Source organism: Stenotrophomonas sp. 364 (assembly GCF_009832905.1).
GTDB classification, from domain to species: Bacteria; Pseudomonadota; Gammaproteobacteria; order Xanthomonadales; family Xanthomonadaceae; genus Stenotrophomonas; species Stenotrophomonas maltophilia_AP.
Genome location: NZ_CP047135.1, coordinates 883328 through 940998 on the forward strand (window position 1 = coordinate 883328; position 57671 = coordinate 940998).

The following is a 57671-nucleotide window of genomic DNA, read 5'->3' on the forward strand; positions in this document are numbered from 1 at the left end:
TTAAAATCCCGCTTCTGTCTGCCCTCGATGGCAGCAGTCCATAGACCACAATAACTACAGAGGAAGTCTGGTCATGTACGCAGTACTGGTAACCGGCGGTAAGCAATACCGCGTGGCGCAGGGCGAAACGCTCCGCGTCGAAAAACTCGAAGTCGAAGTCGGCAACGAGATCACGTTCGACACCATCCTGATGCTGGGTGACAGCGATGGCATCAAGCTGGGCGACGCTCTGAGCGGCGCTTCGGTCACTGCCAAGGTCGTGTCCCAGGGTCGTGCTGACAAGGTCCGGATCATCAAGTTCCGTCGCCGTAAGCACCACATGAAGCGCCAGGGTCACCGTCAGTACTACACCGAAATCGAGATCACCGGCATTGCCGGTGGCAGCAAGTAATAAGGAGAACCAGTCATGGCACATAAAAAAGGCGTAGGCTCTTCGCGCAACGGTCGCGACTCCAACCCGAAGTACCTCGGCGTCAAGATCTTCGGTGGCCAGGCCATCGATGCCGGCAACATCATCGTGCGTCAGCGCGGCACCCAGTTCCATCCGGGTAGCGGCGTTGGCCTCGGCCGTGACCACACCCTGTTCGCGCTCGTCGACGGCAAGGTGGAGTTCTCGGTCAAGGGCCCGAAGAAGCGTCGTACCGTCAGCGTCGTCGCCGAAGCCTGATCTTCGCGATACGCAGGCGCCCACGCCTAGCGCGTGGGGCCGCTGACGAAAGCCCCGCTTCGGCGGGGTTTTTGTTTTTTGTTTTTGTTCGAACATGGGCGGGGATCCTTCCCGCCACCGTCCACGGATCGTACCGGGGACGTTAGACTCTGCGGTCGGGTGCATCCGCTGCCCGCCGCCTCCAGTTGGCATCCAGAATCATGAAACTTGTAGACGAAGCAGAAATCCAGGTCACCGCCGGCAATGGCGGCAACGGCTGCGTCGGTTTCCGTCGCGAGAAGTTCATTCCGCTGGGCGGCCCGGACGGTGGCGATGGTGGCAATGGCGGCAACGTCTGGATCCGCGCCGACGCCAACCTGAACACCCTGGTCGACTTCCGCCACGAGCGCATCTTCAAGGCGCAGCGCGGTGAGAACGGCATGGGCCGCCAGGCCTACGGCAAGGGCGGCGAAGACCTGGTCATCACCGTGCCGGTCGGCACCGTGGTCATGAACGTGGCCACCGATGAAATCATCGGCGACCTGACCCAGCATGACGACCGCCTGCTGGTGGCCAAGGGCGGCCGCGGCGGCCTGGGCAACATGCATTTCAAGAGCTCCACCAACCGTTCGCCGCGCCAGGCGCTGCCGGGCGAAGAGGGTGAAGAGCGCCTGCTCAAGCTGGAGCTGAAGCTGCTGGCCGACGTGGGCCTGCTGGGCTTCCCCAATGCAGGCAAGAGCACCCTGATCCGCGCGGTGTCTGCCGCCACCCCGAAGGTGGCCGATTATCCGTTCACCACGCTGTACCCGAACCTGGGTGTGGTGCGCGTTGAAAATTACCGCAGCTTCGTCATCGCCGACATTCCCGGCCTGATCGAAGGGGCCGCCGACGGTGCCGGCCTGGGCGCTCAGTTCCTGCGCCACCTGCAGCGCACCCGCCTGTTGCTGCACCTGGTGGACATCTCCCCGATGGAAGGTGGCGTGGAAGGCGTCTCGCCGATCGAGCAGGTCCGTGCGATCGAGCGCGAGCTGGAAAAGCACGATCCGGAGCTGCTGGACAAGCCGCGCTGGCTGGTGCTGAACAAGGCCGACCTGATGTTCGAGGACGAGGCCAAGGCTGCGGCCGAGAAGATCGTCGCCGAGCTGGGCTGGACCCAGCCGTGGTACCTGGTCTCGGCGCTGGGCCGCGAAGGCACCTGGCCGATCATGACCAACATCATGGCCTTCTTTGATCGCCAGAAGGAAGACGAGGCGCAAGCGCGCGATGCGTACTGAGCGCCTCCGCGCGCCCCTGAACAACCCGGCTGCGGCCGGGTTTTTCTGTGGTGCGCCCGCGCCGGGTGGGCGGGGCGTCGTCTTGCGGACGTCGCGTTTGCATAACGCCGTAGAGCCGGGCTCTGCCCGGCTGGCATCCGACGTTCACGATATCGCTGCGAAGGGCAGCCGGGCAGAGCCCGGCTCTACGGCCCGGCTGGGGTCCAACGTTGACGATATCGCCGCGAAGGGCAGCCGGGCAGAGCCCGGCGCTACGGCCTGGCTGGCGTCCAGCCGGGCAGAATCCGGCAATACGGTTCTGCGGGCAACAAAAAACCCGGCCGGGGCCGGGTCTTTTTCTGCGGCTGGGTCGAAGCCACGCGGGGCGTGGCTCTACGACACCCGCAGCGCCGTATCAGGCGGCCTTGATGGCCTTGATGCGCGCGGTCAGGCGGCTCTTGTGGCGAGCGGCCTTGTTCTTGTGGATCAGACCACGCGAGCTGAAACGGTCGAGGATCGGCTGGGCAACAGCGAAGGCTGCCTCGGCGCCGGCGGCGTCATTGGCATCCAGAGCCTTGATCACCTTCTTGACAGCGGTGCGCAGCATCGAACGCTGAGCCGTATTGCGCGCGTTGCGCACGACGGTCTGCTTGGCGCGCTTCTTGGCGGACTTGATATTGGCCACAGTGGTGGTTTCCTGAAAAATCGGTGTAATGGGAACAGCAAGCTGGAAAGTATGATGGCTCGAAAAATGTACGTCAAGTCAATTGTCAAGAGGGAACACGGGTGAGTTCACCAAGGATGTTGCGGGGTCTGCTGTCTTTCAGCAGCATGACCATGATTTCGCGGGTGTTGGGGCTGGTTCGCGACCAGGTCATCACCACCACGTTCGGCACCAATGCGGTGACCGATGCCTTCTGGGTGGCCTTCCGGGTGCCCAACTTCCTCCGCCGGCTGTTCGCGGAGGGCTCCTTCGCCACCGCCTTCGTGCCGGTGTTCACGGAAGTGAAGGAAACCCGCCCCCACGCCGAGCTGCGCGAGCTGATGTCGCGGGTGGCCGGCACCCTGGGTGGCGTGTTGATGCTGGTCACCGCGCTGGCGCTGATCTTCGCGCCGCAGCTGGCAACCCTGTTCTCCAGCGGGGTGGACACCGACCCGGCCAAGCATGGCCTGCTGGTCGACCTGTTCCGGCTGACCTTCCCGTTCCTGCTGTTCGTGTCGCTGACCGCGCTGGCGGGCGGCGCCCTCAACAGCTTCCAGCGCTTTGCGATGCCTGCGCTGACCCCGGTCATCCTCAACCTGTGCATGATCGCCGGCGCGGTGTGGCTGGCCCCCCGGCTGGGCGGCACCCCGGAGAAGCAGATACTGGCCCTGGGCTGGGCGGTGCTGGCGGCGGGGCTGCTGCAGCTGCTGTTCCAGCTGCCCTCCCTGAAGGGCATCAACCTGCTGACCCTGCCGCGCTGGGGCTGGCGGCATCCGGGCGTGCGCAAGGTGCTCACCCTGATGGTGCCGACCCTGTTCGGCTCCTCGGTGGCCCAGATCAACCTGCTGCTGGATACCGTGATCGCGGCCAAGCTGACCGACGGCTCGCAGTCCTGGCTGTCGCTGGCTGACCGCTTCCTGGAGCTGCCACTGGGCGTGTTCGGCGTCGCGCTGGGCACGGTGATCCTGCCGGCGCTGGCCCGCCACCACGTCAGCACCGATAAGGCCGGCTTCTCCAGCGCGCTGGACTGGGGCCTGCGCACGACCCTGCTGATTTCGGTGCCGGCCATGCTGGGCCTGGTGCTGCTGGCCGAGCCGCTGATCGCCACGCTGTTCCAGTACAAGGAATTCACCGCCTTCGACACCCGCATGACCGCGTTGTCGGTGTACGGCCTGAGCTTCGGCCTGCCGGCGTTCGCGCTGCTCAAGGTGGTGTTGCCGGCGTTCTACGCGCGCCAGGACACCCGCACCCCGGTCCGGGCCGGTATCGTCGCGCTGGTGGCCAACATGGTCTTCAACTTCCTCCTGCTGGCCGTGCTGTACCAGGTGATGGTGCCGGACGCGCTGAAGGCGCAGGGTGTGTGGGTCGCACTGGGCAAGCAGCCGGGCCTGCACCTGGCGCTGGGCATCGCCAGCGCGCTGTCCAGTTACCTGAACCTTGGCCTGCTCTGGTACTGGCTGGGCAAGACCGATGTGTACCAGCGCAAGCCTGGCTGGGCCGGCTACGTGACCCGCCTGGGCCTGGCCTGCGCGGCCATGGTGGCGGTGCTGCTGGCCCTGCTGCACGGCATGTCCGGCTTCACCGAGATGGACAAATGGCACCGGATGGGCAACCTCGCGCTGCTGGTCGGCGGCGGCGGCCTGACCTACCTGGTGGCCCTGGTGGCGATGGGGTTCCGCCCGCGCCACCTGCGCGAGCATTGATCCGTGGGCACCCCGGCTATACTTCACGGCTATCCCTTGCACTCTATCGGCCCTGGTGGGCCGGATTCCCAGTTGATGAGCAGGTTGTTCAGAAGCATTGAAGGCGGGCCGCTGTTCCCGCACGGAAGCGTGGTCTGCATCGGCGCATTCGACGGCCTGCACCTCGGCCATCGTGCGTTGGTGCGGCATGCGGCGGCGCGTGCGCGCGCGATGGGCGTGGCTGCCGTGGCGGTCGCGTTCGAACCGTTGCCGCGCGAGTACTTCGCCCAGGGCGAGCCGCCGCCACGGCTGACCCTGGCCCGCGACAAAGTGGCCATGCTCAACGAACTGGGCGTGGATGCGGTGGGCCTGCTGCGCTTCGATGCGCGCATGGCCGCCATGCAGCCCGAAGACTTCGTCCAGCAGCTGCTGGTGCAGCGCCTGAGTGCGCGTGAAGTCTGGATCGGCCCGGAGTTCTGCTTCGGCAACCGCCGTCGCGGCGATCTGGCGCTGCTACAGGCCATGGGCGCGGAGCAGGGCTTTACGGCGGGGGAAATCGACCCGGTGGACCTGCACGGCGAGCGCATTTCCAGCACCCGCATCCGCCAGCTGCTGCGCGAAGGCAACTTCACCCACGCCAACGATCTGCTTGGCCGCCCGTACTCGATCGGGGGCCGGGTGGTGCGCGGGCGCCAGCTGGGCCGTACGCTGGGCTTCCCGACGGCCAACCTGCGTTTCCCCAAGACCCCGGCGCTGTCGGGCATCTATGCCACCTGGGTGCACGGCGTGTTCGACCAGCCGTGGCCGTCGGTGTCCAGCTTCGGCACCCGTCCCACCGTGGACGGCGTGGAGCCGCTGCTGGAAGCGCACCTGTTCGATTTCCAGGGCGACCTGTACGGTCGTCATATTGAAGTGGAATTCGTCGCCAAGCTGCGCGACGAAGAGAAGTTCCAAGACCTGGCCGCGTTGACCGACCAGATGCACCGTGACGCCGAACAGGCGCGTCACATCCTTTCCGAACACAGATTGCGAGCCACTGCGTGAGCCAGGACTACAAAGCCACCCTTCATCTGCCGGCAACCGAATTCCCGATGCGCGGCGACCTGCCCAAGCGCGAGCCGGGCATTCTGTCGCGCTGGGAAGACGAGGGCCTGTACGCCCGCCTGCGCGAGAACGCGCAGGGTCGCCCGCTGTTCGTGCTGCACGACGGCCCGCCTTACGCCAACGGCCAGATCCACCTGGGCCATGCGGTCAACAAGATCCTCAAGGACATCATCGTCAAGTCGCGCTACCTGGCCGGCTTCGATGCGCCCTACGTGCCGGGCTGGGATTGCCACGGCCTGCCGATCGAGATCGCGGTCGAGAAGAAGTGGGGCAAGGTCGGGGTCAAGCTGGACGCCGAGCAGTTCCGTCAGAAGTGCCGCGAATTCGCCGAAGAGCAGATCGAGCTGCAGCGCCGCGACTTCAAGCGCCTGGGCGTGATCGGCGATTGGGGCAACCCGTACAAGACGCTGAGCTTCGATTTCGAGGCCAATGAAATCCGCGCGCTGTCCAAGGTGTTCGCCAACGGCCACATCGTGCGCGGCGCCAAGCCGGTGCATTGGTGCTTCGACTGCGGCTCGGCGCTGGCGGAAGCGGAAATCGAATACCAGGACAAGACCTCGCCGGCGATCGACGTGGCCTACGCCGCGCGTGATGGCGCGCAGCTGGCCGCGCGCTTCGGCGCGACCGTGCCGGCCGATGTCGAGGTGGCCGTGCCGATCTGGACGACCACCCCGTGGACGCTGCCGGCCTCGCTGGCGGTGTCCCTCGGTGCGGAGATCGAGTACGTGCTGGCCGAAGGCCCGGCGCACAACGGCAGGCGCCGCTGGCTGGTGCTGGCGTCCGCGCTGGCCGAGCGTTCGCTGCAGCGCTACGGCGTCGATGGGCTGGTCGTGCACGGCCACGCCACCGGTGCGGCGCTGGAAAACCTGCTGCTGGCCCATCCGTTCTATCCCACCCGCGACATCCCGCTGCTCAACGGCGCCCACGTCTCCGATGAAGACGGCACCGGTGCGGTGCATACCGCCCCCGGCCACGGCCAGGAAGACTTCGTGGTCAGCCAGCAGTACGGGCTGATGGACAAGTACAACGCCGGCCAGATCAATCCGGTCGACGGCCGTGGCGTGTACCTGTCCTCGACCCCGCCGGCTGGCGATGTCGAACTGGCCGGCGTGCACCTGTGGAAGGCGCAGCCGCTGATCGTGGACGTGCTGCGCGCCTCCGGTGCGCTGCTGGCCCATGTCGAGATCGTGCACAGCTACCCGCACTGCTGGCGCCACAAGACGCCGGTGGTGTTCCGCGCCACCCCGCAGTGGTTCATCTCGATGGACAAGGCCAACCTGCGCAGCGATGCGATGGCCGCCATCGACAATGTCGGCTGGTTCCCGAGCTGGGGCAAGGCGCGCATCGGCGGCATGGTCGAAGGGCGCCCGGACTGGTGCATCAGCCGCCAGCGCACCTGGGGCGTGCCGATCGCGATGTTCACCCACCGCGAAACCGGCGAGCCGCACCCGCGCACCGTTGAACTGATGCAGCAGGTGGCCGACCGCGTGGAGCAGGGCGGCATCGACGTCTGGTATTCGCTGGACAGCGCCGAGCTGCTCGGCGACGACGCCGCGCAGTACGAGAAGGTCACCGACATCCTGGATGTGTGGTTCGATTCCGGCGTGACCCACGAAGGCGTGCTGCTGGCGCGAGGCTTCGGCAAGCCGGCCGACCTGTACCTGGAAGGCTCGGACCAGCACCGCGGGTGGTTCCAGTCCTCGCTGCTGACCGGCGTGGCCATCGACAAGCACGCCCCGTACAAGCAGTGCCTCACCCATGGGTTCACCGTGGATGAGAAGGGCCGCAAGATGTCCAAGTCGCTGGGCAACGGCATTGAGCCGCAGGACATCATGAAGACGCTGGGCGCGGACATCCTGCGCCTGTGGATCGCCTCGGCCGACTACAGCAATGAAATGTCGCTGTCGCAGGAGATCCTCAAGCGCAATGCCGACGCCTACCGGCGCCTGCGCAACACCGCGCGCTTCCTGCTGGGCAACCTGGACGGCTTCGACCCGGCCCAGCATCGGGTGGCACCGGCCGACATGGTCGCACTGGACCGCTGGATCGTGCATCGCGCCTTCGAGGTGCAGGAGAAGATCAAGGCCGCCTACACCAGCTACACCATGGCCGAGATCGTGCAGCTGCTGCTGAACTTCTGCAGCGTCGACCTGGGCTCGCTGTACCTGGACGTCACCAAGGACCGGCTGTACACCATGCCGGTGGACTCGCGCGGCCGCCGCTCGGCGCAGACCGCGATGTACCACATCGCCGAAGCGTTCACCCGCTGGATCGCCCCGATCCTGAGCTTCACCGCCGACGAGCTGTGGGGCTACCTGCCGGGCGAACGCAAGGACAACGTGCTGTTTGCCACCTGGTACGACGGTCTGGAACCGCTGCCGGCCGACGCGCCGCTCACCGCCGCCGATTTCGACCAGCTGCTGGCCCTGCGCGAGCAGGTGTCCAAGGTGCTCGAGCCGATGCGCGCCAACGGTGCCATCGGTGCGGCGCTGGAAGCGGAGATCACCGTGGCCGCCGACGCGGACACTGCCGCCCGCTGGCAGCCGCTGGCTGACGAACTGCGCTTCCTGCTGATCAGTGGCGATGTGCAGGTGCGCCCGGCGACCACCGATGAGGTGTTTGTCAGCGCGCAGCCGACCGAAAAAACCAAGTGCGTGCGCTGTTGGCATTACCGTGCCGACGTGGGCACGGTGGCGGCCCATCCGGAACTGTGCGGTCGCTGCGTGACCAACATCGACGGCGCCGGCGAAGATCGGCGGTGGTTCTGATGAGCGCCGTCCGTCCGCGTCCCAATGCGTTGGTGTGGTTGCTGCTGTCGGTGGCGATCATCGGCCTGGACCAGTGGAGCAAGGCCTGGGTGCTGTCCAGCCTGCCCGAGTACCAGCCGGTGGTGGTCATCGAGGGCTTCTGGAACTGGTTCCGCACCTACAATACCGGTGCTGCATTCAGCTTCCTGAGCGATGCCGGTGGCTGGCAGTTGTGGTTCTTCACTGCGCTGGCAGTGGGCATCAGCGGCCTGATGGCGTTCTGGCTGTCGCGCACCGCCCGGGCCCACTGGCGCAGCGCGGTGCCTTACGCGCTGGTCATCGGCGGGGCGATCGGCAACGTGATCGACCGGCTGATGCACGGTCACGTGGTGGACTTCATCCAGTGGCACATCGGTGACCATTACTGGCCTTCGTTCAACATCGCCGACGCGGCGATCGTGGTCGGGGCGGTCGGGATCGCTGTGTTTGGCCTGTTCGACGGCAAGTCCGAGAAAAAAGCGGGATAATTCCCTCCTGTTTCCTGCAATCAACCGGCCGCGTGCCGGCCGGAGTATCTGACCGATGGACGTGTTGCTCGCCAATCCGCGTGGTTTCTGTGCCGGTGTCGATCGTGCGATCGAGATCGTCAAGCGCGCGATCGAGACCCTTGGGGCGCCGATCTACGTGCGCCACGAGGTCGTGCACAACCGTTTCGTGGTGGATGACCTGAAGGCGCGCGGCGCGATCTTCGTCGAGGAACTCGACGAAGTGCCCGACGACAATACCGTCATCTTCAGCGCCCACGGCGTGTCCCAGGCCGTGCGCCAGGAAGCCGAGCGCCGTGGCCTGAAAGTGTTCGATGCCACCTGCCCGCTGGTCACCAAGGTGCACCTGGAAGTGGCCCGCCACTGCCGCGCCGGCCGCGACGTGGTGCTGATCGGCCACGCCGGCCACCCGGAAGTGGAAGGCACCATGGGCCAGTGGAACCGCGAGCGCGGCACCGGCCGGATCTACCTGGTGGAGGACGTCGACGACGTGGCCACGCTGGAGATCGAGCAGCCGGACAACTTCGCCTACACCACCCAGACCACGCTGTCGGTGGATGACACGCGCGGCATCATCGAGGCCATGCGTGCGCGCTTCCCGGCGATGCAGGGGCCCAAGAACGACGACATCTGCTACGCCACCCAGAACCGCCAGGACGCCGTGCGCGACCTGGCCCAGCGCTGCGACCTGGTGCTGGTGGTGGGCTCGCCGAACAGCTCCAACTCCAACCGCCTCAGTGAACTGGCGCGCCGTGAAGGCGTGGAGTCGTACCTGATCGACGGCGCCCACGAAATCGACCCGGCCTGGGTGGCAGGCAAGAAGCACATCGGCCTGACCGCTGGCGCATCGGCACCGCAGGTGCTGGTGGACGGCGTGATCGCACGCTTGAAGGAGCTGGGGGCCACCGGCGTCGGCGAACTCGACGGCGAGCCGGAATCGATGGTGTTCGCGCTGCCCAAGGAACTGCGGCTGCGGTTGATCAGCTGAGCCACGTCGCTGCGTCAGTGTCCCCGCCAAGGCCCGCGAATGCGGGCCTTGTTGTTGCTGGGTCTGCGCCGCCAACCGGCATCGTGAGGAACGGGCCTTGACGATCGCGTTGGCCACGGTCGAGCATGGATGAACGCGTCATGCGCATCAGCGTGGCGCGCAGGGAGCGGCCGTGCCGCCATGGATCGAGCCACACAAGGAGTGAAGGATGAGCAAGCAGGCAACGCCGGCCACCGCGCCGGCAGCAATGAAGAGCGGCCAGGATGATGTCGCCGCGCTGTTCCACCAGTTGCGCACCCAGAACCGGCTGTTGAAGCTGGTGCTTGGCGGGGTGCTGACCGTGGGCGGTGCACTGGCGCTGATGGGCGCGCGGACGCCGCCCATCAGCGCCACCTTCGACGAGATCAACGTGGCCAGGATCAACATCGTCGGCGCCGACGGCGGCCGTTCCATGGTCATTGCCGCGCGCGGGCTGCTGCCGGAGCCGGTCGTCGACGGCAAGGAGATCAAGAGCGGTCGGGGTCCCATGCCGGGCATGTTGTTCTACAACGGCGTGGGTGATGAGGTTGGAGGCCTGATCTACGACGGCAAGCTGGATGCGAAGGGCAAGCCCAGCGCGGGCGTGCACTTGTCGATGGACCGCTTCGGCGGCGACCAGCAGTTGGCGGTGCATCACTACGAAGTCAATGGCCACATGGAAACCGGGTTGTCGGTCTACGACCGCGGCCTGCACCAGGACTACGACGCGCTCTACCAGCAGTACCAGGCCGCACCGGCCGGCCCGGAAAAGCAGGCCCTGCGGCAGAAGTGGAAAGACGCCGGCGGCGAACAGACCCAGCGGTTGTTCGTGGGTCGCACCCGTGGCGACTCTTCGGCGCTGATCCTGGCCGACGCTGCCGGCCGACCGCGCATCATGATGACGGTCAGCCCCCGCGGCGAACCGGCGCTGGCCTTCATGGATGACAAGGGCAACGTCATCCAGTCCCTCCCGCAGGCGGCCACCGCCAAACAGTAAGCCACCGATATGCTGCCGTTACGCAGGTAGAGCCACGCCATGCGTGGCTCTACCTGCAAGGTCACCCGATCGCTGACGCGGCGCGCATCAGGCGCGCCGCGTCGGGTGTCGCTTTGCCCGTTCTGGCCGCTGCCCCACGCATGACCTTTGGCCATGGGGCAGGGCAGAGGCGAGGTCTAGGATCGAACGTTCACCCGCCGGAGCGTTGCCGATGAACATGCGTACCACCGTCCTGTCCGTGCTGCTGGCACTCAGCGCCACCGGCGTACAGGCGCAGACGCCGCCCCCGCAGGATGTTGCCTGGCCGGGTGTGCTGCGCATCGAGGTGGACGCGCGCGATATCGGCCGGCGCATCTTCAAGGTCAAGGCAACCATTCCAGCCAAGCCCGGCCCGCTTACTCTGCTGTATCCGCAGTGGCTGCCCGGTGCGCATTCGCCCAGTGGCCCGATCGACAAGGTGGCCGGGTTGGTGGTCACCGCCAACGGCAAGCCGCTGCAATGGACGCGCGATCAGTACGACGTGTACGCCTTCAAAGTGGACGTGCCCGATGGTGCCAGCGAGGTGGTGGCCGAGTTCAAGTTCCTGTCCTCGCAGGGCGGCAGCCAAGGCCGGGTGGTGATGACCCCGGAAATGCTCAACCTGCAGTGGAACGCCAACTCGCTGTACCCGGCCGGCGTGATCACCCGCAACCTGCAGGCGCAGGCCAGCGTGACCCTGCCCAAGGGCTGGAACTACGCCACCGCGCTGGAAACCGAGCGCCGCGACGGCGATACCGTGGTGTTCAAGCCGATCAGCTACGACCATCTGGTCGATTCGCCGCTGTTCGCCGGCCGCTACTACCAGCAGTTCGACCTGGATCCCGGTGCCAAAGTACCGGTGCGCCTGAACGTGTTTGCCGACGATGCCAAATCGCTGGTCGTTAAGCCCGAACAGCTGCAGGCGCACCGCGCGTTGGTGCAGCAGATCTACAAGTTGTACGGCGCACGCCACTTCGATCATTACGACTTCCTGCTGGCGCTGACCAGCAAGCTTGGCGGCATCGGCTTGGAGCATCAGCGCTCCAGCGAGAACAGCGCCGAACCGGGCTATTTCACCGAGTGGGACAAGAACTGGCTGGGCCGCGACCTGCTGCCGCACGAGTTCAACCACTCCTGGAATGGCAAGTACCGGCGCGGTGCGGATCTGTCCACGCCCAACTTCAACGTGCCGATGGGCGACAGCCTGCTGTGGCTGTATGAAGGCCAGACCCAGTTCTGGGGCCAGGTGCTGGCCGCGCGCTCGGGCATGTGGAGCGTGCAGCAGACCCGCGAAACCTTGGCCAACGTGGCAGCCACCTACGATCGCGGCCGACCGGGCCTGGCGTGGCGCGCGCTGCAGGACACCACCAACGATCCCACCATCGCCCAGCGTCGCGCGCTGGCTTTCCGCAACTACCAGCTGAGCGAGGACTACTACTCCGGTGGCCAGATGGTGTGGCTGGAAGTGGAAGGCAAGCTGCGCGCGCTGACCGGCAACAAGCGCAGCCTCGACGATTTCGCCAAGGCGTTCTTCGGCGTGAACGATGGCGATTGGAACGTCCATCCGTACACCTTCGAAGACGTGGTGCGCACCTTGAACGGGATCGCCCCGTTTGACTGGGCCAGCTTCCTGCGCGAGCGCCTGGACGGGCATGGATCGCTGACCGGCGGCTTGGAAGCGGCTGGCTGGAAGCTGGTCTACACCGATACCCCGAGCGATGCGGTCAAGGCGCAGGAAACCCGCGCCGCCGGCATCAACCTGACCTATTCGCTCGGCGTCAGCGTGGCTAACAGCGGGGTGCTGACCGACGTGCTGTGGGACAGCCCGGCGTTCAACGCCGGCCTCGCACCGGGCATGACGGTGCTGGCGGTCAACGGGCGCGTGTTCAAGGGCGACGTGCTGAAGGACGCGGTGACGGCCGCCAAGACCGACAAGGCGCCGATTACCCTGCTGGTGCGCAGTTTCGACCGCATCGACACGGTGAGCCTGGACTACCACGGTGGCCTGGTGTACCCGTCGCTGCAGCGCATCGCCGGCAAGCCTGATCGCCTGGCCGAGCTGTGGAAAGCCCGATGACCTCGCGCGGTCGCGATGTACTCATCGTGGCCATGGCCATTGCGGCCGTCGTTGGCGCGGGCCTGGACGGCGATGGACGTTGGGTGCACTGGTTGGCCAAACCACTGACCACCTTGTTGATCGCTTCGATCGCATGGCAGGCCGGGCGGGTCGGCCGCGTGTCGGCCACCTCTACAACGTTGCCCCCATCCGGCTACCGCCGTGCGGTGCTGGCCGGCATGGGCCTTTCCTGCATTGGCGACATCGCCCTGATGCTGCCGATGGATGCCTTCGTACCGGGCCTGGTCGCCTTCCTGCTGGCGCATGTCTGCTACATCGTCGCGTTCCGCGCCGGCATCCACGCCGGGCGCGGACTGGGCGTGGCCGCCGTGCTGCTCGGTGCCTTCGCCGCGGGCAACCTCATCGCGTTGTGGCCGCACTTGCCGGCCGACATGCGCGTGCCGGTGCTGGCCTACGTGGTGGTGCTGGCGGTCATGGCGATCCTCGCGATGGCCCGGCATTGGCGCGCGCCGGCACCGCAGGGGATCGACCGGCGCAGCACGGCGTGGGCGGCCGGCGGTGCGGTGCTGTTCGTGGCCAGTGATTGCCTGTTGGCCTGGGACCGTTTCGGCGGTGGGTTGCCGATGGCCAGCCTGCTGGTGCTGAGTACCTATTACGCCGCGCAATACGGCATTGCGCGGTCGGTACCGGTCGCACACGGCACGCGCGAAAGTTGATTGCCGCTGCGCCGCGGCTCAGTCCGCGGTGCCCACATCCTGTGCACTGACGCACGTGCGACGCGGCGGGCACAGCCGGTCCAGCAGCGCCAACGTCGCCCCGTTGCTCCAGCCGAAACCATCCTGCAGCGGGTACTCGCCGCCACCGCCGCCGCCGGCCGAGCCGTCCACCACGTACTTCTCCACCAACTTGCCTTCGCTGTCATACACGGCCTGCACGGTGTGCAGGAAACGCGTGCCGATGCGGCGCGCCAGCGTGTTCTCGCCATAGCGTTGCAGGCCATCGACGGCGACCCACTGCAGCGGCGCCCAGCCGTTGGGGGCGTCCCACTGCTGCCCGGTACGCACCGTCGTGGTGAGCAGGCCGCCCTGGCGCAGCAACTGCGCATCCACCGCCGCCGCCGTCTGCCGGGCCTGCGCGCGGGTGGCCACCTGCAGCCAGAGCGGAAACAGCGCCGCCGCAGTGAGGGCAGGGCGGGTTTGACCTCGCTCCATATCACGATCCACGTACCAGCCTTGGGTCGCGTCCCAGAGCAGCGTATTGATCGCCTCCTGGCGCGCCTGCGCCCGCTGCTCGTAATCGCGTGCCGCAGCGCGGTCGCCGGCCGCTTTACTGGCACGGGCCACGGTTTTTTCCAGATGGAACAGCAGGCTGTTCAAGTCCACCGGCACGATTGCGGTGGTGTGGATGCTGCCCAGGGCGGCCGGGTCGGCCAGCCAGCGGGAGCTGAAATCCCAACCCGACTCCGCCCCCGCGCGGAGATCGCGATAGACCTGCGATGGCGCGCGCTGTGGCTCCTGCGCCGCAGTGGCCAGATCGTCGGTCCACGACTCAGTGCGCGGCACCGCGCGTGCATCCCAGTAGCGGTTGAGCAGTTGGCCGTCGGCCAGACGCACCACGCGCTCGCTGGCCGCACCCGGTGGCAGGCCGTCGGCACCGCGCATCCAGAACGCATGCTCGGTGCGCAACTGGGGCAGGTAGCGGCGGTAGGCCTCATCGCCTTCGTGGGTGGCCAGCAGATCCACCATCACGCTGAAGAAGGGCGGCTGCGAGCGGCTCAGGTAGTAGCTGCGGTTGCCGTTGGGGATGTGCCCGTACTGGTCCAGCTGCCAGGCGAAGTTGTCGACCATGTCGCGCACCTGCTGCCAGCGCCCACTGGATGCCAACCCCAGCATCGTGAAGTAGCTGTCCCAGTAATAGACCTCGCGGAAACGCCCGCCCGGCACCACGTAGGGCTCGGGCAGCGGCAGCAGTGAGCCGTGCGGGTCGACAGTGCGGGTGGTGCGGGTCAGCACCGGCCACAGGCCATCGATGTGGGCCCGCAGGCTTTCGCCGGCCGGCGGCACGTAGGCGGCCGTATCGCCGGGCACCGTGAACCGGGCGGCGACGAAGGCGGGCAGGGTGTAGCCCGGCTGCGTCTGGGCCTGCTGCCAGTGATCGAGCAGCGCACGGGCGTCCTGGCGCGGGATGGCGTCGGCGAAGGTCTTCTGGTCCTTGAACAGGTGAGCACCCTGGACCTGCTGGAACAGCGGCTGCCACTGCTGGTCGGGTGGCTGCGGCGCCGGGCGGGCGGGTTCGGCGGCGGCGCTGCCGGTGCAGAGCAGGGCGGCCAGCATGAGGCCGGTCAGTCGGGAACAGGCGGGCATCGGGGGCTTCCAAGCGGGACAGGGCCACTGTAGGCGGCCTTGCGTCAACGCCTGGTGGGGAGGGGGGGTGCCAATTGACCGCTTGGGGGCCTCCACCGTAGAATTACCTGCTCAGCCGGAATAGCTCAGTTGGTAGAGCGGCGCATTCGTAATGCGTAGGTCGTAGGTTCGATTCCTATTTCCGGCACCAGATACAGCAGAAAGCCCCGGCCTTGGTCGGGGCTTTTTGTTTGTGGCTCGCTCGAAGGTAGTGCCGGCCGCTGGTGGGCACCCTCGGATGGGCCGCGATCACCGACACGGCCCTTGCTCGGGTCCGGCTTCGCAGGCGCTGGATATCGAGTGGTTGAGTCGGCCCAAAATGACGCGTTCGCCCTGAAACTATAAGCGCCGTTTCAGCCGCTTCGTTACTGTGCTATCAATATCGCGTCTTGCTTCAAGGCTCTTTCAAGGATTGGAAGGATGCAAAGCTACGTGGGAGCTGTAGGCGCCATGTCTATCCGGCGCAGGTGGTTGGAAGGAGGATCTCTAAAGCTGCGTTGCATTGCTGCCTGGCTGTGCTGTGTGCTGCTGGTCGGGTGGAGTCTCGTACCGACAGCCAGTGCGCAGACAGTCACCTATATCCACACTGATGCGCTCGGTTCGGTTGTGGCCGAGACCAATGCGAATGGCAGCGTGATCAAGCGTTATGACTACGAGCCCTACGGGGCCGTGGAGGGCGCACAGGTTGCGGATGGGCCGGGGTACACGGGTCATGTGAGCGATTCGGGCACAGGGCTGAGCTACATGCAGCAGCGGTACTATGATCCGCAGCTCGGTAGGTTTCTTTCGGCAGATCCAGTCGAGCCTAGCGCGAACAAAGGTCAAAACTTTAGTCGCTATAAGTATGCTAACAATAATCCGTATCGTTTCACTGATCCGGATGGTCGACAAGAACGGTCTGCCGAACGATTTGGGGATGCGTTCGCTGAAAATCCGGGCGCGTTCGAGCAGTTTGGCCCTGCGGCTGTTGTAGTGACTCAGATCGCACTAAGCACTACTCCTGTTGTTGGTCCACTTCTCGGTCCAGCTTTCAGGCAGATCGTTAAGGAGCCCGTGGCTCCAAAAGGCACTGCGGGTGGTCCGCGTGCGGGTAAGGATTTTACTCCGGCTGGTAAGCGAGAAGTTATCCAGAAAAATGAGCAAGAAAATGGTGGTCAGGCGACGTGTGAGGGCTGCACAGTCGCTACGAGTCCTGCTCAACAGAGTCAGCGAGGAATACCTACTCCCAAACACGAAACCAGGGTTGATCACATCACACCGAAATCGAAGGGAGGAGACGGGTCGCCTTCGAATGGACAGGTTTTGTGCAGCTCTTGTAACATTGACAAGAGCAATAAAGTTGACTGGGTTCCTCCCAAAGATCGAATGCCATGACCAAAATTGAGCACGTAAAGATTTTGTTTAGATTGCCGCAGCAGGATGGATATCCTCCGGCTGAGTGGGAGGGTCTGTGGGCTCTTCCTCGGCCCGAAGGGTACTGCATCGATAACGTGCCATTTTACGCTCGGCTTGTCAGTTACGGTGATGTGGTTTCTGCATCTGAGATCAACGGCGATCTTGTATTTAATGCTGTGCAAATTCCCGGTGGCCACTCAACGATTCGCGTAATATCATACTTGGGTGAATTGGTGTCCGAAATGCGGAATGGACTTGAAGGACTTGGGTGCTCTACGGAGTTGAGTCATATTGCAACTTTTTTTTCGGTTGATGTGCCGCCAGAAGTGGACTATTGGAGTGTCGCTGATTTTCTGGATGTATATGCGGAGAGGGGTTCGCTGGATTATGAGGAAGCCTCAATTCAGCATGATGAGAGAAATGGTAATGGCTAGACTTTCGAATTGCTTGGTGTGATTTTTTGGTGCCACTTTCTAATTTAGATAAAATTATAATATGGTTCTGGCTCCATTTTCGCCTCCGCCTTGAATTAGTCGATTGCGACCTCCGTTTGCTGCACCGCCTTATTGCATCCAGGCGCTTGGCGGCCGGTGACTTGTGAAGAGGCTTCCGCCGGCGGCTATTGCCCGACAGCATCAGCGCCGGGCTGATCATCTGGAGCAGGAAATAAGCGTGTTTCGGGGATATTGAAAAACTCAGGAAGCCTCCTCGCCCGGCGCCGCCCCCGATGCCTGGATCATGACGCTAGAACCTCGGATCTAGTATTGTTTTCTTGTGCGATATCAATTCATTTGGTCATATTAAAGCGGGGATTGATAGTCAGCGTTACGCACTACTGCTCCTTGCCAGCGAGAATTCCGAAATCGAAGCGTCTTTTGCCTTTGCGTTGGAGGCTGCCGGCGCGGGCAGCAGGGAGATCTGTTGCATGGGTTATGTTTCATCCGAGTTGGAGGGTGCTTTGGATGCCACGCTGGAGCTTCAAGGAGGGGCATCAGCCAACAAGATCAATGCAAGCTCTCCCAGCAATCCAAGACACGGGGCCCGAATGGAGGCGTGCAAGGGGGAGTTCGGTTGTTAGCCACTAGAAAAAATTGGCGCTACTCGCTTCTGCTAGCTGACCAATGGATGCCCCGAACATTGAAACGAAGTGCATGCATTGCCCCTTGGGGCCAATGAGCGGTGACGGCTAGTTAAAGCGAGCAGGCTGTAATAGGTCCAGCTCCGGTTTCGCCAGCATCCAGCCGACGTCGTACTCCATCTGATATTCTCACTCGCGCACGGTATCTGGCGTGGAAATGAGAAGTTGCAATGCCTCGTCAGCCTTTTCGGGATCATGCACTCGATATAAGAGTACGCGTTCTCCACGAGCCGTGATTCGCGCAAGAAAAATAGCATTGTGGTCAACCTCAAGCGCGGGTGCAATTCTCTCCTCCATGCGGGCAAGGGCTTCAACCTCTTCCTTGGTCGGCATGCCGTTCACACCTTGCAGCTTGCAAATTACTCCAATCCTCAAATGCCACGGAAAGGCATCGTGCCCAGTAAAGGTCAGCAACGTGGAATTGACAACTACGATAGCCGGATCGCTACCGATGGACGTCTCAATCAGGCTATAGCAGGGAACAGGGACATCTCTCATCCGCCTATCCATCTGGCACCGGTGCAAACTCTAACACTTCGCTGGGCTCGAACTCGAGTTTTGTGGTGGTAAAGATCAATGCCAGCGGCAACGTGGTCGACCGATATGGCTACGAGCCCTCTGGCGCCGGAGTCGACTTGGAGACTGCCGGTGGGCTGGGTCTTACCGGCAACATAGGCGATCCGTCTACCGGACTTAGCCGCATGCAGCAGTGGCACATGGACTCTCTGGTGAGGGCATTCATGTCTATGGACCCGGAAATGGCGTATGGAAAGGCGGTGGTGCAGTTGAATAGACCGATTGCGTCAGCATGACCGAGGGGAGTTGGTTAGTGACTAGGAGTGTGAGCACCCATGGCCTGTATTCGAACTTATGTGACTCTGAGAATATTTTCTGAATCGGTTGATGTTGGCATGATTGGCGAGTTATTTTGCCTGGCGCCTACGAGCATCCGTGTGCGCAATGCTCTCTCTTCCAAGAGGTTTGAGAGAGAGGGTTCGTTATGGAAGTACTCATCCAAGGATCAGTTGGAATCGATCGATCCGCAGGATCATATCGATTGGCTGCTTAGCCGCCTGTCTGGATCCGAGAAGAAGTTTGATCATTTGCGGGATGCAGGGTGTGTTGCGGACGTATTCTGCTTCCTTGAAACTGGCGAACAGGGTGGATTCACTATGACCAGTTTACAGATGGGAACGCTTTGTAGCCTAGGGTTGGACTTGACTTGGGACATATATCGGGCTGAAGTGCAAGCTTAGGTATTGCATCTGCAGGTTGCGGACGCTTCAGTTGATTGCAGTCGATATGACATCGGTCGGTGGGCGCTTTGGTTGGCATCCGACTCGATGGAGCAATTTTCTTGGTGGGATCGCATGGTTTGCCCTGGTGGCTAGGCTCGCAATGCATAGGTCGTAGGTTCGATTCCTGTTTGCGGCACCAGATACAGCGGAAAGCCCCGTCCTTAGTCGGGGCTTTGTTTGCGCGAGTGTTGGAACTCATTGATTGGTGAGGGGCCGCTGACGGACAGATTGCTTGCTCGGCGTCTCTGCTGCTAGTTGCGGATGGTTGTTGTCCGCGCGGATGGGGCGCGTTGGCTTGATAAGTTGGCTTCATTCCAACTTATAGGAAAGTGTCCAATGGCCTCGCTGATCGAGGCTGCCCCGATGTCTTCGGAAAAATTTGGATGGTAGTAGCACAGTAGGCTCTGATGGGTTACGTTCCGCTGTTGCCGGTGCGGGAACCGCATGATGGGTAGTGGAAATGACACCTTCATTCAAACTGGGAAGTTGAACCTACGGGAGTAGTTGACGTTGAACGGATTCAACTTGAAGTTTGTCGTGGGCGCACTTGTACTGGGAACGCTGGCTTCATCCTACGGCCTGCACGCACAGGAGCGGAGGGTCTGGGAGGAGTACGGAAGCCGGGTAGGGCGTGCCACGCAGCCGACACAGGTAGGGAGTGCTGCGTTCGGGGAAGAGGTTGACACGTATATGGGTGGCATATCCTTCAAGATGACGGATGTGGATCTCCCGGGGAACAACGACTTGCCCGTCAGGTTCGAGCGGTCCTTCCGGGTGAGAAACAACCCCATCCCAGGTGTGTTCTACCGCAGCTTCGCGATGGCGGACTGGGAGGTGCAGCTGCCTTCGTTGTCGGCCGACTTTGCACCGAACTGGGAAGTTTCGCTTCTGGAAGAGCCCAACCGGCGCTGCTCAGTGCCGAACGTCTCTGACGCACGGCCCCTCCCGATCCGGGTGGGCACCGAATACGTCAGGCCGGATGAGTACTGGGATGGCGTCAACCTGCAGATTCCCGAAGGCGGCGGGGAGTTGCTCTACATCGCCGGGAACGTGCCTGTTCCGGGCGATGCGGCCACCTACTACTGGACCGCCGGCGACAATATCCGCATTTCCTGCCTGCCTTCGCTGGCCAATGGCAGTGGCGAGGGCTTTCTGGCGGTGGCGCCGAACGGGAACCGGTATCGGTTCGACTGGATGGCACAGGACGTCGAGCCTTCGCTCGTGTCGCAGACAGCAGAGTCGGTGTCCAATATCTCCCACACCGTCGAGCGCCGCATTCCGCGTAGCAGGAATTCCATCTACCCAACGCGCGTAGAGGACAAATACGGGAACTGGGTCGCCTACACATATGCAAATACGTGGAACCAAGTCGTCAAGCTGACCCGCATCGAGAGCAGCGATGGTCGGTGGATTGCGGTGCGGTATGACACGTCGGGAAACATCAGCCAGGTCGAAGCTAACGGACGGGTCTGGAACTACGGCTACGTCAGTGACAGCGGAAAGCGCTCCCTGAGCAGCGTTCGTCTGCCGGACCAGACGCAATGGCAGATCGATCTGCGCGGACTGGGGAGGGCGCACATCGCGTACGCAGTGGTAGAGCCGGGCGATCAGGTCACGCGCAACTGCACGCGCCAGGGAACGTTGATGGAGCCCAGCCAGTTCTCGGGAAACATGGTGCACCCTTCCGGGCTTCTCGCACAGTTCACGGTGGGCATCGTGCTGCATGGACGCAGCAATGTTCCGCTGTACTGCAAGAACGTGACGCGGCCATTCAACGACCGCAGTGACGACATTGCGTGGATTCCTCCGGCCCACCACGGCCTTTCCCTGCTTCGCAAAGAGCTGAGCGGTGTGGGCATTGCGCCGATGCTGTGGACCTATGAGTACTCCACGGGGAGCAGCTACAAATATCTGAGCACTGACAGCAAGTTTCCGATCTGCCCGCCCGAGGTGCTCGACTGCACCGCGCCGCTCTGCACGTCCGACGATTGTGCGGGAGCGAAGGGTACAACCATCACGGCTCCGGACGGCTCCTCCGTTCAGTATCGCTATGGAAACTCCTATCGCTACAACGAAGGAAAGTTGCTGGGCACCGTTCACAAGGGCAGCAACGGGGAAACGTTGCGCAGTGAGCAGCTGCGCTACGACTTCAGCCTGGCCGACGGGGTCTATCCCGCGCGATGGGGCGTCAGTCCCCGGTACCGGCAAGCAGGATTTCCCTCGGAGCTGCACCGGCCGCTGGTGTCCAAGACCATTACCCAGGACGGCGTCAACTTCGCCCTCAGCGTCCAACAGTTCGACTCGTTGGCGCGCCCGGTCATTGTTCGCAAGCAAAGTAGCGTGCCTGGGGCTGCGGCGCGCAGCGAGTCGACGCAGTACCATGACAATGTAGGGAAATGGGTGATGGGTCAGGCTAAAAGCCTGTCTGTGAATGGTGTGCTGGCCTATGAAACGCAGTACAACGCCCAGGCTGCGCCGGAAGTTCAAAAGGAGTTCGGGCGTGTCGCGCAGACGATTGGCTATGGACCGGACGGTACGGTCAGCTCGGTGCGTGACGGTAATGGAAACCTGACCGCCCTCGGTGCCTGGAAGCTCGGCGTGCCGCAGCGCGTCACGTTTGCAGATGGGGCATCCGTGTCCGCTGTTGTGGATGACAACGGTTGGATCACCCAGGCGGTCGACGAAGGTGGCTACGCCACGAGCTATCAGTACGATGTCATGGGTAGGATTGTGCGCACCGCCTATGCGGCAGGTGACTCGGTGGCGTGGAATCCTGTCGTGCAGACCTTCGAACGGGTTGCAGGTGCGGAGTACGGACTGCCCGCCGGGCACTGGCGGCACACGGTAGAGACAGGGGCTGCGCGCAAGATCAGCTATCTCGACGCGATGTGGCGTCCCCTTCTGGTTCGCGAGCTTGACGCCAATAACGTTGCAGCGACGGAGCGGTTCAGCGGCATCGAGTATGACCACGAGGGTCGCAAGCTGTTTGCGTCGTATCCCTCCACGTCGAGCAATTCCGATGTGGGTGTCTGGACGCGTTACGACGCTCTGGGTCGGGTGACGGGCGTATCGCAGAACAGTGAGTTGGGCCTGCTGACCACCACCACGGTCTATGCGTCTGATGGTGAGGGGGCCTACTCCAAGGTCACACGCGCCGATGGCCGATCGGTGCTTACTCGCTTCCAGGCTTTCGACGAACCCGCGTACGAATCTGCTCTGGTGGTATCCGAGCCGGAGGGCGTCGTCACCCGGATTGCCCGCGACGTCTTCGCTCGCCCGCTGACGATTTCAAGAGGCAGCGCGGACGGTACCACCCAGCTGACCCGCAGCTACGCCTACGATGCCCAAGGCCGGCTGTGTCGCCAGATCGAACAAGAAACCGGGGCAACCCTGACCGGTTATGACGGCGCTGGCAATGTCACATGGTCGGCAGCCGGCCTGGCAGCCAATAGCGCGTGCAGTGCCAGCGGTGACGGGGCGGGTACGGCCGCCGTCCGGGTCACCCGCACATACGACTCACGCAACAGGTTGAGAACGCTGGTCTTCCCTGACGGGAATGGCGACCAGCTCTGGCGTTACACGAGCGCTGGGAAGCCGGACCAGATCGTGACCAAGGCTGCGGGTTCACCCGACGTGATAAATGTGTATGCCTACAACCGTCGCGGGCTGCTGACAGGGGAGTCGGGCGGCGAGCTGGGGGCACACAACTGGTCGGTGGGCTATGCATACGACGGCAACGCCACATTGTCTGGTGTGCGCTACCCCAGCGGCCTGTTCGTGGACTACGCGCCAAACGCACTGGGCCAGGCAACACGTGCGGGCACCTATGTGCAAGCGGTCAGCTATCACCCCAATGGTGGGATGAAGGGCTTCGCGTACGGAAACGGTATTCAGCACACCATGCAACAGAACGCGCGCCAACTCCCCGCGCGCGTGCAGGACGGGGCAGTGCTGGACAATGGCTACACGTACGACAGCGCCGGCAACGTCATGGCTATACAGGATGGGCTCGACGCGAGCCGCACCCGGACGATGCAGTACGACGGCCTTGACCGACTGGTACGGGCGGTCTCTCCCTCCTTCGGTGGCGATGGTATCGCCAGGTTCTCCTACGATGCCATCGACAACCTTCGGTCCTCGCATCTCGGAGGCAAACGTCAGTTCAACTATCTGTATGACGTCAGCAATCGCCTCACCAACATCCGGGATGACGCGGGGGCAACCACTATTGGGCTGTCCTATGACGCAAAGGGCAATCTGAAGAGCAAGAACGGAATGCAGTTTGCCTTCGACCATGGCAATCGCCTGCGGCAGGTGGCGGGTGTGGAGTCCTACCGCTATGACGGGCATGGCCGTCGCGTGGCCAATATTCGTCCCGGCGGTGCTTCACGTCTTTCCTTCTATGGCTTTGACGGAGTGCTGAGGCGGCAGCAGGATGCGGCGGGGAAGGGGGACGAGTACGTCTACCTCAACGGCAGCCTGGTTGCCCAGGTCGAGACAGGAGAAGTGATGTCCAGCCCTGTATTGACGCTGCCGTCCTTCAGTCCTGGCGGCGCCTACGCCGTCGCATGGACCAGCGTTGCATCAGCAAGTACTTATGAACTCCAGATGCGAGTGGGGGGCGGTGCCTGGAGCGCGCTCTACTCGGGTGCCGCGACGGCCTGGAATGCCACGGGACATAGCTCTGGAACCTATTCTTATCGGGTCCGCTCATGCAAGAACGGTGCTTGCGGCGAATGGAGTGCCGAGGCAAGCGTGCGCGTTCAGCTTCCGCCCTCCGGCGTACCAACGGCCAGTGTGCCCGCACTTTCCACCGACGGTCGTTTTACGGTCAGTTGGACGCTGGCCAATGGCGCGACGGATTACCGCCTGGAGGAGAACGTCAACGGCGGTGGTTGGTCCACTATCGCCACTACATCGGCCGCCTCGCACGCACTGGCAGGGAAATCAGCCGGTAGCTATGCCTACCGGGTGGCTGGATGTGCAGGGGGAGCCTGCGGTACCGCCAGTCCTGTTGTCACGGTGCTGGTGGCGTTTCCACCAAGCGGCGTGCCGGTGCTCAGTGCTCCTCCGCGAAGCCCAAATGGCGCCTACGTGGTTCAATGGGCTGCGGTGGCAGGTGCCAACCGCTACGTGCTTGAAGAAAGTGCCAACGGCTCAGGTTGGCAACAGGTGCACGCAGGAGCAGCGGCATCGCTCGCTGTCAGCGGAAAGATGGCGGGCACCTACAGTTACCGGGCATCGGCATGTAGCGCGGGGGGCTGTGGCAACGTAAGTGCCACGGTGGTGGTGGTGGTGCTGTACCCGCCTTCCGGGGCTGCCACGATCAGCGTTCCTTCGTTCTCGCCCGATGGCAGCTACACCGTCAGTTGGACGAGCGTGGCGACAGCTGGCAGCTATCTGCTTGAGGAGAGCGTCAATGGGGGTGCCTGGACCCCGGCACCTGAAAGTGGCGGTGTCGTCCGGACCTACTCAGGAAGGGCTATCGGGCAGTACAGCTACCGGGTGCGGGCAGCAAACGTATCCGGGATTGGGCCCTATTCGTCGGTCGTGTCAATCAATGTGCTGCGACGTTCATCGCCGCCCCAGCTCAGTGGCCCAACCTACAACGGTGAGAACGGCTATGTGATCAGCTGGAACGCAGGCGACGGCGGCGGGTCGCACTCTTATCGGGTGGAGCTCTCCGCCAATGGAGGAGCGTGGGGGCAGGTGGCCATCGCTGACACGCTGTGGCACGTGATCAATCGCCCTGACACGGGTTCGTATGGAATACGCATCCAGGCATGCAATCTGGCTGGATGTAGCGACTACTCCAACGTGGTGGGGCTCAATATTGCGCCTGAGCCTATCCCGGCAACGCCATCGATCACCTATTCCGTGAAGACGCAGCGAAAGGTGGGGGCGACGCTGCAGGTCAGTTGTTCAGTGCGTTGGACGGTATCGCAGGGTACGACACGCTACGAGTTGGTATCGGTGCCCACGAGCCAGATCCAATATTCGGGTCCGTTGAACGACCTGACGCGGTCCGGCAGTTACTACTGTGCCTCTTCGCATGTCGTCAGGGCCTGCAACGCGACGGGTTGTTCGGCCAACTCTGTTCCGTTCCGGCAGGAGACAGTGAATATTGCGCAGTAAGTGTCACGACGTGGAGAGCTTGCCGACAGTGCACCGTCGGCAGTGCTCGCCGGTGCAGTGGAGCCTTTGGGTGGGTGCTGTAAATCGCAGTTCGACGAATGCGGGATCTGCGACCTCCCTTAAGAACTGACGAGGCGCCAGACTTTAAGGTCACGCGCTGAATGGCCTGAACAACCGGGCTCACGATTGAAGCGAGATTGACGGTGCGTCGAAACGGAGAGCATCTCATGGGCGTCAGAAAGCTGTTGGCTGTAGCTGCACTGGTGATATGTGCCACATCGTGCAGAACCCACGTCCCCGCTGTTCAGGGCGAAACAACACTTCGCGGGGTCATGACGGTGTACGTCGGTGGGCATGGATTGGGCTCACTCCAGACGCAGTCGGGCGAGTGCGTTGATCTCGCCCTACCCAAGAATGTCCTGCGCAGATCTGGTACGTGGGATGGAAAGGCCGTGGTACTCAACGGGACCATGGACTCTCGGCCGCGGTCTCTGAATCTTCTGTGGTACGACATCAGAGACAGACGGATTGAAGGCGGTGGTTGCTCCGACGACGTTCTGTATGTTCAGACCATCGAGGCACTGAGGTGACCGGCGGATGGTCTTCAATAGGCATCTATCCTACGTTCGATGGCAGAGCGCTGTTCTATCCGATTCCTGAGGCTTGGTGATGAACGCTAGAGATCTATAGCGCTACCGATGCCGCAAGGAAGCGGTTCGCAGAGGCCGTCCTTCTGTGCCCCCCAGCCTCGCATGCGGCGATCCCGCTTCTCAAGCCCTGCATCGAACACCCACATGCGCCAAACCACCCGCGCACCTTCGCCACCGCCACCGCCACCGCCACCGCCCCGATGATTCTGCTCACCGCCTGCGGCAAACCCGCGCCGGATTCGGCCGCTGCCAGGACCGCCGCGCGCCGCATTGCGGATGAAAAAGTCCGCGCCTGCGCGCTTGCCAGGACCGGCAGCGAAACGGGCATGGCCTTCATCAGCGACGCGCGTTCGGACACCGCCTGGTCGTACGAGTACGAAGGCGATGGCCGGCTGTGCATGGTGTGGGTGGGGATGACGGAAAGGTCGAGATCGATCCGCCCGGGAACTGAGGCCTGCGCAATCAGTGCGGGTGAAGGTCGGGGCTGATCAGCCTACGCCGCCATGCTCACCCGGTTACGCCCGGCCGTCTTCGCCTGGTAAAGCGCCTCATCCGCACGCGCTACCAAGCCCTCCAGCAGCGTCGCATCGCAGCCCGGCAGCGCTTCGCCCACCGCACCGCCCACGCTCACCGACACCGCAATGCGGGTGCCACCCACGGTGATCGGCTCGGCGGCAATCGCATGGCGCAGGCGTTCGGCGGCGGCGGGCACTTCATCAATCACAGGCGCCGACAGCAATGCAATGAACTCCTCGCCGCCGAACCGCGCGAACAGGTCGCGGTCGCGCAGCGCGTCGCGGCAGCGCCGGGCCACGATCTTGAGCACTTCATCGCCTACCGGGTGGCCGTGCGTGTCGTTGATCGCCTTGAAATGATCCACGTCGACCATGAGCACCGCCACCGAATGTCCGCTGGCTTCGCGGGCGGCGATGATCTGCGCGGAGCGCTCCTCGAAATGACGTCGGTTGGGAACGCCGGTCAACGGGTCCGACGACGCCAGGCGGCGCAGTTCGGCGGCCATCAGCAGGTCGGCGGTGACGTCGGTGAACAGCCAGATGCGGCCATGTTCGCCGTTGCCGCGCACCGGGTGGGTGTCCACTTCGAAGGTGCGTTCGCCGAACGTCCAGTTCAACGTCGCGGCAAAGTTGACGTTGCCCATCTGCGCGGCGTAGGCCTGTTCGAGCTCGGCGTGATTGTCGCTGCGCAGGCGCAGTGCCCGCATCGGGCCGGCCAGGTCGGCGGCGCGGTGGTTGCCTGGGGCACAGCCCAGCAGTGCGGCTGCATGTTCATTGATCACCGCGCCCACGCCATCGCCGTCGATCAGCACGATGCTGGCCGGCACGCTTTCCACCAGGTCGATGAACTGATTGTGCGCGATGAGCTGGCGGGTGGCCTCGCGGCGCGCGGAGAGAAGTCCGGCCACGCTGCTGGACAGCAACGGCAGCTGGGCCGTAATTCCCTCGGCAGGGGCATGGTGTTTCCAGAGCAGCAACAGGCCGCTGTGCGGGCTGCCCACCGACGGGGCCGGCACATACAGCAGGTGGGTGGGGGCGCCCTGCAGGGCATGCAGGACGGCCGTCGGCAGGCGGAAGCCGGCCGCGTCTACGGGCTCCCCGTGCCAGGCGCGCTCGAGAATGCCGCTGCGCGCCAGGTTGAACCCGGACAACGGCAGCGCGGGCGACCCGGTCGACCACGTCGAGCGGCCCTGCGCATCCAGTTCAACGGCCAGGGCCAGGTCTGCGTGGGTGGCGAGCCGGGCGAAGCTGCACAGGGCGGCAAGCGCCTCGCTGCTGGGCGCGTTCAAGGCGCCGTCTCGATCAATCGCCGTTCCAGGATTCGGGTCACCTCGTCGGCGGCGGTCATATGCGGCAGGTGCCCCGAGGCATCGATGATGTCCAGCGTTGCCCCGTCGATCGTATCGGCCAGCCACTGGGCCACCTCGACCGGAACCGCCATGTCCACCGCGGTCTGGATCACGTGCACCGGCATGGACAACTGCGGCGCCAGCGTGCGCATGTCCGAGGTGAAAATGGTGCGCGAGGTGTTGAGCGCGATGTCCGGCTGCATCTGGAACAGCGTACGCGAGAAGTCCGCCAGCACGCGGTTGTCCTCCACGCCCACCACCATGGGCGCGAACCCGGCCACCCAGGCCTGATAGTTGGCGCGCATGCTCTCGAACAGGTTGTCCAGGTCCGCCGGCTTGAAGCCGCCGGTGTAGCCGTCATCGTCGAGGTAGCGCGGCGAAGCGCCGATGGTCACCACGCGTTCGAACAGGTCCGGGCGTGCAACCGCGGCAGCCGCGCCGATCATGCCGCTCATCGAGTGCCCGACATACGTAAACCGGTGCAGGTCGAGCTCGTCGACGATATCGAGCAGGTCGTCGGCATAGCCGAACATCGTGCCGTGCCGATCAACATCATAGGTGTCCGCGCCGTTGGGACCGCAGCCGGCGAGATCAAACGTGACCACGTCGAACCGTTGGTCGAACCAGGGCCGCAATGCAGTCCACGCGGTCTGGTCGGTGCCGAAGCCGTGGGAAAGGATGACGACCTCGTTGCCCTGACCGCCGCGGCGGCCGTTGAAGCGCTCAAAACTGCCCAAGTACGTTTACCCATGGCGTTTCCCAAGGGGCGAATACTAGGGCAGGTGGGCAGCGGGGTCCATGGTGGGGGCTGGCACTTGCCGCGTGTTTCCGCTTGTCATCCCGGAGCGGTATGGTGGTGCAGGAATTCCCGGAGAGCCCGTCATGCGAACTGCCGTCTTCAGCGCCCGGCCCTACGACCGCCGCTTCCTCGAGGAGGCCACCCAGCGTGCCGATGCGGCCCGGCCGGTGGAGTTCCTTTACTTCGACGCCACCCTGGACGTGCATACCGCGGCGCTGGCGCAGGACTGCGAGGCGGTCTGCGTGTTCGTCAACGACCGTCTGGACGCGCCGGTGCTGCAGGCCCTCCACGCCCTGGGCGTGCGCGCGATCCTGCTGCGCTGCGCCGGCTTCAACAACGTGGACCTGGCCATGGCCGGGCAGCTGGGCTTCTTCGTGGCCCGGGTGCCGGCGTATTCGCCCGAGGCGGTGGCCGAGCACGCCCTGGCGCTGGTCATGACCCTCAACCGGCACACCCACCGCGCCTACAACCGGGTGCGCGAGGGCAACTTCATGCTCGACGGGCTGCTCGGGCGCACTCTCTACGGTAAGACGGTGGGCATCGTGGGCACCGGCAAGATCGGCCTGGCCACGGGCCGCATCTTCAAGGGCATGGGCTGCACCGTGCTCGGCCACGATCCGTACCCGTCGTCCGCGTTCGATGCGATCGGTACCTTCGTCGCGCTTGACGAACTGCTGGCGCGCGCGGACATCGTGTCACTGCATTGCCCGCTGACCCCGGACACCCACCACCTGATCAACACCGCCTCGCTGGCGCGGATGAAGCCCGGGGCGATGCTGGTCAACACCTCGCGCGGTGGGCTGGTCGATACGCACGCAGTGATCGGTGCGCTCAAGGCGCGGCACCTGGGGCACCTGGCCATCGACGTGTACGAGCAGGAAAGCGCGCTGTTCTTCCAGGACCGCTCCGGGGAAATCATCGATGACGATGCCTTCCAGCGCCTGATGACCTTCCCCAATGTGCTGGTCACCGGGCACCAGGGCTTCTTCACCGTGGAGGCGCTGCAGGAAATTTCCGAGATCACCCTGCGCAACCTGGGGGATTTCGCCGCTGGCCGGCCGTGTGCCAACGCGGTGCCGCTGCCCTGATCCACGCGTGATGCTGTTCTCCGTCCTTTCCCACCGCAGGGGCTGACCATGTGGCATCAGAACTACGATCCGCTCGGCAATGCGAACCTCTCGGCGCTGCTGGCCGCGCTGCCGGTGCTGGTGTTCCTGCTGGCGCTCACCGTGCTTCGCCTCAAGGGCCTCACCGCGGCGCTGCTGGCGGTGGGGGTTTCGGCACTGGTGTCGTCGCTGGTGTTCGGCATGCCGCTGGACACCCTGCTGGGGGCAGCGTTGCTCGGCATCGCCAACGGCGTGTTCCCGATCAGCTTCATCGTGCTGATGGCGGTCTGGCTGTACAAACTGGCCATCCGCAGCGGCAAGTTCGAAGTGATCCGCGGCAGCATCGCGACCATTTCCGAGGACCAGCGCATCCAGGTGCTGCTGATCGCCTTCTGCTTTGGTGGCTTCCTCGAAGGCGCCGCCGGTTTCGGCGTCCCCATCGCGATCTGCGCCGCGCTGCTGGTTGAGCTCGGTTTCCGCCCCCTGAAGGCAGCGATGCTGTGCCTGGTCGCCAACGGCGCGGCCGGTGCCTACGGCGCGATCGGCATTCCGGTACTGGTGGGCGCGCAGCAGGGTGGGGTGGGGCTGGACGAGATGTCGCAGATGTTGATCCCGCTGGTTCAGTTCTGCGCGCTGCTGCTGCCGGCGGTGCTGGTGCTGCTTTTGGACGGCTGGCGCGGGGTGCGCGAGACCTGGCCGGTGCTGCTGGTGGTCGGCGGGGTGTTCAGTGGCAGCCAGACACTGGTGCTGTACCTGCTGGGGCCGGAACTGGTGGACATCATCGGCCCGCTTGCCGCGATGGGCAGCCTGGCCGCCTTCATGCAGGTCTGGCGACCGCGCCGCATCTATCGGGAGGCGCAGGCGCCACCGGTGTCCAGCCAGCGCTGGTCGCTGAAGCAGGTGCTGCTGGCCTGGTCGCCGTTCTACATCCTCACCGCCACCATCCTGGTCTGGAGCCTGCCGGCGTTCAAGGCGCTGTTCGCCGCCGATGGCGCGCTCGGGACCACGGTGCTCCATCTGCCGGTGAGCCTGCTCGACCAGCGTATCCAGGAACTGCCGCCCCTGGTGGCTGTCGCGCACACGCTGCCGGCGGTGTGGACCGTGGGCTGGCTCAACGCCTCGGGCACCGCGATCCTGATCGCCGCGCTGCTCACGGTGGTGCTGTCGCCGAAGCTGGGCCTGCGCGCGGCCGGCGAGGAGCTGGCCCAGTCCGGCCGGGAGATGTGGAAGCCGCTGGCCACCGTGGCGCTGGTGATGGCCGTGGCCTACATCACCAATTACTCGGGCGCGTCGTCCACGATCGGGCTGGCGCTGGCCCAGGCCGGTGGGGTGTTCCCGGCGCTGGCGCCGGTGATCGGCTGGACCGGCGTGTTCATCACCGGCTCGGTGGTCAACAGCAACACCCTGTTTGCCCACCTGCAGGCGGTCACTGCCGCCCAGATCGGGGTCAGCCCGGCGCTGCTGGTGGCCGCCAACACCGCCGGCGGGGTGATGGCCAAGCTGGTCTCGCCCCAGTCGATCGCCATTGCGGCGGCGGCGGTAAAGCTGGTGGGCCAGGAATCGGCGATCATGCGCACCACCCTGGCGGTGAGCCTGGCCCTGCTGGGGTATGTCTGCCTGTGCACCCTGCTGCTGTCGTGGCTGGTCGGGTGAGGGGCAGGGTATTCATGTCTATACATGAACGTGTTGGCGTGCCGAATCGGGCGTATTGCGCGCACTGCGACAACGTGTCGCAGCTAAAACGGGGCTTTCCTGCGCTGGATCATTGTCAATGCCTTTCTTAAATGATGCATGACGGCCTAAAATTAGAGGGCTGACATGATCGTCCCCTGTGCCTGTCCCCCTGGACCGGCACAACCGGCCTTTGGCCGGGACGGGGCGCGCTTGAGCTGGCATTCCCTACGCAATTGGATCGACCGATGATTCCGTTGAAACCCCTTGGACGCTTTTTGCGTCCGGGCCTGCTGTTCGCGTTGTCCGTGTTCCTGACGGGCTGCAACTCGGCCATCCTCAACCCCAAGGGCCAGATCGGCCACGATGAGAAGACGCTGCTGATCACGGCTACCGTGCTGATGCTGCTGGTCGTCGTGCCGGTCATCATCATGACCCTGACCTTCGCCTGGAAGTACCGCGCGACCAACACCAAGGCCCGTTATGAGCCGAAGTGGTCGCACTCCACCGCGATCGAAGTGGTGGTGTGGTCGATCCCGTGCATGATCGTGCTGGTACTGGCCGTGCTGACCTGGCGTTCCTCGCACGCGCTGGACCCGTACCGTCCGCTGGACTCGGACAAGAAGCCGGTGGTGATCGAGGCCATCTCGCTCGACTGGAAGTGGCTGTTCATCTATCCGGAAGAGAAAATCGCCACGGTCAACGAGATCACGTTCCCGGTCGATACCCCGCTGAACTTCAAGATCACGTCCGATTCGGTGATGAATGCCTTCTTCATCCCGCACCTGGGCAGCATGATCTACTCGATGACGGCCATGGAGACCAAGCTCCACCTGATCGCCAACGAGACCGGTGAATTCCCGGGCATGTCCTCGCACTACAGTGGCGCGGGCTTCAGCAAGATGCATTTCAGCGCCCATTCGGTGACGGATGCGCAGTACCAGGAGTGGCTGGCCAAGGTCCGCGCCGACGCGGCGACCCTGGACAAGACCGCGTTCAATGCCCTGGTGGCCGAAAAGAACCACGACTGGCACCCGGTGACGTACTTCGGTACCGCCGAAGCCGGCCTGTTCGACTGGGTCATCGCCAAGCACATGGGCGACAACCAGCACTACGGCATGAAGCACGACCACGCTGCGATGGGCCATGACGGCGCCGAGGGCGAAAGCCACGCCGGCCACGACATGCCTGCCGCTGAAAGTCCTGCCCAGACGGACGTGCACGCCGACGACACGCACGCGGCGCACGCCGCGGGTGCTGACGCCGCGCACGCCGAACACACTGCAGACGAGCATGCCGCCGCCGGTCACACCGGCCACGCAGGCTCGGGAGAATAAGCATGAATCTGTTGGGTAAACTGACATTTGCCGACATCCCGCACGATCCGATCATCATCACCACGTTGATCGGTGCTGGTATCGGTGGCCTGCTGGTGCTGGCCCTGATCACCAAGTTCAAGCTGTGGGGCTATCTCTGGAAAGAGTGGTTCACCTCGGTGGACCACAAGAAGATCGGCGTGATGTATCTCATCATCGCCTTCGTCATGCTGCTGCGCGGCTTCGCCGACGCGATCATGATGCGTGCCCAGCAGGCCATGGCGGCCGGCGGCAACGAGGGCTTCCTGCCCCCGCACCACTACGACCAGATCTTCACCGCCCACGGCGTGATCATGATCTTCTTCGTGGCGATGCCGCTGATCACCGGCCTGATGAACGTCGTGGTGCCGCTGCAGATCGGCGCCCGCGACGTGGCCTTCCCGTTCGTCAACTCGCTCAGCTTCTGGCTGTTCGTGGCGGGCGCGGGCCTGGTGATGATCTCGCTGGGCGTCGGTGAGTTCGCGCAGACCGGTTGGCTGGCCTTCCCGCCGTTGTCGGGCAAGGAATACAGTCCAGGGGTAGGCGTCGACTACTACATCTGGGGCCTGCAGGTAGCAGGCCTGGGTACCACGCTGAGCGGCATCAACTTCTTCATCACCATCTTGAAGATGCGTACCCCGGGCATGAAGCTGATGCACATGCCGGTGTTCACCTGGACCGCGCTGGTCACCAACGTACTGATCATCGCCGCCTTCCCGGTGCTGACCGTCACCCTGGTGCTGCTGACCCTGGACCGTTACCTGGGCACGCACTTCTTCACCAATGACGGTGGCGGCAACGCCATGCTGTACATCAACCTGATCTGGATCTGGGGTCACCCGGAAGTCTATATCCTGGTGCTGCCGGCCTTCGGCGTGTTCTCCGAGGTGATCGCCACGTTCTCGCGCAAGGCGCTGTTCGGCTACAAGGGCATGGTCTACGCCACCGCCTGCATCGGCGTGCTGTCGTTCATCGTGTGGCTGCACCACTTCTTCACCATGGGCTCGGGTGCCAACGTCAATGCCTTCTTCGGCATAACGACGATGATCATCTCCATCCCCACCGGCGTGAAGATCTTCAACTGGCTGTTCACCATGTTCCGCGGTCGCGTGCAGTTCACCACGCCCGTGCTGTGGACCATCGGCTTCATGGTCACCTTCACCATCGGCGGCATGACCGGCGTGATGCTGGCGATCCCGGCCATCGACTTCGTGCTGCACAACAGCCTGTTCCTGATCGCCCACTTCCACAACGTCATCATCGGCGGCGTGGTGTTCGGTATGTTTGCCGGCATCACCTACTGGTGGCCGAAGATGTTCGGCTTCCGCCTCAACGAAACCTGGGGCAAGCGCGCGTTCTGGTGCTGGTTCATCGGCTTCTATGTGGCCTTCATGCCGCTGTACATCCTGGGCTTCATGGGCATGACCCGCCGCATGCAGAGCTACCCGAACCCGGAATACCAGCCGCTGCTGGTGATTGCGATGTTTGGTGCGTTCATCATCGGCGCCGGCATCCTGTGCCAGGTGATCCAGATCGCCGTGTCTATCCGCGATCGCAAGAAGACCGCCGACCTGACCGGCGACCCGTGGGACGCCCGTACGCTGGAGTGGGAAACCTCTTCGCCGCCGTCGTTCTACAACTTCGGCTCGCTGCCGCGCGTCACCGAACTGGACGAGTTCTGGGAGCGCAAGCAGCGTGGTGAAGCGTGGGAGCGCCCGGCCAAATACACCGACATCCACATGCCGCGCAACACCGGCACGGGCGTGGTGATCGGCGCCTTCAGCCTGGTGCTGGGCTTTGCGATGATCTGGCACATCTGGTGGCTGGCCATCGTCGGCATCGTCGGCATGATCGGTACCTTCATCTGGCGCACCTTCGACAAGGACACGGATTACTACGTGCCCGCGGCCGAAGTGGAGCGCATCGAAAACGAGCACCGTCGCCACCTGGTGGCGCAGGGCCTGGTGAAAGCGGAGCTGAAGGCATGAGCAGCACTACCTCCAACGCCATGAACCATGGGCACGCCGCGCACGCGGCGGCCCACGGCCATGATGACCACGAGCACCACGACACCGGCGGCAACACCGTCTTCGGTTTCTGGGTGTACCTGATGAGCGACTGCCTCATCTTCGCCAGCCTGTTTGCCACCTACATCGTGTTGGCCGGCGGCACCAACGGTGGCCCGGGCCCGAAGGATCTGTTCGACCTGACCTTCGTTGCCTGGGAAACCACGCTGCTGCTGGTCTCTTCGCTGACCTTCGGCCTGGGCATGATCGCCCTGCACAAGCACAAGGTCGGCCAGATGTACCTGTGGCTGGGCCTGACCTGGCTGTTGGGCTTCGGCTTCATGGTCATGGAAGTGTGGGAGTTCAACCACCTCATCCATGAGGGCTTCGGTCCGGACCACAGTGCGTTCCTGTCGGCGTTCTTCGCGCTGGTGGGCACCCACGGCCTGCACGTCAGTGCCGGCCTGCTGTGGCTGCTGATCATGTTCATCCAGATCAAGCAGAACGGCCTGACGCCGACCAACAAGACCCGCATGGCGTGCCTGAGCCTGTTCTGGCACTTCCTGGACCTGATCTGGATCGGCGTGTTCTCCGTCGTCTACCTGAAGGGAGCGCTGTAATGGCCGCACATGACAATCACGCACACGACCATGGTGCCGGCGGCGAAAGCCACGGCAGCGTCAAGTCGTACCTGGTCGGCTTCGCGCTGGCCGCGATCCTGACGATCATCCCGTTCTGGCTGGTGATGCACGGCAACCTGCCGACCTTCACCACCGGCGTGATCATCGTGATCGCCGCGGTGCTGCAGATCCTGGTGCACCTGGTGTTCTTCCTGCACCTGAACCGTTCCTCGGAACAGCGCTGGAACGTCAGCGCGGCGGCCTTCACGGTGGTGGTGATCGGCATCATCGTCGCCGGCTCGCTGTGGGTCATGCACAACATGAACGTGCACATGATGCACTGACGTCTCGAGACGTTGCTGCATGCAGAAAGGCCGCCTTCGGGCGGCCTTTCTGCGTCTGGTCGCGTCCCAGGCAGGGGCGGTTTCCAAACGACTGCCGATATCCCTTCCACGCCTAGCGAGCGCATGACAATCATCGAGGCCGCGCGGGGCAAGTGCAGGGCCTGCGTCGTTCATTGGCACGGAAAGGCCCGCGTCGTTCAATAGCCATGTCGCCACCGCGCGTTGCACCGCTATCGGCAGTCGACCAAGGTTCGACCCTACCGGCGGACGCGACGCGTGCGGCGTCCTATGCCGCCTGTGCCAAACGCAGGAACGCGTCGGCCGCCACCGGCCGGCCCAGGTGGTACCCCTGCAGCAGGTCGCAACCGAGGTCGCTCAGGTACTGGCGCTGTCCGTCCGTCTCCACGCCTTCGGCGACGATCTGCAGCTGCAGCGAACGCCCCAGCGCGATGATCGAGGACACGATCGCGGCGTCTTCGGCGTTGTCTTCCAGATCACGCACGAACGCGCGGTCGATCTTCAGCTCGGTGGCCGGCATGCGCTTGAGGTAGAGCAGGCTGGAATAGCCCGTGCCGAAATCGTCGATGGAGATGTTCACGCCCATGGCGGTCAGGCCGTGCAGGATCTGCAGGCTGGCTTCCACGTCCTTCATCGCGGTGGTTTCGGTGACTTCCAGGGTCAGGTGGCGCGGGTCCAACGCATGCTTTTCCAGCGTGCGCCGCACCGTCTCCAGTAGGGTGCTCGAGCCGAACTGCAGCGGCGACAGATTCACCGCCATGGACCACTCCGGGTGGCCCGCATCGTGCCACTGCCGCAGCTGCGCGCAGGCCCGGTCCAGTACCCAGTCGCCCAGCGGCAGGATCAACCCACTGCGTTCGGCCACGGGGATGAAGGTGTCCGGGCTGAGCAGACCCAGCTCCGGGTGCTGCCAGCGCACCAGGGCTTCGGCACCGATCAACGCCTGGCCATTGGCCGGGAATTTGGGCTGGTAGTGCAGCACCAGTTCGTCGCGCTGGATGGCGCGGCGCAGTTCCTGCAGCAGCTTGAGCTGGCGGTTGGCGCTGACGTGCATCGATTCGGTGAAGAACGTATAGCCATTCCGGCCCGAATCCTTGGTGTGGTACATCGCCGCGTCGGCGTGCGCCATCAGCGCCCGCTCTTCAGTGGCGTCGGCCGGGTACAGCGCGATGCCCAGGCTGGCGGTGACCTGCAGTTCCAGCGCGTCGATCAGGAACGGTTCGGCCACGCAGGCAATGATGCGTTCGGCAACCACGGCGGCATCTTCGGGATCGTCGACCTGGAACACAATCACGAACTCGTCCCCGCCAAGGCGAGCAAACGTGTCCTGGCTGCGCAGCAATGCGCTCACGCGCTCGCTCATCTGGATCAACAGCTTGTCGCCGAGCTGGTGGCCGTAGGCATCGTTGATGGCCTTGAAGCCGTCCAGGTCGCAGAACATCACCGCAAAGCTGAACTGCCGCCGCTGCGCCTTTTCGATGGCCTGTTCGATGCGATCCTGCAGCAGCATGCGGTTGGGCAGCTGGGTCAGCGGGTCGTGCAGGGCCGCCTGCAGCAGCTTCTCGTTCGCGTGGGCCAGTGAATCGGCCAACAGGCCGGTACGGGTCCGCATCTGGCGGTCGAACACCGAGGCCAGCAGTGCAATGCCGAGCGTGGCCAGCGTGGTCACGATGACCAGCACCGCCAGCCACTTGCTGTCCAGCCCGGCGTCCATCACCGCGCCGCAGATGCTGCCGGCGGGGAAGTGCGCTGCGGCCATGCCGGTGTAGTGCATGCCCACGATGGCCAGGCCCATCACCACCGACGCCATGCCACGCAGCAGCAGGGCGCGCTGCTGTTCCAGCCGCAGCCGGAAGGCGATCCAGAGGGCTGCACCGGCGGCACCCACGGCAATCAGCAGCGACAGCGTGAACCAGAACGGGTCGTACTCTATGCCCGGCTGCATCTGCAGCGCGGCCATCCCGAGGTAATGCATCGCAGCGATGCCCAGGCCCATCAGTACCGCACCGGCGCACAGCCGCGTCCACGGCAGGACCGGGCGCGAGACCAGCCACAGCGCGTAGGCCGAGGCGCCCACCGATACCGCCAGCGAGAACAGGGTGATGCCCAGGTCGTAGCCCACCGGGATCGGCAGGTGGAAGGCCAGCATGCCGATGAAGTGCATCGACCAGATGCCGAGCCCCATGGCGGCAGCGCCACCGGCCAGCCACCAGCGCGCCACGCGCCCCTGGGTGCTGGCCAGCCGGCCGGCCATGTCCAGCGCGGTGTACGAGGCGAGGATGGCAACCAGCAGCGAGAACACGACAAGACTCTGGCTGTAGGTGCCGGTCATGGAAAAGCCTGGAGAGGAATGGAAGGGGCAATCGCCCGCTGTGGTATCGGCATCGCCGGCAGGATCTTGAGCGATGGGGATGAGGCGGCGTCTCGGTTGCTGCGACGCGGCTCGGCTATCCTGCCCGACAACCGATGAAGTGGAAGTGGACATGGCCAAGCGACTCACCGCGTACGTCTGCAGTGAATGTGGCGCCGAATACAGCAAGTGGCAGGGCCAGTGCACCGAATGTGGCGTCTGGAACGTGCTGACCGAGATCACCCTGGAAAGCGCGACCCCCGCCAGCAAGTCCTCGCCGGCGTCGCGCCGCTCGGGGTGGGCGGGCAAGGTCGATGCACCCAGGATCATGGCGCTCAAGGACGTGCAGCAGACCGAACACCTGCGGGTGAGCACCTGCATCGGCGAGTTCGATCGCGTGCTCGGTGGTGGCCTGGTCGAGGGCGCGGTGATCCTGGTCGGCGGCGATCCCGGCATCGGGAAGTCGACGCTGCTGCTGCAGGCGGTGGCGAAGATGGCCGCCACCCTGCCGGTGCTGTACATCACCGGTGAGGAGTCGCTGTCGCAGGTCGCCGGCCGCGCGGTGCGGCTGGACCTGCCGCTGGACAACGTCAACGCCCTGGCCGAAACCCAGGTGGAAGCGATCCTGCAGCACGCCAGCGTGGCCCGGCCCAAGCTGATCGTGGCCGACTCCATCCAGACCCTGTGGACCGAATCGCTGACCGCCGCGCCCGGCTCGGTCAGCCAGGTCCGCGAGAGTGCCGCGCGGTTGGTGCGCTTCGCCAAGGAAACCGGCACCGCCGTGTTCCTGGTCGGCCACGTCACCAAGGAAGGCGGTATCGCCGGGCCGCGGGTGCTCGAGCACATGGTCGATGCGGTGCTGTACTTCGAAGGCGAGAGCGGCAGCCGCTTCCGCCTGCTGCGTGCGTTCAAGAACCGCTTCGGCGCGGTCAACGAACTGGGCGTGTTCGCGATGGGCGAGAAGGGCCTGAAGGAAGTCTCCAACCCGTCGGCGATCTTCCTTTCCGGCGGCAGCACGCAGCAGCCCGGCAGCTGCGTGATGGTCACCCGCGAGGGTACCCGGCCACTGCTGGTGGAAGTGCAGGCGCTGGTGGACACCTCGCCGCTGTCCAACCCGCGCCGCGTCGCGGTGGGGCTGGAGCAGAACCGGCTGGCGATGCTGCTGGCAGTGCTGCACCGCCACGGTGGCGTGCTCACCGGCGACCAGGACGTGTTCGTGAACGTTGTGGGCGGCATCCGGGTGCAGGAAACCGCGGTGGATCTGCCGGTGCTGCTGGCGGTGCTGTCCTCGCTGCAGGACCGGCCGCTGGCCGAGAAGACCATTGCCTTCGGCGAAGTCGGTCTTTCCGGCGAGATCCGCCCGGTGCCCAACGGCGAAGATCGTCTGCGCGAAGCGGCCACCCATGGGTTCAAGCGCGCGATCGTGCCCAAGGCCAACGCGCCCAAGACCGGCAGCGTGAAGGGCATGGAGGTGATCGCGGTGGAGCGGCTGTCCGAGGCGATTGAAGCGGCCTGAACGCGGTGTTTCCGAGGCACCCGCCGCGCAGGCAATGCGCGGCCGGGCTGTGCTAGTTTTCCTCCCCTGAAATCCTCGTTCCAGCGCGTATCCCGGCCGGGGTGCGCCCGCCAGAGAAAACGATTCCATGCAAGAGACTCCCCTGGATGTACAGGGCGCCAGCGAGATCCGTCGCGCGGGTGTCGACCTCAACGGATTGATGACTGTCCTTGGCAAGCATCTGTATTCCACCCCGGTGGTGGCACTGCGCGAACTGGTGCAGAACGCGCACGATTCGCTGGTGCGACGGCGCCTGGAACAGGCCGACTGGCAGGAGCCGGGCCGGATCGAGGTGCACGGCGATGCGGTCAACGGCATCGTGCGCATCATCGATACCGGCGCCGGGCTGACCCAGCAGGAAATCCACGATTACCTGGCCACGGTCGGCGTGGGCTATACCCGTGGCCTGCGCCAGGCCGGCGAGGACGACGAAGGCCTGATCGGCATGTTCGGGCTGGGCTTCCTGTCCGCGTTCGTGCTGGCGCGCCGGGTGACCGTGCGCACCACCTCCTACCAGCAGCCGATGCTGGGCCACTGCTATGTCTCCAGCAACGCCGAGCAGTACACGGTGTCCCCGATGCCGGCGCGCGCGGTCGGCACCGAAGTGGTGCTGGAACTGCATGGCAGTTACGTGCACCTGGCGCAGGAGCAGAACCTGCGCGATATCCTCGGCCGCTATTGCGCGCTGCTGGGCGAGCCGATCCACATCGGCCAGGATGCGCGCGCGATCAACCCCGAGCCGCCGCCATGGCGTCCGCAGGCCGGCGTGGTCATGCACCCACTGCAGGCGCAGCGCCGTGGCCTGGAGTTCGCCGCGCACTTCGAGCGCAGCTTCGAGCCGATCGCCTGCATGCCGCTGCGCGCCGATGGCGGCAGCGATGCGGTGGGCCTGCTCTGGGTACAGGACGGCGCCACCTACGGCACCAGCGACAACCGCAATCTCTCGGTGTTCGTGCGCGGCATGCTGCTCGACGACGACGCACGCGACCTGCTGCCGCCCTGGGCCGGTTTCATCGGTGGTGTCATCGAATCCAGCCGGTTGACGCCTACCGCCAGCCGCGAGGACCTGCAGCGCGATGAAACCTACAGCGCAGTCCAGCACGCATTGGGCGAGGCGCTCATCGATGGGCTGGTGGAGATCGCACGGCAGCAGCCGGAGGCCTGGCGACGCATCCTGGCGCGGCACAACGAAGCCCTGCTGGGTGCCTCGCTGTGCGATGAGCGCCTGTTCCAATTGCTGCTCGAACACGTGCGCGTGCCAAGCTCGCAGGGCGACATCAAGGCAAGCGAACTGCCGTCGCGCGGTGCGGTCCACGTGATCCTGGACAACGGCGGCGGTTTCGAGGAAATGCTGTTCCGCGCGATGGGCGTGCCGGTGGCGCATGGCAACCGTTACGCGGTGGTGCCGTTCCTGCGCCGCTGGACCCAGGCCAAGGGCATGCGCCTGGTGGAGCTGGGCACCGAACAAGGCAACCGCGCGCTGTTCCGCACCGATACGCTGCCCGAGGCGGACATGGAGTGGCTGCAAACCCACCTGGGCGACGGTGAGCACTTGTTGCCGGCGCATTTCAGCCCGGCCGAGCTGCCGGTGGTGGTGGTGCCCGACCGCGAAGCCGAGCTGAAACGCCGCCTGGAAGACGACGAAAACGACAAGCGTGTATCAATGGCCGCGCTGCGGCTGGCGCGCCAGTTCACCGCCCGGATCGTCGCGCGCGCACCCTCGCGCCTGTATCTCAACCTGGACAACCCCGCCGTGCAGGCGTTGTTGGCGGCGATGCGCGCCGGCAACCCGCAGGCCGCGTCCGCCGCGCGCCTGCTGCGCTCGCTCAAGGTGATCGTCAGCGCGCAGGGGCGCGCCCAGGACGGCGGCGCGGCCAGCAACGACCTCAACCGCGCGTTCGGCGACATCGCCGATGCCCTGCAGCAGATGCTGCAGGCGCGCTGATATTCCCTTTCTTCATCATTACGCACGGCAGGACGACACGATCGCATGGATATCTGGAACTGGGTGGAAAAACTGCAGGACGATCTTGGCGAAGCCGGGCAGGCGCAGAGCGCACAACTGCTGACGCGCTTGACCGACGACGTCTGCGAACTGCGCCTGGACCGTGTGGATGCCCTGCTGCCCGAAGCGCATGCGTTGGGCAAAACGCTGGGCAATCCGTGGCTGGACGTGTTCGTCGGCCATTGGGACATGCGCAACCGCGTCGGCAACCGCCTGGAAGGCGAGTCGGCGCTGGGTGACGCCGTGGCGCTGTTCGAGCGCGCGCACCGTGCCGACACGGTGGAGTGCCCGCAGTCGGTCTGCGTAACCCAGGACCTGGCGGCCTGTTACGGCAACATCGACGGCCCCGGCTGGGTGCCCGAGCGCATCGAGGTCTGCGAGGAAACGCTGGCGCGGATCGATCCGAGCTGGGCGTGCTTCCAGTGCCTGAGCTGCGAGAAGGCCGATGCGTTGTTGGACGACGGCAACAGCCAGGGCGCCCTGGATTACCTGGACGTGCAGGCCGGCACCGTGCTGGCGCATGGCGGCAAGGTGTATGACAGCTTCCCGGAAATGCGCATCAAGATCCTGCTCGCCAGCGGCCGCGCGGCCGAGGCGCTGGCATTGATCGACGCGCGCCAGGCCGAGGTGGATGCCGAGGGTGACTACGAGCCGGCAAACTGCACCCTCCCGCGCAAACTGTCGCGCGCATGGGCGCTGGCGCAGCTGGGTCGCGATGAAGAAGCGCTGGAATCGCTGGTGCCATGGAACCAGTTGTCGCCGAACTACCGCCGCATGTGGGCGCATACGGTGGCGCTGCTGGTGCGCAACGCACCCGAGCGCAACAGCTGGGACCTGGGCCGCCGGCTCAGCGCGACCCTGGCGCATTACGCAGCGGTCGGTGCGCATCGCTTCGTGATCGAGATTGCCGGACTGTGCGTGGACATGGCGCTGCAGCGTGGCGCGGTGTGGACCGCACGGCGCCACCTGGCGCTGGCCCGGGAGCACCTGGCCAGCCTGCGCCAGGACCGCGGTGCAAGCGAGGCCGTGGCCGCGATGGCTGCGCGCCTCGATGCCGCCCCCGGCGCGGCGGCGTTGCCGGTGCCCGCCGAGGGCCTGCTGGACTGGCTGGTCGAACAGGGCGAGCAGGGCGACGGGCGCGACCCGGAACGCGAGGCGCAGTGGTTGCTGCAGGGCGTGGAGCAGCGTCCCGACGACGCGGCGATGCTGGATGTCGCCGCCTCGGCGCTGAATGCCTGCGGCGCCGAGGATGACGCGATTGCGTTGCTGTGGGCGTTCGTCGAGCGCCACGGACATGAGGATGCCCCCCCGGCGTACTCCTTGATGGGCCTGCTGGTGCAGCGTGGCGACCAGGCCGGGCTGGATCGCCTGGCGCAGCATTACCAGGCGCGGGTGCCGGTGTTCGCACTGTGGTGCCAGGCGCAGATGGCGCACAAGCTCTCCGATTGGCCCGCGCTGGAGCAGGCGAGCAGCGCGCTGCTGGCCCTTTCGCCGCAGTCGCATGGCGCCCGCAACCTGCTGGCGATGGCCCTGATGGCCCAGCAGCGCTTCCAGGACGCGGCCGCGCAGTACCGTCACCTTACCGAGGTACTGGAAGAGCCGCGCAGCGCGCACTGGGACCACATGACCGCCGCCAGTGCCGCCGGCGAGTGGGCCGCCGTGCGTGGTTCGGCAGCGGCCATCGGCATGGAACTGGAAAGCACCGACGGCCCGGTCGAGGAATCCTTCGGCTGGGTGATCATCCGTTGCATGGAGGGTGGCGAGCCGATCGAATACTATGCGCGCCGCACCGGCCCGGTCACCGCGCGCATCGTCGAGAACGCACCGGCCAACCGCCGCCAGCGCGTGAATGACTGGGTGGTGTTCGACGCCGAGCTGGTCCATCCGGCACCGGAGGACGAGCAGGAGCGCGAGCGCTTCATGCCCACCTACGCCGAAGTCCACCTGCTTCAGCGCGGTGGCTATGCAGGCAGCTGGCTGGTCGACGGCGTGCACCCCGGTGAAGACGCGTGGGCCGCATTCTCCGAGGCCGTGGAGGCCCGGGGCTGGAAGCTGTGGACGCACAGCCCGGACGATTACCAGCTCACCGATGCCCAGGGCGACGATGCGCCGCTGCCGGGCGTGCTGTTCACTCTGGCACAGCCGCTGGAACAGCCGCCGCTGGACCTGCACCGGTTCCTGCTCGAGGCCACCGCGCACTGGCCGCACCGGCTGTGCTGGCTGCGCCTGGCCGAGGCCTGTGGCCAGGACGAGCAGCGTCATGTGGACGTGATCGAGCGCTACGGTCTGTAAGAGCCAGGCCGGGTGCGCCGCTGGGGCGTCCGGCCCATTCACAGGGAAGGAAATGGGATATGCGGACATTTGGTTGGAAAATGTGCGGTGGCATGGTGCTGATGGCGCTGTGCGTGCCGGTGGTGCAGGGCGCGCCGGCGTGTGGTGATCCGGTGGCAGTGGGGCAGGCCTTCCTGAAGGCCAGCGCGGACGATTTCCTTGCCACCTCCCCGAGCGTGCTTACGTCCGGTTTCGCCCAGTTGCTGGCGGCCGAACGCGAATGCCAGCGGGTGGAAGAGGGCATCTGCCGGTTCGACAGCGATCCCTGGCTGGATGGGCAGGACGGTGAGATCGATGCGCCGCCGGTATTCACGGCCACGCCGTCGACGCAGGCCACGCGCGTCACCGTGGAAGCGCGCTACCGGGTGTGGAGGGCCGCGCGGTTGACCCGCCTGACGCTGGCGCGCGCCGACGATGGCTGCTGGCGGGTGGATGACATGATCACCGACAGCGGGCAATCGCAACGCGCCTTGTTGTCGGCGCCCATGTAAACCATTGCCCGGCTCCCGCCCAGCAATGGGAACACCCGTAGTGCCGGGCTCTGCCCGGCAACCCTGGATCACGCAGCCGGGCAGAGCCCGGCTCTACGAGGCAACCCTGGATCAGCAGCCGGGCGTAGTGCCGGGCTCTGCCCGGCAACCTTGAATCACGCAGCCGGGCAGAGCCCGGCTCTACCGCGCATGCCCGAACACCAGTTCGATCACGAACTGGCTGCCGAAGAACGCCAGCAGCAGCAGCGCCATCGCGGTCAGCGTCCAGTGCACCGCCTTTGCACCGCGCCAGCCGTAGCGGCGGCGGCCGATCAGCAGCGTGCCGAACACGATCCACGACAGCACGCTGAGCACGGTCTTGTGCACCAGCTTCTGGGCCAGCAGGTCATCGACGAACAGCACGCCGGTGACCAGGGTCAGGGTGAGCAGCGCGAAGCCGACCGTGATCACCCGGAACAGCAGGGCTTCCAGGTCGGCCAGCGGCGGAAGGGCTCGCAGCCAGGGGCGGAAGTCTCGGCGGCGCAGCGCGCGTTCCTGCAGCCACAGCATGATCGCCAGCAGCGCGGCCACGCTCAGGGTGGCGTAGGCCAGCAGCGCCATCCACGCGTGCGTGGCCAACTGCCAGCCCAGCGGCTTGCTCGGCTCATGGCCATACCCGTGGTAGATGCACAGCACCGCCGCGGCCATCGGGAACACCAGCACGCCCAGCGCGGCCATGCGCCCGCGCGCAGCCACCAGCGAGGTCAGCCAGGCCATGCCCAGGCCCACCAGCGACAGCGCGGCGAAGAAGTGCATGTCCGGGCCGCCGGTGGTGCGCATCGCCACCAGCACGTGGTAGCCGCCGTGCAGCAGCATCGCCGGCAGCGCCGGCCACAGCCAGGCGGGTGAGCGGATCGCGTCATCGCGGCCGACGGCGCGCACCAGCAGGGCGGTGGCGGTCAGGTACAGCAGGGTCGCGATGAGAACGATTGTCATCGTGGCAGTTTCGCATACCCCCGGGGTGCTGGCGATGCCTGCGGCCACGGGGCGCAGGTGCGGTCCGGGGTGCTTGGCGGACCCGCTATACTGTGCGTCTCTCTGTCTTTCGTTCTGAACAGGTTGCCTCCATGTTCGAGTCCCTGACCCAGCGCCTCTCCGGCACCATCGAGCGGCTGCGTGGCCGCGGTCGCCTCACCGAGGAAAACATCCGCGAGGCCACCCGCGAAGTGCGCATCGCGCTGCTTGAGGCCGACGTCGCCCTGCCGGTCGTGCAGGCCCTGGTCGAGCGCATCAAGGTGCGCGCCGTCGGCCAGGAAGTGCTCAAGTCGCTGACCCCCGGCCAAGCGCTGATCAAGGTCGTGCGCGACGAGCTGACCACGGTCATGGGCTCGGCGGCGTCGGACCTCAACCTCAACGTGCCGGCCCCGGCGATCATTTTGATGGCCGGCCTGCAGGGTGCGGGCAAGACCACCACGGTGGCCAAGCTTGCCAAGCACCTGAAGGAAAAGCGCAAGAAAAAGGTGATGGTGGTGTCGGCCGACGTCTACCGTCCGGCCGCGATCGAGCAGCTCAAGACCCTGGCCGACCAGGTGGGCGTGCTGTTCTTTGCCTCCAGTGCCGACCAGAAGCCCGAAGCGATCGTGCGCGCGGCCATCGATGACGCACGCAAGTCGTTCGCCGATGTGCTGATCGTCGATACCGCCGGCCGCCTGGCCATCGACGACGCCATGATGGCCGAGATCAAGGCGCTGCACGCGGCGGTCAACCCGGCTGAAACCCTGTTCGTGGTCGACGCCATGACCGGCCAGGACGCGGCCAACACCGCCAAGGCCTTCGGCGAAGCGCTGCCGCTGACCGGCGTGGTGCTGACCAAGACCGACGGTGACGCCCGTGGCGGTGCCGCACTGAGCGTGCGCTACATCACCGGCAAGCCGATCAAGTTCGTCGGCGTCAGCGAAAAGCCCGACGGCCTGGACGTGTTCCACCCCGACCGTATCGCTAGCCGCATCCTGGACATGGGCGACGTGCTGTCGCTGGTGGAGCAGGTCGAGCAGCAGGTCGACAAGGACAAGGCCCAGAAGCTGGCCGAGAAGGTCGCCAAGGGCAAAAAGTTCGACCTCAACGACATGCGCGACCAGCTCGAGCAGATGCAGAACATGGGCGGCATCGGCGGCCTGATGGACAAGCTGCCGGGCCTGGGCAACATTCCCGAGCACCTCAAGCAGCAGGTCAGCCAGGGCAAGGAAGTGCCGCGCATGATCGCCATCATCAACTCGATGACCAAGAAGGAACGCCGCAACCCGGGTCTGCTCAACGGCTCGCGCCGTGCACGCATCGCGCGCGGTTCCGGCCTCACCCCGGCCGACGTCAACAAGCTGATGAAGCAGTTCCAGCAGATGGAAAAGATGATGAGCAAGATGGCCGGCGGCGGCATGAAGGGCATGATGCGCAGCATGAAGGGCATGATGGGGGCCATGGGCGGCCGCGGCGGCCTGCCGTTCCGCTGAGTGCCCTGTGCGCGGTCGGCCTTCGGGCCCCCGCGCAGCCTCTGTTCCACTGTAGTGTCCGCACGCGTCACCGGCCTGCGCCGGTGCCTCTTGCCAGTGTCCTGGCCGGGTGATTGACTAGCCCGCTGTTGAATCTCTCAAAGGAATGCCCGTGAACAAGTCGATCGTGGTGGTGGCGCTGGTCCTGGCGCTGGCCGCCTGCAAGGACGACACGTCGATGTCGCAGAAGGCAGGCAGTGCGATCAGCGGCACCGCCGCCGATTTCGTCGCCGGCCTGGGCGAGGGCGTGGACAAGCGCATGAGCGTGACGCTGCAGACCGACCCCGGCCTGGCCGCGCGCGGCCTGACCGTGACCCAGGGCAAGAGCCGTGGCATGGGCTCCAAGGACGCGGCGGTGTACGTGGTGGCCGACAAGCCGTTCAAGGGCAAGCTGGTGGCACGCGCGCTGGATGCCGAGGGCACCGAGATCGGCCGGGCCGTGGTCGAAGAAGAATTCGCCGCCGACGACGCGCGCTATGTGACCTTCACTTTCAACGAAGAAATGGACAGCCAGCTGGTCCGCACCTACGCGGTGTCGGCGCGCTGAATCCTGCCGGGGTGCATGCCGGGCAGGGCGGTGCGGCGTATGCTGGCCGGGTCTGACCCTACAGGTGCGCCGCGCGTGAGTCTTTCGCCGATCCTCGAACGCGCCGACAGTTTCTGTCGGCGTTTTGCCTTGCAGGCCCCGATCCTGCTCGCCCCTATGGCCGGCGCCTGCCCGGTGCCGCTGTCGGCCGCGCTGGCCACGGCCGGCAGCATGGGGGCGATGGGCGCGGTGCTGTCCCAGCCGGCGGACATCGTGGCGTGGATGGACGATTTCCGCGCGCAGTCCAGCGGGCCGGCCCAGGTCAATGTGTGGGTGCCTGACGCGCCGCCGCAGCGCGATGCCGAGGCCGAAGCGGCCACGCGCGCCTTCCTGGCGCAGTGGGGGCCGGAGGTGCCGGCCAGCGCCGCCGATGCCGGCCCGGCCGATTTCGATGCGCAGTTCGATGCGCTGATCGCCGCGCGTCCGGCGGTGGCCTCGACCATCATGGGCGTGTTGAGCGACACGCAGGTGCAGCGTCTGCAGGACGCCGGCATCGCCTGGTTCGCGTGCGCCACCACCTTGTCCGAAGCGCTGGCCGCGCAGGCGGCGGGGGCCGATGCAGTGGTGGCGCAGGGTTTTGAAGCGGGTGGGCACCGTGGTGCCTTCGACCCCGACGCGGCCGAGCGCCAGCTGGTGGGGCTGTTCGCCCTGCTGCCGCGCCTGGCCGACCGCCTGCAGGTGCCGGTAATCGCCGCTGGCGGCATTGCCGATGGGCGCGGCGTTGCTGCCGCATTGCTGCTCGGTGCCAGCGCGGTGCAGGTAGGCACCGCCTTCCTGCGCACCCCCGAATGCGCGATCGACCCGGCCTGGTCGCAGGCACTCGCCGCGGCCGAACCCGAAGACACCTGGCCGACGCGGGCATTCAGTGGCCGGCTTGGTCGCGGGCTGGCCACCGCCTACGTGCGCGCCGCCGCCGGTCCTGACGCGCCGCCGCCGCGGCCGTATCCGGTGCAGCGCGGGCTCAGTGCATCGATGCGCGCGCAGGCCAACCGCGAGCACCGCATCGATGCCATGCAGGCCTGGGCCGGGCAATCGGCCTGGATGGCACCGGCGCGCCCAGCCACCGAGGTGCTGCAGCAGATGTGGTCCGACGCGCGGGCGCTGCTGGAATGACGCTCTACTGCAACGGCCAGCGCGCCAGCGTCGAGGATCTTGCCGGCGCGTTGACCAACTACGGCCACTTCACCTCGCTGCAGGTGCGCGGTGGCGCGGTGCAGGGTCTGGACCTGCACCTGCGGCGGTTGCAACAGGGGACCGAAGCCTTGTTCGGCACCACGCTGGAGGCGGCGCAGGTGCAGGCCTGGATGCAGCACGCGCTGCACGCCGAAGAGATGCGCGATGCCGCGTTGCGGGTGACGGTGTTCTCGCGTGCGTTCGATTTCCGCCAGCCGCTGCGCCCGGTTGCGGTGGATGTGCTGGTGGCGGTCGCGCCGCCGGTGACGATGCCGGCCACGGCGCGGCGCGTGCGTTCGGTGGTGTACCAGCGCGAGCTGCCGCACCTCAAGCACGTAGGCACCTTCGCGCTGTTCGAACAGCGTCGGCGGGCGGTGCAGGACGGGTTCGATGATGCGCTGTTTGTCACCGACGACGGGGAGGTCAGCGAGGGAAGTACCTGGAACATCGCCTTCCTGCAGGGCGACCAGGTCGTGTGGCCGCAGGCGCCGGCCCTGCGCGGTACCCACGAGCGGCTGCTGCAGGCCGGGTTCGCACCGGCGCAGCAGCAGGTGCGCCCGGTGGCGCTGGCCGAACTGGACCGGTTCAGCGGGGCCATCGCCTGCAATTCGGCCGGGGTCTGGCCGATAGAAGCCATCGACGGGGTGGCCTTCACCCGGTCCGAGATGTTCTGCCAATGGGCGCGGGGCAGCCTGGAGGCCGCCCCCTGGCAGCCTCTGGGGGCCATCAGTAGCGCAGGTTAGCGCGCTATTCAGCTTGACCGGTCTTCACAGGCTTGGAATGGCGGCAGGCCGCCGCTATAATCGCGGGCTTACCGCGCCATCCTGGCGACTGGGCAATTGAGGAAACAACACCATGGTCAAGATTCGACTGACCCGCGGCGGCGCCAAGAAGCGTCCCTTCTACCACATCATCGTGACCGACTCGCGCAGCGCCCGTGATGGCCGCAACATCGAACGCGTCGGTTACTACAACCCGGTGGCCCAGGGTGCGGAATCCCGCATCGTGCTGGACCTGCCGCTGGTCGACAAGTGGGTTGCCAACGGCGCCCAGATGACCGACAAGGTTCGCAACCTGTACAAGGAAGCGACCAAGGCCCAGGCCTCGGCGGCCTGATCCTGACGGGCCGCGCCCGCCGCGGCCCATTCGGTCTATTCAGATGAAAGATACCGAGCGCCGGATCCTGCTGGGCAGGATTGTCGGCGCTTTTGGTGTGCGAGGCGAGATCAAGCTCGAGTCCTGGACCGAGCCGCGTACCGCCATCTTCAACTATCAGCCCTGGATCCTGCGTACGCCCGCCGGCCAGGAGAGCACCCTGACCGGGGCACGCGGACGTCAGTCCGGCAAGCATCTGGTCGCGGTGTTTCCGGGCATCACCGACCGCGATGTGGTCGAGTCGATGTACGGAACCGAAGTCTATGTGTCGCGCAGCGCGCTGCCGCCGCCGAAGGCCGACGAGTATTACTGGGTCGACCTCGAAGGCTTGCAGGTGCGTACCGTTGACGGCGTCGAACTGGGGCGGGCGTCGCACCTGTTCTCGACCGGCTCCAACGATGTGCTGGTGGTGCAGGGCGACCGTGAGCGGATGATTCCGTTCGTGCAGCCCGAATTCGTTGTCTCGGTGGATTTCGAGGCCAACCTGATCGTGGTCGACTGGGATCCGGAGTTCTGATCCGGTGAGAATCGACGTCATCACGTTGTTCCCCGAGTTCATGGCACAGTCGGCCGCGCTGGGCGTGGTCGGCCGTGCCGCCGAGCGCGGCCTGCTCGACCTGCATGGCTGGAATCCGCGGGACTATGCCGAAGGCAATTACCGCCGGGTGGACGACCGTCCGTTCGGCGGCGGCCCCGGCATGGTCATGCTGATCGAGCCACTGCGCGCCTGCCTGGCCGCGGCCAAGGCGGCCGACCCGGCGCCTGCGCCGGTGATCTACCTCAGCCCGCAGGGCGCGCCCCTGACCCAGGCCAAGGTGCGTGAACTGGCCGCGTTGCCGCGCATGATCCTGCTGTGCGGGCGGTATGAAGGCATCGATGAGCGCTTCCTCGATGCGGAGGTCAGCGAGGAAATCTCGATCGGCGATTACGTCCTGTCTGGCGGTGAGCTGGGCGCGGCGGTGATCGTCGATGCTGTGACCCGGTTGCAGGAAGGCGCCCTGGGCGATGCCGAATCGGCCGCCCAGGACAGTTTCGAAGGCCCGCAAGGGCTGCTGGACTGCCCGCATTTCAGCCACCCTGCCCAGCATGAATGGGGCAGTGTCCCGGACGTGCTGCGCTCGGGCAACCATGCCGCCATCGCGCGCTGGCGCCGCCAGCAGTCGCTGCTGCGGACTGCAACCCGGCGGCCGGACCTGCTTGACGAGGCCCAGCTGTCCAAGGCCGACCGGATTCTGCTCGCGCAGGCCCGGCAGGCCCTTGCCGACGACCCTTCCCCCTAGCGCGGGGCAGGAATCTTCGGTTATCATTGGCGATTCCCATCAGGCCGTTGCGCCCGGTGGTGGAAACCCTACAAAAAACGTGCAGCACAGTCCGGTGACTGCATGAGCCCACGTTGTCGAACGACACGACCACCCGAACACTATCGGTGCACCCATGAGCAAGCTGAACAAAACCATCCTTGCGGATTTCGAATCCGCCCAGATCACCCGCGAGCTGCCGAAGTTCAGCCAGGGTGACACCGTCGTCGTCAACGTGAAGGTCAAGGAAGGCAACCGTGAGCGCGTCCAGGCTTACGAAGGCGTCGTGATCGGCACCAAGAATGCCGGCCTGAACTCCGCGTTCACCGTCCGCAAGATCTCGCACGGCTACGGCGTCGAGCGCGTCTTCCAGACCCACAGCGCCATCATCGACTCGGTCGAAGTGAAGCGTCGTGGTAAGGTCCGCGCCGGCAAGCTGTACTACCTGCGTGGCCTGGAAGGCAAGGCTGCCCGCATCAAGGAAGATCTGGCTGCCGCTGCGCAGGCCAAGCAGGCCCGCCTGGCTGCTGCCAAGGCTGCCCAGTAATACCGCGCCGACAACCCCGGTTGTCGCGCAACGAACGGCCACCCTCGGGTGGCCGTTTTCGTTTGTGGCGCATGCCAACGGCGTGTGGAGTTGCCCTGGCGGCCACGCACCCATTACGGTAATCCCCCCACTCAGGTCAGGACGACGATGCCCCATTACCCCGCCAAGGTCCGCACCGCACTGCAGCTCATGCACGATGCCGGTGTTCCGCAGGCGCTGCGCGCACCGCCGTTGCACCGGCTGCTGTGGCGGTTGGGGATCGCGATGCCGCCACCGCTGCTGGCCGGGTTCGCCGCCAACGCGCTGCTGATGGGCGTGTTCTTCGGCGTGGCCTGGGGCGTGTTGATGCTGCCGCTGTTCGGCTTGCTGGTGCCGCTGAAAACGTGGGGGATCGTGGGCAGCGCCGGCGTCGCCGGCGTGATGTTCGGCGTGATCATGGGGCTGATCATGCGCGCCCAACAGCAGCGCTACCGGCTGCCAGCGTGGCGCAGCCTGCCGGATGGGGGTGCCGCTTAACCGGTGCGGTGTGGCACCGGTTGCGGGGCCGCCGTGGGCGGCGCGTCCGGGTTGAGGTCGGCCACCGGTGACGGCGGCATGGCCGGCACTTCGGCCGGGGCCGCCATCTCTTCGCGACGGGTCGGCAGCATGTGCGCTTTGCGCCAGCCGCCCCAGCGGTAATACGCCAGCGACAGCAGCATCGCGCAGAACGAGCTGACCGGGAAACTCCACCACACCGCGTCGGCGCCCCAGCTGTCCTGCAGCAGTTCGGCGAACGGCACGCGGATGCCCCACAGCGAAACGGCCAGGATCAGCAGCGGCGGAATCACCGCGCCGGTGGAGCGCACCACGCCGGAAATGACGAAGTTCACGCCGAAGAACAGGAACGACCACACCGCGATGTGGTTGAGGTGGCGGGCCACCTCCAGCGACTGGCTCGCCTCGGGCAGGAACAGCGCCAGCGTGTAGCGGTCCAGCAGGATCAGCGGCAGGATCAGCACGCCGGTGAGCAGGAAGTTGTACAGCACGCCACTGCGCGCCGTGCCGCGCACGCGGTCCCAGTTGCCGGCGCCGACGTTCTGCGCGGCCATCGACGAACAGGCCGCGCCGATCGCCATCGCCGGCATCTGCACGTAGGTCCACAGCTGCAGCGACGCGCCATAGGCGGCGGCCGTGTCGGTGCCGTAGCCGTTGACCATGCTCATCATCAGGATCATCGACAGCGAGATCAGCACCATCTGCAGGCCCATCGGCACGCCCTTGACCACCAGCGCACGCAGGATGGTGGTGTCGATGCGGAACATCGCCATATCCTTGCGTCCCAGCCACAACACGTGCCGCTTGTTGCGCATGTACCAGAGCAGGCCGATCAACGACAGGGTCTGCGCGATCAGCGTGGCCCACGCGGCGCCGGCGATGCCCAGCTGCGGGAACGGGCCGATGCCGAAGATCAGCAGCGGGTTGAAGCCGATGTCCAGCACCACCGACAGCAGCAGGAAGCGGAACGGCGTGCGCGAATCACCGACACCGCGCAACGCCGAGCTCAGGAACGCGAACGCGTACAGCGTGGGCATCGCCAGGAAAATGATGCGCAGGTAGGCCTCGGCCAGCGGCAGCGACTCGGCCGGGGTGCCCATCGCGGCCAGCAGCGGGTGCGACAGCCACCAGCCGGCGATGGCGATCACCACCGACAGACCGATGAAGAAGGTGGCGCTGGTGCCCATCACCCGGCGTGCCTGGGGAATGTCGCGCGCGCCCATGGCCTGGCCGATCAGGATGGTGGCGGCCATGCCGATGCCGAACACCGAGCCGATCAGGAAGAACATGATGTTGTTGGCGTTGGCCGTTGCGGTCAGCGCGGCCTCGCCGAGGAAGCGCCCCACCCAGATCGCATTCACCGACCCGTTCAGCGACTGGGCGATGTTGCCGGCCAGGATCGGCAGCGCGAACAGGAACAGGTTGCGCCCGATGGGGCCGGTGGTCAGGTCAAGCGGCGCCTTGGCCATGTGCGATGGAGATCGGGCTCGGGGAGAGGCACACTAGCATCAAGCCCGTCAGCGAGATATCGCGATGCAGACGCTCAACCGCAGCAGGTGCCGGCGCGCCGCACTGGCTGACCGGTTCATTCCCGTGCTGGCGCCGCTCTTGATTGCCGCGGTGCTGCCCGCATGTTCTTCGGGTATGGACCGCCTCGGCGATGCGCAGGTGCGGCCCATGGACCGACCGGAATGCCAGGTCGGCAGCGAGCGCCGGGATCTTGATGCGGGCGTACCCGTGCTGATCGGTGGCACCGGCTGCCGCGGTAATCCGGCGGCGCCGCACCCCCTGAACCGACGACCGGCAGAGCCGGGGAGCTGAACAACCCGCATGATCGAAGCAACGCCGTTGGCCGCCGTGCGGCTGGATGTGTGGCTGTGGGCCGCACGCTTCTTCAAGACCCGCAGCCTGGCCAAGCAGGCCGTGGAGACGGGCAAGGTGGACGTGGCCGGGCAGCGCCCCAAATCCTCGCGCGCGGTGCGCGTGGGCGAGCAGCTGCAGATCAGCCGGGGCGACGACGTCTACGACGTGCAGGTGCGTGGCCTGAGCGAGCTGCGCGGGCCGGCGCCGGTGGCCCAGCAGTTGTATGAGGAAAGCGAGGCGTCGCGTGCGCGACGGGCGGAGGCGCATGCCCAACGCCAGGCCGCGCGCAATGGCTACCTGCCGCCGGAGCATCGGCCGGACAAGCGCGCGCGTCGGTTGATCCGTGCGCTCGGGGACATCGATTCGCTCTAGCGGATTCCGGGTTTCCGCGCATTGTTGCTATGGATGGCGGAAACACGCGCACAGTCACGGTGCGCTCCAGAGGCATGCTTCAGGCTGCTGCTTCGTTCAAGGAGTCGCGCCCATGCGCCCGCTGTTGATCCGCCTCTGTTGTCTGTCTTTGTGCCTGTTCGCCTTCGGTGCGCAGGCGGCCGCCGGTGCTTTCTGGAGCCAGCCGCAACGCGGTGGCAACAGCTTCAATGAACAGCCACCCGACCGCGGCTATTTCGATGCGCTGCGCGCCACCGGTGCCACCTGGGTACGGTTGACCCCGGACAAGTGGCGGTCGGCGGGCGGGCGCGATTTCCTGATGGGCAACGCCGATCGCTACCAGGGGCTGGTGCCGGCCGACGTCGCCACCCTGCGACGTGTGCTGGACGATGCCGATGCTGCCGGCATGAAGGTGGTGCTGGTGCCGCTGTCGCTGCCGCTGCTGCGCTGGAAGCAGAAAAACGACGGCGTGGTCGACCAGCGGCTCTGGCAGTCGTTCGACAACCACCTGCCGGCGCAGGCCTTCTGGCGCGACCTCGCGCGCGCGCTGCACGGGCACCCGGCGCTGGTGGCCTACAACCTGATCAACGAGCCCGCGCCGGAGTACGGCACCAGGCTGCGCGAACACGCCGACCCGGCCGCGATGCGTGCCTGGTATGCCACGGTGAAGGACGGGCCGCGCGATCTGCCGCGTTTCTACACCGGCCTGATCGCGGCCGTGCGCGAGGTCGACGCCGACATGCCGCTGATGCTGGACCCGGGCTGGTATGCCGCGGCCGACGCGTTGGCGTACTGGCCTGGGCCGCTGAAAGATCCCCATCTGCTGTACAGCGTGCACATGTATGAGCCGTACGCGGCCACCAGTGCGCCCAATCAGAAGCGGAGCCCGCCGTATCGATATCCGGCGGTGCTGCCGTTCGGGTCCGGGAAGGAACGGTGGGATGCTGGGCGTGTGGCCAGCTACCTGCAGCAGCCCATTGCCTGGGCCGACCAGCATGGCGTGGCGCGGAGCCAGATGGTGGTCGGCGAGTTCGGTTGCATGCGCCGTTGGGCGGATTGCCCGGCCTACCTGGAGGACGTGCTGCGCGTGCTTGAGGCGCAAAAGGTGCATTGGGCCTTCTACGCGTTCCGCGAGGATGCGTGGGATGGCATGGACTACGAACTGGGCGATGCCGCGCTGCCCTGGACCTACTGGCAGGACGTGGAGGCGGGCAAGGTGCCGACGCCCAAGCGCACTGACAGCCCGCAGTTCGCCCCGATCCTCAAACGCCTGCGCGCCGCTGGTCATTGACCCGCGCGTGCGACCGCCTCCCGTCGAAGGGCATGTCGACGGGCGCCGCAAGGGACCAACCCGCAGGTCGGTCCCCTGGATGGCTCAGGCGTGCAGGTCGTAGCGATCCAGTTCCATCACCCGCGTCCACGCGGCGACGAAATCCCGGACCAGCTTCTTCTCGCCGTCGGCACTGGCGTACACCTCGGCCAGCGCACGCAGCACCGAGTTGGAACCAAACACCAGGTCGGCCCGGCTGCCGGTCCAACGCTTGGCACCGCTGCTTTCGTAGCCAGTGCCAGCGGCCTTCCACTGCGTGCGCATGTCCAGCAGGTTCACGAAGAAGTCGTTGCTCAACGTACCCGGGCGATCGGTCAGCACGCCCTGCGCGTTGCCGTCGACGTTGGCCCCCAGCACGCGCAGCCCGCCGACCAGCGCGGTCATCTCCGGCGCGGTCAGCGTAAGCAGCTGCGCCTTGTCGATCAACAGCACCTCGGCGGGCACGCTGTAACGGCCCTTGAGGTAATTGCGGAAGCCGTCGGCGTACGGTTCCAGCACTGCGAACGAGTCCACGTCGGTCTGTTCCTGGGTGGCATCGGTGCGGCCGGGCGTGAACGGCACGCTGATGTCGTGGCCACCGGCCTTGGCCGCCTGTTCAACACCCACGCCGCCGGCCAGCACGATCAGGTCGGCCAGCGACACCTGCTTGCTACCGTTGCCGTTGAAGCCCGCCTGGATCTTCTCCAGCGCGGCCAGCACCTTGGCCAGCTGCTGCGGCTGGTTCACCGCCCAGTCCTTCTGCGGGGCCAGGCGGATGCGCGCGCCGTTGGCACCGCCGCGCTTGTCCGAGCCGCGGAAGGTCGATGCGGACGCCCACGCGGTGGACACCAGCTCGGCCACGCTCAAACCGGCGTTGGCGATCTGCTGCTTCAGGCCAGCGATATCCTGGGCGTCGATCAACGGCCGGGTCGCTTCGGGTACGGGATCCTGCCAGATGAATTCCTCGGCCGGGATCTCCGGACCGAGGTAGCGCGAGCGCGGTCCCATGTCGCGGTGGGTGAGCTTGAACCAGGCGCGTGCGAAGGCGTCGGCGAAGGCCTGCGGCTCGGCCAGGAAGCGGCGCGAGATCTTCTCGTAGGCCGGGTCCACCCGCAGCGCCAGGTCGGTGGTGAGCATGGTGGGGCGATGCTTCTTCGACGGATCATGCGCGTCGGGAATGATCGCCTCGCTGTCCTTGGCCACCCACTGGTGCGCACCGGCCGGGCTCTTGGTCAGTTCCCACTCGTGGCCGAACAGGATCTCGAAGAAGTCGTGGCTCCACTGCGCCGGGGTGCGCGTCCAGGTCACTTCCAGGCCGCTGGTGATGGTGTCGCCGCCCTTGCCGGTGCCGAATCGGTTGGCCCAGCCCAGGCCCTGGCTCTCCAGCCCCGCCGCTTCCGGTTCCACATCAACGTTGTCGGCCGGGCCCGCGCCGTGGGTCTTGCCGAAGCTGTGGCCGCCGGCGATCAGGGCCACGGTTTCCTCGTCGTCCATGGCCATGCGGCCGAACGTGTCGCGGATGTCGAAGGCCGCCTTGAGCGGATCCGGATTGCCGTCCGGGCCTTCGGGGTTCACGTAGATCAGGCCCATCTGCACGGCCGCCAGCGGGTTCTCCAGGTCGCGCGAGTGCACGTCGCCGTCGGCGTCGTCATCGGACACCAGCACGCCGTGGTCTTCCTGCACGCCCTCCGAGCCATGTGCATAGCGCACGTCGCCGCCCAGCCAGGTGGTTTCGCGGCCCCAGTACACGTCCTGGTCCGGCTCCCAGGTATCGGGCCGGCCGCCGGCGAAGCCCAGCGTCTTGAAGCCCATCGACTCCAGCGCGACGTTGCCGGTGAGGATCAGCAGGTCGGCCCAGGAAATGGCCTGGCCGTACTTCTGCTTGATCGGCCACAGCAGGCGGCGCGCCTTGTCCAGGCTGACGTTGTCCGGCCAGCTGTTGAGCGGGGCGAAGCGCTGCTGGCCACGGCCACCGCCGCC

At 65.5% G+C, this 57671-nt stretch carries 47 protein-coding genes and 1 tRNA gene (1 of these 48 cut by a window edge); 39 read left to right on the forward strand and 9 right to left on the reverse strand.

From position 1 onward, the window contains the following. Window positions 1–73: 73 nt before the first annotated feature. From rplU to obgE, 3 genes are all read left to right on the forward strand, one after another. Window positions 74–391 carry a 50S ribosomal protein L21 gene (gene rplU / locus GQ674_RS04220; RefSeq protein WP_038689690.1) on the forward strand — a complete coding sequence of 106 codons (318 nt, stop codon included), beginning with the start codon at window positions 74–76 and terminating at the stop codon, window positions 389–391. A gap of 15 nt (window positions 392–406) precedes the next feature. Continuing rightward, window positions 407–667 carry a 50S ribosomal protein L27 gene (rpmA, locus tag GQ674_RS04225; protein WP_038689688.1) on the forward strand — a complete coding sequence of 87 codons (261 nt, stop codon included), beginning with the start codon at window positions 407–409 and terminating at the stop codon, window positions 665–667. Between the two features lie 200 nt (window positions 668–867). After that, complete coding sequence (obgE, locus tag GQ674_RS04230) at window positions 868–1920, forward strand: GTPase ObgE (protein ID WP_038689686.1); 1053 nt, start codon at window positions 868–870, stop codon at window positions 1918–1920. Window positions 1921–2314: 394 nt separating this feature from the next. Here the strand turns inward: obgE and rpsT are convergent, their stop codons facing one another. Then, window positions 2315–2584: a 30S ribosomal protein S20 gene (gene rpsT, locus GQ674_RS04235; protein WP_019184515.1), complete on the reverse strand. Its 270-nt coding sequence runs from the start codon at window positions 2582–2584 to the stop codon at window positions 2315–2317. 116 nt (window positions 2585–2700) lie between these two features. On the opposite strand from rpsT, the gene murJ reads away from it, so the two are divergent. The 8 genes from murJ to GQ674_RS04275 all read left to right on the forward strand — a co-directional run bounded on the left by murJ (window position 2701) and on the right by GQ674_RS04275 (window position 13494). Then, window positions 2701–4305: a murein biosynthesis integral membrane protein MurJ gene (gene murJ, locus GQ674_RS04240; protein WP_159496079.1), complete on the forward strand. Its 1605-nt coding sequence runs from the start codon at window positions 2701–2703 to the stop codon at window positions 4303–4305. A 75-nt stretch (window positions 4306–4380) separates the two neighbouring features. After that, window positions 4381–5328 carry a bifunctional riboflavin kinase/FAD synthetase gene (locus GQ674_RS04245; protein ID WP_159496080.1) on the forward strand — a complete coding sequence of 316 codons (948 nt, stop codon included), beginning with the start codon at window positions 4381–4383 and terminating at the stop codon, window positions 5326–5328. Next, on the forward strand, window positions 5325–8156 hold the full coding sequence (gene ileS, locus GQ674_RS04250) for an isoleucine--tRNA ligase (RefSeq protein WP_159496081.1): 2832 nt from the start codon (window positions 5325–5327) through the stop codon (window positions 8154–8156). The genes GQ674_RS04245 and ileS overlap by 4 nt, the downstream gene beginning before the upstream one ends. Then, window positions 8156–8662, forward strand: a complete 507-nt coding sequence (gene lspA, locus GQ674_RS04255; protein WP_128095195.1) for a signal peptidase II — start codon at window positions 8156–8158, stop codon at window positions 8660–8662. Before ileS ends, lspA begins: the two co-directional genes overlap by 1 nt. A gap of 55 nt (window positions 8663–8717) precedes the next feature. Next, window positions 8718–9668, forward strand: coding sequence for a 4-hydroxy-3-methylbut-2-enyl diphosphate reductase (gene ispH, locus GQ674_RS04260; protein ID WP_159496082.1), 951 nt, complete (start codon window positions 8718–8720; stop codon window positions 9666–9668). A gap of 208 nt (window positions 9669–9876) precedes the next feature. After that, on the forward strand, window positions 9877–10683 hold the full coding sequence (locus tag GQ674_RS04265; protein ID WP_159496083.1) for a hypothetical protein: 807 nt from the start codon (window positions 9877–9879) through the stop codon (window positions 10681–10683). Window positions 10684–10894: 211 nt separating this feature from the next. Beyond that, the gene (locus GQ674_RS04270; protein ID WP_201290215.1) at window positions 10895–12778 is read left to right on the forward strand and encodes a M61 family metallopeptidase; all 1884 of its coding nucleotides are present in this window, start codon (window positions 10895–10897) and stop codon (window positions 12776–12778) included. Beyond that, the gene (locus GQ674_RS04275) at window positions 12775–13494 is read left to right on the forward strand and encodes a lysoplasmalogenase (RefSeq protein WP_159496084.1); all 720 of its coding nucleotides are present in this window, start codon (window positions 12775–12777) and stop codon (window positions 13492–13494) included. Before GQ674_RS04270 ends, GQ674_RS04275 begins: the two co-directional genes overlap by 4 nt. A gap of 18 nt (window positions 13495–13512) precedes the next feature. On the opposite strand, the gene treA is transcribed toward GQ674_RS04275, so the two are convergent. Next, window positions 13513–15141 (reverse strand): alpha,alpha-trehalase TreA, encoded by a 1629-nt coding sequence (gene treA / locus GQ674_RS04280; protein WP_159496085.1) that lies wholly within the window; start codon window positions 15139–15141, stop codon window positions 13513–13515. 114 nt (window positions 15142–15255) lie between these two features. Here treA and GQ674_RS04285 point away from each other — a divergent pair. The 4 genes from GQ674_RS04285 to GQ674_RS04300 all read left to right on the forward strand — a co-directional run bounded on the left by GQ674_RS04285 (window position 15256) and on the right by GQ674_RS04300 (window position 17653). Next, window positions 15256–15331: transfer RNA gene (locus GQ674_RS04285), tRNA-Thr, on the forward strand. A gap of 269 nt (window positions 15332–15600) precedes the next feature. Then, window positions 15601–16554, forward strand: coding sequence for an RHS repeat-associated core domain-containing protein (locus GQ674_RS04290; RefSeq protein WP_159496086.1), 954 nt, complete (start codon window positions 15601–15603; stop codon window positions 16552–16554). After that, window positions 16551–17009 (forward strand): DUF4265 domain-containing protein, encoded by a 459-nt coding sequence (locus GQ674_RS04295; RefSeq protein WP_159496087.1) that lies wholly within the window; start codon window positions 16551–16553, stop codon window positions 17007–17009. Before GQ674_RS04290 ends, GQ674_RS04295 begins: the two co-directional genes overlap by 4 nt. A 338-nt stretch (window positions 17010–17347) precedes the next feature. After that, a complete protein-coding gene (locus tag GQ674_RS04300) occupies window positions 17348–17653 on the forward strand; it encodes a hypothetical protein (protein ID WP_159496088.1) in 306 nt (101 codons plus the stop codon). A 189-nt stretch (window positions 17654–17842) separates the two neighbouring features. On the opposite strand, the gene GQ674_RS04305 is transcribed toward GQ674_RS04300, so the two are convergent. Then, window positions 17843–18211, reverse strand: coding sequence for a DUF695 domain-containing protein (locus GQ674_RS04305; protein ID WP_159496089.1), 369 nt, complete (start codon window positions 18209–18211; stop codon window positions 17843–17845). Window positions 18212–19536: 1325 nt separating this feature from the next. On the opposite strand from GQ674_RS04305, the gene GQ674_RS04315 reads away from it, so the two are divergent. After that, entirely contained in the window at window positions 19537–25146 is a 5610-nt protein-coding gene (locus tag GQ674_RS04315; protein ID WP_159496091.1) for an RHS repeat protein, read from the forward strand. Between the two features lie 850 nt (window positions 25147–25996). Continuing rightward, window positions 25997–26284 carry a hypothetical protein gene (locus tag GQ674_RS04320; RefSeq protein WP_159496092.1) on the forward strand — a complete coding sequence of 96 codons (288 nt, stop codon included), beginning with the start codon at window positions 25997–25999 and terminating at the stop codon, window positions 26282–26284. A 5-nt stretch (window positions 26285–26289) separates the two neighbouring features. Here GQ674_RS04320 and GQ674_RS04325 read toward each other — a convergent pair whose 3' ends face one another. Both GQ674_RS04325 and GQ674_RS04330 read right to left on the reverse strand, forming a co-directional pair. Then, window positions 26290–27600 (reverse strand): GGDEF domain-containing protein, encoded by a 1311-nt coding sequence (locus tag GQ674_RS04325; RefSeq protein ID WP_159496093.1) that lies wholly within the window; start codon window positions 27598–27600, stop codon window positions 26290–26292. After that, entirely contained in the window at window positions 27597–28397 is an 801-nt protein-coding gene (locus tag GQ674_RS04330) for an alpha/beta hydrolase (protein WP_159496094.1), read from the reverse strand. Before GQ674_RS04330 ends, GQ674_RS04325 begins: the two co-directional genes overlap by 4 nt. Before the next feature lie 145 nt (window positions 28398–28542). Between GQ674_RS04330 and GQ674_RS04335 the strand changes: the two genes are divergently transcribed. The 6 genes from GQ674_RS04335 to cyoD all read left to right on the forward strand — a co-directional run bounded on the left by GQ674_RS04335 (window position 28543) and on the right by cyoD (window position 35561). Continuing rightward, a complete protein-coding gene (locus GQ674_RS04335) occupies window positions 28543–29547 on the forward strand; it encodes a 2-hydroxyacid dehydrogenase (RefSeq protein WP_159496095.1) in 1005 nt (334 codons plus the stop codon). Between the two features lie 48 nt (window positions 29548–29595). After that, the gene (locus tag GQ674_RS04340) at window positions 29596–31218 is read left to right on the forward strand and encodes a lactate permease LctP family transporter (RefSeq protein ID WP_159496096.1); all 1623 of its coding nucleotides are present in this window, start codon (window positions 29596–29598) and stop codon (window positions 31216–31218) included. Between the two features lie 266 nt (window positions 31219–31484). Beyond that, entirely contained in the window at window positions 31485–32573 is a 1089-nt protein-coding gene (cyoA, locus tag GQ674_RS04345; protein WP_159496097.1) for a ubiquinol oxidase subunit II, read from the forward strand. 8 nt (window positions 32574–32581) lie between these two features. Continuing rightward, window positions 32582–34579 carry a cytochrome o ubiquinol oxidase subunit I gene (gene cyoB / locus GQ674_RS04350; protein ID WP_159499220.1) on the forward strand — a complete coding sequence of 666 codons (1998 nt, stop codon included), beginning with the start codon at window positions 32582–32584 and terminating at the stop codon, window positions 34577–34579. Next, complete coding sequence (cyoC, locus tag GQ674_RS04355; protein WP_181393931.1) at window positions 34576–35217, forward strand: cytochrome o ubiquinol oxidase subunit III; 642 nt, start codon at window positions 34576–34578, stop codon at window positions 35215–35217. The genes cyoB and cyoC overlap by 4 nt, the downstream gene beginning before the upstream one ends. Then, window positions 35217–35561 (forward strand): cytochrome o ubiquinol oxidase subunit IV, encoded by a 345-nt coding sequence (cyoD, locus tag GQ674_RS04360; protein ID WP_128096296.1) that lies wholly within the window; start codon window positions 35217–35219, stop codon window positions 35559–35561. Before cyoC ends, cyoD begins: the two co-directional genes overlap by 1 nt. Window positions 35562–35847: 286 nt before the next feature. On the opposite strand, the gene GQ674_RS04365 is transcribed toward cyoD, so the two are convergent. Then, complete coding sequence (locus GQ674_RS04365; protein WP_159496098.1) at window positions 35848–37911, reverse strand: bifunctional diguanylate cyclase/phosphodiesterase; 2064 nt, start codon at window positions 37909–37911, stop codon at window positions 35848–35850. A gap of 151 nt (window positions 37912–38062) precedes the next feature. Here GQ674_RS04365 and radA point away from each other — a divergent pair, with 151 nt between their 5' ends. The 4 genes from radA (at window position 38063) to GQ674_RS04385 (ending at window position 44311) form a co-directional block, all read left to right on the forward strand. Further along, window positions 38063–39445 (forward strand): DNA repair protein RadA, encoded by a 1383-nt coding sequence (gene radA, locus GQ674_RS04370; RefSeq protein ID WP_159496099.1) that lies wholly within the window; start codon window positions 38063–38065, stop codon window positions 39443–39445. 127 nt (window positions 39446–39572) lie between these two features. Beyond that, the gene (locus GQ674_RS04375) at window positions 39573–41429 is read left to right on the forward strand and encodes an ATP-binding protein (protein WP_159496100.1); all 1857 of its coding nucleotides are present in this window, start codon (window positions 39573–39575) and stop codon (window positions 41427–41429) included. 45 nt (window positions 41430–41474) lie between these two features. After that, window positions 41475–43781, forward strand: coding sequence for a hypothetical protein (locus GQ674_RS04380; protein ID WP_159496101.1), 2307 nt, complete (start codon window positions 41475–41477; stop codon window positions 43779–43781). Between the two features lie 59 nt (window positions 43782–43840). Then, a complete protein-coding gene (locus GQ674_RS04385; RefSeq protein WP_159496102.1) occupies window positions 43841–44311 on the forward strand; it encodes a hypothetical protein in 471 nt (156 codons plus the stop codon). Between the two features lie 180 nt (window positions 44312–44491). Here the strand turns inward: GQ674_RS04385 and ccsA are convergent, their stop codons facing one another. Further along, on the reverse strand, window positions 44492–45286 hold the full coding sequence (gene ccsA, locus GQ674_RS04390) for a cytochrome c biogenesis protein CcsA (RefSeq protein WP_159496103.1): 795 nt from the start codon (window positions 45284–45286) through the stop codon (window positions 44492–44494). A gap of 131 nt (window positions 45287–45417) precedes the next feature. Here ccsA and ffh point away from each other — a divergent pair, with 131 nt between their 5' ends. From ffh to GQ674_RS04435, 9 genes are all read left to right on the forward strand, one after another. Next, entirely contained in the window at window positions 45418–46797 is a 1380-nt protein-coding gene (gene ffh, locus GQ674_RS04395) for a signal recognition particle protein (RefSeq protein ID WP_038689636.1), read from the forward strand. Window positions 46798–46948: 151 nt separating this feature from the next. Continuing rightward, entirely contained in the window at window positions 46949–47383 is a 435-nt protein-coding gene (locus GQ674_RS04400) for a hypothetical protein (protein WP_141057214.1), read from the forward strand. A gap of 75 nt (window positions 47384–47458) precedes the next feature. Continuing rightward, complete coding sequence (locus GQ674_RS04405) at window positions 47459–48535, forward strand: nitronate monooxygenase (RefSeq protein ID WP_159496104.1); 1077 nt, start codon at window positions 47459–47461, stop codon at window positions 48533–48535. Next, window positions 48532–49338, forward strand: a complete 807-nt coding sequence (locus GQ674_RS04410) for an aminotransferase class IV family protein (protein ID WP_159496105.1) — start codon at window positions 48532–48534, stop codon at window positions 49336–49338. The genes GQ674_RS04405 and GQ674_RS04410 overlap by 4 nt, the downstream gene beginning before the upstream one ends. Window positions 49339–49450: 112 nt before the next feature. Then, window positions 49451–49711, forward strand: coding sequence for a 30S ribosomal protein S16 (rpsP, locus tag GQ674_RS04415; RefSeq protein ID WP_017356068.1), 261 nt, complete (start codon window positions 49451–49453; stop codon window positions 49709–49711). Window positions 49712–49754: 43 nt separating this feature from the next. Then, complete coding sequence (rimM, locus tag GQ674_RS04420) at window positions 49755–50267, forward strand: ribosome maturation factor RimM (protein ID WP_128096302.1); 513 nt, start codon at window positions 49755–49757, stop codon at window positions 50265–50267. Window positions 50268–50271: 4 nt separating this feature from the next. Next, the gene (gene trmD / locus GQ674_RS04425) at window positions 50272–51030 is read left to right on the forward strand and encodes a tRNA (guanosine(37)-N1)-methyltransferase TrmD (protein ID WP_159496106.1); all 759 of its coding nucleotides are present in this window, start codon (window positions 50272–50274) and stop codon (window positions 51028–51030) included. Window positions 51031–51184: 154 nt separating this feature from the next. Further along, window positions 51185–51595 carry a 50S ribosomal protein L19 gene (gene rplS / locus GQ674_RS04430; protein ID WP_038689625.1) on the forward strand — a complete coding sequence of 137 codons (411 nt, stop codon included), beginning with the start codon at window positions 51185–51187 and terminating at the stop codon, window positions 51593–51595. Window positions 51596–51742: 147 nt separating this feature from the next. After that, on the forward strand, window positions 51743–52111 hold the full coding sequence (locus GQ674_RS04435) for a DUF6404 family protein (RefSeq protein WP_159496107.1): 369 nt from the start codon (window positions 51743–51745) through the stop codon (window positions 52109–52111). Here GQ674_RS04435 and GQ674_RS04440 read toward each other — a convergent pair. Further along, window positions 52108–53598, reverse strand: a complete 1491-nt coding sequence (locus GQ674_RS04440) for an MATE family efflux transporter (protein WP_159496108.1) — start codon at window positions 53596–53598, stop codon at window positions 52108–52110. The genes GQ674_RS04435 and GQ674_RS04440 overlap by 4 nt on opposite strands. A 64-nt stretch (window positions 53599–53662) precedes the next feature. Between GQ674_RS04440 and GQ674_RS04445 the strand changes: the two genes are divergently transcribed. The 3 genes from GQ674_RS04445 to GQ674_RS04455 all read left to right on the forward strand — a co-directional run bounded on the left by GQ674_RS04445 (window position 53663) and on the right by GQ674_RS04455 (window position 55673). After that, entirely contained in the window at window positions 53663–53950 is a 288-nt protein-coding gene (locus GQ674_RS04445) for a hypothetical protein (RefSeq protein ID WP_236546183.1), read from the forward strand. Window positions 53951–53959: 9 nt separating this feature from the next. Then, on the forward strand, window positions 53960–54364 hold the full coding sequence (locus tag GQ674_RS04450) for an RNA-binding S4 domain-containing protein (protein ID WP_159496109.1): 405 nt from the start codon (window positions 53960–53962) through the stop codon (window positions 54362–54364). Window positions 54365–54476: 112 nt separating this feature from the next. Next, complete coding sequence (locus tag GQ674_RS04455; RefSeq protein WP_159496110.1) at window positions 54477–55673, forward strand: cellulase family glycosylhydrolase; 1197 nt, start codon at window positions 54477–54479, stop codon at window positions 55671–55673. 84 nt (window positions 55674–55757) lie between these two features. Here the strand turns inward: GQ674_RS04455 and katG are convergent, their stop codons facing one another. Then, window positions 55758–57671, reverse strand: partial view of a catalase/peroxidase HPI gene (gene katG / locus GQ674_RS04460; protein ID WP_159496111.1) — the 3' portion only. It continues 312 nt past the right edge of the window; 1914 of the gene's 2226 nt are visible here — the last part of the coding sequence; its start codon lies off the right edge, out of view; the stop codon is at window positions 55758–55760.

Coding starts and splice junctions, on each gene's coding strand:
- rplU (WP_038689690.1), top strand. CDS start 74: ATGTACGCAGTACTGGTAACCGGCGGTAAGCAATACCGCGTGGCGCAG.
- rpmA (WP_038689688.1), top strand. CDS start 407: ATGGCACATAAAAAAGGCGTAGGCTCTTCGCGCAACGGTCGCGACTCC.
- obgE (WP_038689686.1), top strand. CDS start 868: ATGAAACTTGTAGACGAAGCAGAAATCCAGGTCACCGCCGGCAATGGC.
- murJ (WP_159496079.1), top strand. CDS start 2,701: ATGTTGCGGGGTCTGCTGTCTTTCAGCAGCATGACCATGATTTCGCGG.
- GQ674_RS04245 (WP_159496080.1), top strand. CDS start 4,381: ATGAGCAGGTTGTTCAGAAGCATTGAAGGCGGGCCGCTGTTCCCGCAC.
- lspA (WP_128095195.1), top strand. CDS start 8,156: ATGAGCGCCGTCCGTCCGCGTCCCAATGCGTTGGTGTGGTTGCTGCTG.
- ispH (WP_159496082.1), top strand. CDS start 8,718: ATGGACGTGTTGCTCGCCAATCCGCGTGGTTTCTGTGCCGGTGTCGAT.
- GQ674_RS04265 (WP_159496083.1), top strand. CDS start 9,877: ATGAGCAAGCAGGCAACGCCGGCCACCGCGCCGGCAGCAATGAAGAGC.
- GQ674_RS04270 (WP_201290215.1), top strand. CDS start 10,895: ATGAACATGCGTACCACCGTCCTGTCCGTGCTGCTGGCACTCAGCGCC.
- GQ674_RS04275 (WP_159496084.1), top strand. CDS start 12,775: ATGACCTCGCGCGGTCGCGATGTACTCATCGTGGCCATGGCCATTGCG.
- treA (WP_159496085.1), bottom strand. CDS start 15,141: ATGCCCGCCTGTTCCCGACTGACCGGCCTCATGCTGGCCGCCCTGCTC.
- GQ674_RS04290 (WP_159496086.1), top strand. CDS start 15,601: ATGCAAAGCTACGTGGGAGCTGTAGGCGCCATGTCTATCCGGCGCAGG.
- GQ674_RS04295 (WP_159496087.1), top strand. CDS start 16,551: ATGACCAAAATTGAGCACGTAAAGATTTTGTTTAGATTGCCGCAGCAG.
- GQ674_RS04305 (WP_159496089.1), bottom strand. CDS start 18,211: ATGAGAGATGTCCCTGTTCCCTGCTATAGCCTGATTGAGACGTCCATC.
- GQ674_RS04320 (WP_159496092.1), top strand. CDS start 25,997: ATGATTCTGCTCACCGCCTGCGGCAAACCCGCGCCGGATTCGGCCGCT.
- GQ674_RS04335 (WP_159496095.1), top strand. CDS start 28,543: ATGCGAACTGCCGTCTTCAGCGCCCGGCCCTACGACCGCCGCTTCCTC.
- GQ674_RS04340 (WP_159496096.1), top strand. CDS start 29,596: ATGTGGCATCAGAACTACGATCCGCTCGGCAATGCGAACCTCTCGGCG.
- cyoA (WP_159496097.1), top strand. CDS start 31,485: ATGATTCCGTTGAAACCCCTTGGACGCTTTTTGCGTCCGGGCCTGCTG.
- cyoC (WP_181393931.1), top strand. CDS start 34,576: ATGAGCAGCACTACCTCCAACGCCATGAACCATGGGCACGCCGCGCAC.
- cyoD (WP_128096296.1), top strand. CDS start 35,217: ATGGCCGCACATGACAATCACGCACACGACCATGGTGCCGGCGGCGAA.
- GQ674_RS04365 (WP_159496098.1), bottom strand. CDS start 37,911: ATGACCGGCACCTACAGCCAGAGTCTTGTCGTGTTCTCGCTGCTGGTT.
- radA (WP_159496099.1), top strand. CDS start 38,063: ATGGCCAAGCGACTCACCGCGTACGTCTGCAGTGAATGTGGCGCCGAA.
- GQ674_RS04375 (WP_159496100.1), top strand. CDS start 39,573: ATGCAAGAGACTCCCCTGGATGTACAGGGCGCCAGCGAGATCCGTCGC.
- GQ674_RS04380 (WP_159496101.1), top strand. CDS start 41,475: ATGGATATCTGGAACTGGGTGGAAAAACTGCAGGACGATCTTGGCGAA.
- GQ674_RS04385 (WP_159496102.1), top strand. CDS start 43,841: ATGCGGACATTTGGTTGGAAAATGTGCGGTGGCATGGTGCTGATGGCG.
- ccsA (WP_159496103.1), bottom strand. CDS start 45,286: ATGACAATCGTTCTCATCGCGACCCTGCTGTACCTGACCGCCACCGCC.
- ffh (WP_038689636.1), top strand. CDS start 45,418: ATGTTCGAGTCCCTGACCCAGCGCCTCTCCGGCACCATCGAGCGGCTG.
- GQ674_RS04410 (WP_159496105.1), top strand. CDS start 48,532: ATGACGCTCTACTGCAACGGCCAGCGCGCCAGCGTCGAGGATCTTGCC.
- rpsP (WP_017356068.1), top strand. CDS start 49,451: ATGGTCAAGATTCGACTGACCCGCGGCGGCGCCAAGAAGCGTCCCTTC.
- rimM (WP_128096302.1), top strand. CDS start 49,755: ATGAAAGATACCGAGCGCCGGATCCTGCTGGGCAGGATTGTCGGCGCT.
- rplS (WP_038689625.1), top strand. CDS start 51,185: ATGAGCAAGCTGAACAAAACCATCCTTGCGGATTTCGAATCCGCCCAG.
- GQ674_RS04435 (WP_159496107.1), top strand. CDS start 51,743: ATGCCCCATTACCCCGCCAAGGTCCGCACCGCACTGCAGCTCATGCAC.
- GQ674_RS04440 (WP_159496108.1), bottom strand. CDS start 53,598: ATGGCCAAGGCGCCGCTTGACCTGACCACCGGCCCCATCGGGCGCAAC.
- GQ674_RS04445 (WP_236546183.1), top strand. CDS start 53,663: ATGCAGACGCTCAACCGCAGCAGGTGCCGGCGCGCCGCACTGGCTGAC.
- GQ674_RS04450 (WP_159496109.1), top strand. CDS start 53,960: ATGATCGAAGCAACGCCGTTGGCCGCCGTGCGGCTGGATGTGTGGCTG.
- GQ674_RS04455 (WP_159496110.1), top strand. CDS start 54,477: ATGCGCCCGCTGTTGATCCGCCTCTGTTGTCTGTCTTTGTGCCTGTTC.